The organism is Microcoleus sp. N3A4 (assembly GCF_036701805.1).
Classification (GTDB): domain Bacteria; phylum Cyanobacteriota; class Cyanobacteriia; order Cyanobacteriales; family Microcoleaceae; genus Microcoleus.
On the sequence record NZ_JAUBRJ010000025.1, the window covers coordinates 1 to 57,671 of the forward strand.

The 57,671-nt window shown below is 43.2% G+C and carries 51 protein-coding genes and 1 pseudogene; 22 read left to right on the forward strand and 30 right to left on the reverse strand.

The window, feature by feature from the left end; genetic code table 11:
• Positions 1–24: 24 nt before the first annotated feature.
• Positions 25–1,272, forward strand: a complete 1,248-nt coding sequence (locus QUA56_RS16080; protein ID WP_333359267.1) for an AAA family ATPase — start codon at positions 25–27, stop codon at positions 1,270–1,272.
• A gap of 604 nt (positions 1,273–1,876) precedes the next feature.
• On the opposite strand, the gene QUA56_RS16085 is transcribed toward QUA56_RS16080, so the two are convergent.
• The 16 genes and pseudogenes from QUA56_RS16085 to QUA56_RS16160 form a co-directional block, all read right to left on the reverse strand.
• A complete protein-coding gene (locus QUA56_RS16085) occupies positions 1,877–2,809 on the reverse strand; it encodes a polyphosphate kinase 2 family protein (RefSeq protein WP_333359269.1) in 933 nt (310 codons plus the stop codon).
• Positions 2,810–3,083: 274 nt separating this feature from the next.
• A complete protein-coding gene (locus QUA56_RS16090; protein ID WP_445242916.1) occupies positions 3,084–3,980 on the reverse strand; it encodes an HAD-IC family P-type ATPase in 897 nt (298 codons plus the stop codon).
• On the reverse strand, positions 3,980–4,141 hold the full coding sequence (locus QUA56_RS16095; protein ID WP_333359271.1) for a cation-transporting P-type ATPase: 162 nt from the start codon (positions 4,139–4,141) through the stop codon (positions 3,980–3,982). The genes QUA56_RS16090 and QUA56_RS16095 overlap by 1 nt, the downstream gene beginning before the upstream one ends.
• 30 nt (positions 4,142–4,171) lie before the next feature.
• On the reverse strand, positions 4,172–4,903 hold the full coding sequence (locus QUA56_RS16100) for a ZIP family zinc transporter (RefSeq protein WP_333359273.1): 732 nt from the start codon (positions 4,901–4,903) through the stop codon (positions 4,172–4,174).
• 47 nt (positions 4,904–4,950) lie between these two features.
• On the reverse strand, positions 4,951–5,745 hold the full coding sequence (locus QUA56_RS16105) for a DUF6920 family protein (protein ID WP_333359275.1): 795 nt from the start codon (positions 5,743–5,745) through the stop codon (positions 4,951–4,953).
• Between the two features lie 8 nt (positions 5,746–5,753).
• Positions 5,754–6,887 carry a ferrochelatase gene (locus QUA56_RS16110; RefSeq protein WP_333359277.1) on the reverse strand — a complete coding sequence of 378 codons (1,134 nt, stop codon included), beginning with the start codon at positions 6,885–6,887 and terminating at the stop codon, positions 5,754–5,756.
• A 29-nt stretch (positions 6,888–6,916) separates the two neighbouring features.
• On the reverse strand, positions 6,917–7,711 hold the full coding sequence (locus QUA56_RS16115) for an SDR family oxidoreductase (RefSeq protein ID WP_333359279.1): 795 nt from the start codon (positions 7,709–7,711) through the stop codon (positions 6,917–6,919).
• Between the two features lie 89 nt (positions 7,712–7,800).
• Positions 7,801–8,805, reverse strand: coding sequence for an NADP-dependent oxidoreductase (locus QUA56_RS16120; RefSeq protein WP_333196030.1), 1,005 nt, complete (start codon positions 8,803–8,805; stop codon positions 7,801–7,803).
• Positions 8,806–8,973: 168 nt separating this feature from the next.
• Complete coding sequence (locus QUA56_RS16125; RefSeq protein WP_333196032.1) at positions 8,974–9,366, reverse strand: cupin domain-containing protein; 393 nt, start codon at positions 9,364–9,366, stop codon at positions 8,974–8,976.
• Between the two features lie 84 nt (positions 9,367–9,450).
• Positions 9,451–10,180 (reverse strand): annotated as a pseudogene (locus QUA56_RS16130) (SDR family oxidoreductase).
• Positions 10,181–10,261: 81 nt separating this feature from the next.
• Positions 10,262–10,615: a DUF5335 family protein gene (locus tag QUA56_RS16135; protein ID WP_333359281.1), complete on the reverse strand. Its 354-nt coding sequence runs from the start codon at positions 10,613–10,615 to the stop codon at positions 10,262–10,264.
• Between the two features lie 154 nt (positions 10,616–10,769).
• Positions 10,770–11,357: a DNA starvation/stationary phase protection protein gene (locus QUA56_RS16140; RefSeq protein WP_333359283.1), complete on the reverse strand. Its 588-nt coding sequence runs from the start codon at positions 11,355–11,357 to the stop codon at positions 10,770–10,772.
• Positions 11,358–11,509: 152 nt separating this feature from the next.
• Complete coding sequence (locus QUA56_RS16145; protein ID WP_333359285.1) at positions 11,510–12,049, reverse strand: general stress protein; 540 nt, start codon at positions 12,047–12,049, stop codon at positions 11,510–11,512.
• Between the two features lie 516 nt (positions 12,050–12,565).
• Complete coding sequence (locus QUA56_RS16150; protein WP_333359287.1) at positions 12,566–12,847, reverse strand: pyridoxamine 5'-phosphate oxidase family protein; 282 nt, start codon at positions 12,845–12,847, stop codon at positions 12,566–12,568.
• A gap of 214 nt (positions 12,848–13,061) precedes the next feature.
• Positions 13,062–14,051: an L-lactate dehydrogenase gene (locus tag QUA56_RS16155; protein WP_333359289.1), complete on the reverse strand. Its 990-nt coding sequence runs from the start codon at positions 14,049–14,051 to the stop codon at positions 13,062–13,064.
• Positions 14,052–14,284: 233 nt separating this feature from the next.
• Positions 14,285–16,411 carry a response regulator gene (locus QUA56_RS16160; protein WP_333359291.1) on the reverse strand — a complete coding sequence of 709 codons (2,127 nt, stop codon included), beginning with the start codon at positions 16,409–16,411 and terminating at the stop codon, positions 14,285–14,287.
• Between the two features lie 268 nt (positions 16,412–16,679).
• Between QUA56_RS16160 and QUA56_RS16165 the strand changes: the two genes are divergently transcribed.
• The 4 genes from QUA56_RS16165 to QUA56_RS16180 all read left to right on the forward strand — a co-directional run bounded on the left by QUA56_RS16165 (position 16,680) and on the right by QUA56_RS16180 (position 18,949).
• A complete protein-coding gene (locus tag QUA56_RS16165; protein ID WP_333359293.1) occupies positions 16,680–17,036 on the forward strand; it encodes a four-helix bundle copper-binding protein in 357 nt (118 codons plus the stop codon).
• A 101-nt stretch (positions 17,037–17,137) separates the two neighbouring features.
• Positions 17,138–17,830 (forward strand): DUF305 domain-containing protein, encoded by a 693-nt coding sequence (locus QUA56_RS16170; RefSeq protein ID WP_333359295.1) that lies wholly within the window; start codon positions 17,138–17,140, stop codon positions 17,828–17,830.
• A 343-nt stretch (positions 17,831–18,173) separates the two neighbouring features.
• Positions 18,174–18,410, forward strand: coding sequence for a hypothetical protein (locus tag QUA56_RS16175; protein ID WP_333359297.1), 237 nt, complete (start codon positions 18,174–18,176; stop codon positions 18,408–18,410).
• A 239-nt stretch (positions 18,411–18,649) separates the two neighbouring features.
• Complete coding sequence (locus tag QUA56_RS16180; protein ID WP_333359299.1) at positions 18,650–18,949, forward strand: hypothetical protein; 300 nt, start codon at positions 18,650–18,652, stop codon at positions 18,947–18,949.
• Positions 18,950–19,117: 168 nt separating this feature from the next.
• On the opposite strand, the gene QUA56_RS16185 is transcribed toward QUA56_RS16180, so the two are convergent.
• Positions 19,118–19,660, reverse strand: a complete 543-nt coding sequence (locus QUA56_RS16185) for a hypothetical protein (RefSeq protein ID WP_333359301.1) — start codon at positions 19,658–19,660, stop codon at positions 19,118–19,120.
• A gap of 115 nt (positions 19,661–19,775) precedes the next feature.
• The gene (locus QUA56_RS16190) at positions 19,776–20,975 is read right to left on the reverse strand and encodes an ISAs1 family transposase (protein ID WP_333359303.1); all 1,200 of its coding nucleotides are present in this window, start codon (positions 20,973–20,975) and stop codon (positions 19,776–19,778) included.
• A gap of 236 nt (positions 20,976–21,211) precedes the next feature.
• Between QUA56_RS16190 and QUA56_RS16195 the strand changes: the two genes are divergently transcribed.
• The 8 genes from QUA56_RS16195 to holA all read left to right on the forward strand — a co-directional run bounded on the left by QUA56_RS16195 (position 21,212) and on the right by holA (position 30,913).
• Positions 21,212–22,447, forward strand: a complete 1,236-nt coding sequence (locus QUA56_RS16195; RefSeq protein ID WP_333359305.1) for a hypothetical protein — start codon at positions 21,212–21,214, stop codon at positions 22,445–22,447.
• A 193-nt stretch (positions 22,448–22,640) separates the two neighbouring features.
• On the forward strand, positions 22,641–23,021 hold the full coding sequence (locus tag QUA56_RS16200) for a hypothetical protein (RefSeq protein WP_333359307.1): 381 nt from the start codon (positions 22,641–22,643) through the stop codon (positions 23,019–23,021).
• Positions 23,022–23,289: 268 nt separating this feature from the next.
• Positions 23,290–24,036 (forward strand): AAA family ATPase, encoded by a 747-nt coding sequence (locus QUA56_RS16205; RefSeq protein WP_333359309.1) that lies wholly within the window; start codon positions 23,290–23,292, stop codon positions 24,034–24,036.
• Positions 24,037–24,188: 152 nt separating this feature from the next.
• Entirely contained in the window at positions 24,189–25,397 is a 1,209-nt protein-coding gene (locus tag QUA56_RS16210) for an ISAzo13 family transposase (RefSeq protein ID WP_333359311.1), read from the forward strand.
• Positions 25,398–26,099 (forward strand): hypothetical protein, encoded by a 702-nt coding sequence (locus QUA56_RS16215; RefSeq protein WP_333359313.1) that lies wholly within the window; start codon positions 25,398–25,400, stop codon positions 26,097–26,099.
• A 343-nt stretch (positions 26,100–26,442) separates the two neighbouring features.
• Positions 26,443–27,954, forward strand: coding sequence for a DNA polymerase III subunit beta (dnaN, locus tag QUA56_RS16220; RefSeq protein WP_333359315.1), 1,512 nt, complete (start codon positions 26,443–26,445; stop codon positions 27,952–27,954).
• 596 nt (positions 27,955–28,550) lie between these two features.
• Positions 28,551–29,966: a DNA polymerase III subunit gamma/tau gene (gene dnaX / locus QUA56_RS16225; RefSeq protein WP_333359318.1), complete on the forward strand. Its 1,416-nt coding sequence runs from the start codon at positions 28,551–28,553 to the stop codon at positions 29,964–29,966.
• Positions 29,963–30,913, forward strand: coding sequence for a DNA polymerase III subunit delta (holA, locus tag QUA56_RS16230; protein WP_333359320.1), 951 nt, complete (start codon positions 29,963–29,965; stop codon positions 30,911–30,913). Before dnaX ends, holA begins: the two co-directional genes overlap by 4 nt.
• A 242-nt stretch (positions 30,914–31,155) precedes the next feature.
• Here holA and QUA56_RS16235 read toward each other — a convergent pair whose 3' ends face one another.
• Positions 31,156–31,512, reverse strand: a complete 357-nt coding sequence (locus tag QUA56_RS16235; RefSeq protein ID WP_333359322.1) for a HEPN domain-containing protein — start codon at positions 31,510–31,512, stop codon at positions 31,156–31,158.
• Positions 31,493–31,792, reverse strand: a complete 300-nt coding sequence (locus QUA56_RS16240; protein WP_333359324.1) for a nucleotidyltransferase domain-containing protein — start codon at positions 31,790–31,792, stop codon at positions 31,493–31,495. The genes QUA56_RS16235 and QUA56_RS16240 overlap by 20 nt, the downstream gene beginning before the upstream one ends.
• Positions 31,793–32,068: 276 nt before the next feature.
• On the opposite strand from QUA56_RS16240, the gene QUA56_RS16245 reads away from it, so the two are divergent.
• Together QUA56_RS16245 and QUA56_RS16250 are read left to right on the forward strand one after the other, a co-directional pair.
• Positions 32,069–34,714, forward strand: a complete 2,646-nt coding sequence (locus tag QUA56_RS16245) for a DEAD/DEAH box helicase (protein ID WP_333359326.1) — start codon at positions 32,069–32,071, stop codon at positions 34,712–34,714.
• 215 nt (positions 34,715–34,929) lie between these two features.
• On the forward strand, positions 34,930–36,111 hold the full coding sequence (locus tag QUA56_RS16250) for a hypothetical protein (protein ID WP_333359328.1): 1,182 nt from the start codon (positions 34,930–34,932) through the stop codon (positions 36,109–36,111).
• A gap of 384 nt (positions 36,112–36,495) precedes the next feature.
• Here QUA56_RS16250 and QUA56_RS16255 read toward each other — a convergent pair whose 3' ends face one another.
• Positions 36,496–36,822 carry a hypothetical protein gene (locus QUA56_RS16255; protein WP_333359330.1) on the reverse strand — a complete coding sequence of 109 codons (327 nt, stop codon included), beginning with the start codon at positions 36,820–36,822 and terminating at the stop codon, positions 36,496–36,498.
• Between the two features lie 176 nt (positions 36,823–36,998).
• Here QUA56_RS16255 and QUA56_RS16260 point away from each other — a divergent pair, with 176 nt between their 5' ends.
• The 3 genes from QUA56_RS16260 to QUA56_RS16270 all read left to right on the forward strand — a co-directional run bounded on the left by QUA56_RS16260 (position 36,999) and on the right by QUA56_RS16270 (position 39,605).
• Entirely contained in the window at positions 36,999–37,301 is a 303-nt protein-coding gene (locus QUA56_RS16260; RefSeq protein WP_333304952.1) for a hypothetical protein, read from the forward strand.
• Between the two features lie 120 nt (positions 37,302–37,421).
• On the forward strand, positions 37,422–38,096 hold the full coding sequence (locus tag QUA56_RS16265; protein ID WP_333359332.1) for a hypothetical protein: 675 nt from the start codon (positions 37,422–37,424) through the stop codon (positions 38,094–38,096).
• A gap of 852 nt (positions 38,097–38,948) precedes the next feature.
• Positions 38,949–39,605, forward strand: a complete 657-nt coding sequence (locus tag QUA56_RS16270) for a response regulator transcription factor (RefSeq protein ID WP_333204906.1) — start codon at positions 38,949–38,951, stop codon at positions 39,603–39,605.
• On the opposite strand, the gene QUA56_RS16275 is transcribed toward QUA56_RS16270, so the two are convergent.
• Both QUA56_RS16275 and QUA56_RS16280 read right to left on the reverse strand, forming a co-directional pair.
• Positions 39,577–40,776 carry a hybrid sensor histidine kinase/response regulator gene (locus QUA56_RS16275; RefSeq protein WP_333359334.1) on the reverse strand — a complete coding sequence of 400 codons (1,200 nt, stop codon included), beginning with the start codon at positions 40,774–40,776 and terminating at the stop codon, positions 39,577–39,579. The genes QUA56_RS16270 and QUA56_RS16275 overlap by 29 nt on opposite strands.
• A 203-nt stretch (positions 40,777–40,979) precedes the next feature.
• Positions 40,980–42,944 (reverse strand): type IV secretion system DNA-binding domain-containing protein, encoded by a 1,965-nt coding sequence (locus QUA56_RS16280; RefSeq protein WP_333359336.1) that lies wholly within the window; start codon positions 42,942–42,944, stop codon positions 40,980–40,982.
• Positions 42,945–43,183: 239 nt separating this feature from the next.
• Here QUA56_RS16280 and QUA56_RS16285 point away from each other — a divergent pair, with 239 nt between their 5' ends.
• Positions 43,184–44,272 (forward strand): DUF5895 domain-containing protein, encoded by a 1,089-nt coding sequence (locus tag QUA56_RS16285; RefSeq protein WP_333359338.1) that lies wholly within the window; start codon positions 43,184–43,186, stop codon positions 44,270–44,272.
• A 193-nt stretch (positions 44,273–44,465) separates the two neighbouring features.
• Here the strand turns inward: QUA56_RS16285 and QUA56_RS16290 are convergent, their stop codons facing one another.
• The 3 genes from QUA56_RS16290 to QUA56_RS16300 all read right to left on the reverse strand — a co-directional run bounded on the left by QUA56_RS16290 (position 44,466) and on the right by QUA56_RS16300 (position 47,573).
• Complete coding sequence (locus QUA56_RS16290; RefSeq protein ID WP_333359340.1) at positions 44,466–45,041, reverse strand: hypothetical protein; 576 nt, start codon at positions 45,039–45,041, stop codon at positions 44,466–44,468.
• A gap of 28 nt (positions 45,042–45,069) precedes the next feature.
• Entirely contained in the window at positions 45,070–47,169 is a 2,100-nt protein-coding gene (locus QUA56_RS16295) for a hypothetical protein (RefSeq protein ID WP_333359342.1), read from the reverse strand.
• Positions 47,170–47,351: 182 nt separating this feature from the next.
• On the reverse strand, positions 47,352–47,573 hold the full coding sequence (locus QUA56_RS16300; RefSeq protein WP_333359344.1) for a hypothetical protein: 222 nt from the start codon (positions 47,571–47,573) through the stop codon (positions 47,352–47,354).
• Between the two features lie 201 nt (positions 47,574–47,774).
• Here QUA56_RS16300 and QUA56_RS16305 point away from each other — a divergent pair, with 201 nt between their 5' ends.
• The 3 genes from QUA56_RS16305 (at position 47,775) to QUA56_RS16315 (ending at position 50,770) form a co-directional block, all read left to right on the forward strand.
• Entirely contained in the window at positions 47,775–48,359 is a 585-nt protein-coding gene (locus QUA56_RS16305; protein WP_333359346.1) for a class I SAM-dependent methyltransferase, read from the forward strand.
• A gap of 205 nt (positions 48,360–48,564) precedes the next feature.
• Positions 48,565–50,343 carry a bifunctional 3'-5' exonuclease/DNA polymerase gene (locus tag QUA56_RS16310; protein ID WP_333359348.1) on the forward strand — a complete coding sequence of 593 codons (1,779 nt, stop codon included), beginning with the start codon at positions 48,565–48,567 and terminating at the stop codon, positions 50,341–50,343.
• 193 nt (positions 50,344–50,536) lie between these two features.
• Positions 50,537–50,770 (forward strand): hypothetical protein, encoded by a 234-nt coding sequence (locus QUA56_RS16315; RefSeq protein ID WP_333195861.1) that lies wholly within the window; start codon positions 50,537–50,539, stop codon positions 50,768–50,770.
• A gap of 152 nt (positions 50,771–50,922) precedes the next feature.
• Here QUA56_RS16315 and QUA56_RS16320 read toward each other — a convergent pair whose 3' ends face one another.
• From QUA56_RS16320 to ltrA (QUA56_RS16335), 4 genes are all read right to left on the reverse strand, one after another.
• Positions 50,923–51,408: a hypothetical protein gene (locus QUA56_RS16320; protein ID WP_333359350.1), complete on the reverse strand. Its 486-nt coding sequence runs from the start codon at positions 51,406–51,408 to the stop codon at positions 50,923–50,925.
• A gap of 167 nt (positions 51,409–51,575) precedes the next feature.
• Positions 51,576–53,237: a group II intron reverse transcriptase/maturase gene (gene ltrA, locus QUA56_RS16325; RefSeq protein ID WP_333359352.1), complete on the reverse strand. Its 1,662-nt coding sequence runs from the start codon at positions 53,235–53,237 to the stop codon at positions 51,576–51,578.
• Positions 53,238–53,833: 596 nt separating this feature from the next.
• Positions 53,834–55,345, reverse strand: coding sequence for a reverse transcriptase domain-containing protein (locus QUA56_RS16330; protein ID WP_333359354.1), 1,512 nt, complete (start codon positions 55,343–55,345; stop codon positions 53,834–53,836).
• A gap of 124 nt (positions 55,346–55,469) precedes the next feature.
• A complete protein-coding gene (gene ltrA / locus QUA56_RS16335) occupies positions 55,470–57,128 on the reverse strand; it encodes a group II intron reverse transcriptase/maturase (protein WP_333359356.1) in 1,659 nt (552 codons plus the stop codon).
• Positions 57,129–57,671: the final 543 nt, after the last annotated feature.

The window sequence follows — 57,671 nt, forward strand, 5'->3', positions numbered from 1 at the left end:
AATATATAGTCCAAATAAAAGTCCATGATAATAAATGTAGTGTTTGTTACATTATACACCATAAAGTCAGGAGAGCCCAGTAATTATTTTAGACAAGCATTTGGGACAGACCTTATTGTTCATAGAAATGCTGGAATTGAGGTGCCACTTTATGTAGGAGAAAAACCAGTTTTGTCTAAGGGTGAAGATAGAGTTTCAAATAACTATTTGATTGAGCTTGAAAAACGAGATATTCTGCATGAACAGGGAGACGGAATGAGGAGTTTTGTTGGAGTTTTGCTTACAGCCTGTATTTCTAATAATTCTATGCTCTTCATTGATGAACCAGAAGCATTTCTTCATCCACCTCAAGCAAGACTTTTAGGGAAAATGCTAGCAAGAGACCTACCTGACAATAGACAACTTTTCTTGGCAACTCATAGCGAAGATTTTTTGAAAGGATTACTTGATGCAAATGTTCCTAATTTAAAAATCGTTAGAATTCAACGAAGCGGGTCAATCAATACAGTAAGTGTTCTGGATAGTCAAGACATTGAAAGTATTTGGAATGACTCGTTACTGAGACATTCTAACGTACTTAATGGACTTTTCCATACCAAAGTAGTTATTTGTGAAAGTGATTCTGATTGTAGATTCTATTCGGCAATTCTATCTAGTCTTTACGACAATACAAATGAGATTATCCCTGATATTCTTTTTATTCATTGCGGCGGCAAGCATAGAATTCCAGTAGTAATAAAATCATTAACGAAGCTAAATGTTCCAATGAAAGTTGTTTCAGACTTTGATATTTTAAATGATAGTAATCCGTTACAGAATATTTATAGTGAACTAGGAGGGGATTGGCAGGATATAGAAAAAGATTGGAAAATTGTCAAGAATTCCATTGACCAAAAAAGACCTGAATTGCAAACAAAAGAACTGAAAAAGGAAATTGAAGAAATTTTTGAGAGTGCGACAGAGCAAATATTTTCCAAAGAAAAGATTAAACAAATTCAGAAGTCTTTAAAAAAAGCCTCTCCTTGGGCACATGCTAAGGAAGTAGGTAAACCATTTATCCCTAATGGAGAGGCAACTCAAGCATTTGACAGATTACAAATAAAACTTAAATCTATTGGCCTACTAGTTTTAGAAGTAGGTGAATTAGAAGGTTTCGTTAAAAGTATCGGAAACCACGGGCCGAAATGGGTAAGTGAAGTGCTAGCAAAAGACTTAAATAATGACCCTGAACTTGAGGTAGCAAAAAAGTTTGTTCAACAGTTCACTGCATGACGAAAAAATGACTAACAGTACCTACAAGGAATTGACGGTTCAGTGGTTAAACGAAGCTTTGTTCTGCGTATCAAGTTCATTGCTGTCAGACAGTTTTGAGCTTCGTAATCGCCAACTTCTTGTAGCTGCAAAACGTTAGGTGCGAGCAGGAAAATAAAGTGCCACTGAGTTGACGAAACCTCAGATTTCCAGATTTGCTTTTTTGATACTTTATTAATCAGCACGTAAGGATTCAGGTCACTGAACTCCTTGCTGGGCAAAGACTTTAGATCGGGAGCTTGATACTAAATCAATCTCTATTCTCAATAAACGACGAAAAACTGTCACTTTTCGTCGTTTATTGACAATTAACCACGAAAGACAAAAACCCTTATTTGGCCCTAAAACCCTTACCAGACAAGCGTTGGAGCTGCAAGTTTTTAGACCTGAATCCTTACATCAGCACGTCCCTTAGTTTATTTAATATTAATAGTCATAGTTTTTCCTGATATTGGCGATTCCCTACAGGATGCTTCCCGCCGCAAAGATCAATAATTATTAAGCGAGCGCCCAAAAATCACGACTCACAGGAATAGCGATCGCTAATATCAACCAATTCTCATCCTTATTTCTGGCTCTCCAGAATTTTCTTCGCAGTTAAAAGTTCTTGATGTTGCTCTTTACTGAGCGTAGGATATTTGAGATTCAGTTCCTTTAACTGCGTGTAAATGATGCCAGCCACAACTAGACGAGTAAACCATTTGCGATCGGCGGGGATAATGTACCAAGGAGCATATTTTGTACTCGTGTGATTGAACATATCCTCATAGACAGCCATATAGTCATCCCAAAAGCTACGCTCTTTCGCATCATTCACAGAAAATTTCCAATTCTTTTCAGGGCGATTAATCCGTTCTAGAAAACGTTCTTTCTGCTCCTCTTTGGATACATTGAGGAAAAACTTGAGGATGATCGTCCCGTTATTGACCAGATGCTTCTCAAAGTTATTGATTTCCTCAAAGCGGCGCTTCCAAATATCATTATCAATTATGCTAACAGGGAGCGGTCGCTGCTCTAGGATTTCTGGATGCACTCTTGTTACTAAAATTTCTTCGTAATAAGATCGATTAAAAATCCCAATTCTTCCTCTTTCGGGTAAAGCCTTAGAACATCGCCATAAATAGTCATGATTTAACTCTTCCGTAGATGGAGCTTTAAAGCTATGCACTTGACATCCTTGAGGATTAATCCCAGACATAACGTGCTTGATGGTACTATCTTTTCCCGCAGCATCCATTGCCTGAAAGATGATGAGCACAGCATGGGTGTTTTGGGCATAGAGAACATCCTGATATTCAGCTAACGCCTCAATACCTTCCTTTAATTGACCTTTAGCTTTCGACTTTTTGAGGCGATCGGCTTTGTAATCTGGGTCGTAGTCTTTAGTAAGGGAAATCTTCTGCCCTGGTGGAACAATAAAAGGACGAATCAAATCGTCAAGTTTTTTGATGGGAAATAGGTTCAAGGATGAATCAGTGTGGCTAGATTTATCAGTCATACTTTTAACTCTCAAATATTAAGTGAATATCTTGGGTAAGCTCATGGTTTATTCCTCTTTGACGGGGATCGTTTAGAGATGTCATCTGGGGTTGCGTGGGAAAAAGGTTTATGAAAAAACCATTGATTCAACCGTCTTAAACCCCGTGTTACATAGACAGGTCGATCGTGATTAAACACGCCGTAGGCACGTTGTTTTACCCAGTCTGCAATCAAAAACCAGATCAACGCATAAAAAATCCAGACAAAACCGGCCAAACCCCATCCGAGAGGGGTCATAAAGATGCCATACACAGCAATTGGGTTGCGAGTATTTGTGTTCCCAGGACGGCTGCTAGCAAAATTCGGGCTGGTTTAATCGACCAAAAGGGCCCCTTGGTTTTGTCGGAACAGAGAATTTCAATGCCAGCCATCTCTTCAATAGCCGCCAGCCGACTGACGATCGCTTCCTTTTTCGCCAGTTTTTGTGCTCCTACAGCCATCGTCACTGACAGCACCGTTGGCATTGCTACGGGAATGGAGGCAACCGTCAGCACCAGTAAAAACCGCAGGGTAGTTAACCAAGGATCGCCCCGAAACAGCGTTACTACCAGCACCACTACCACCAGCACCAAGGCAATTACAATCAGGTAATCGCCGATTTTTAATACTGCTCGTTGAAAGTGGCTGACTGTCTCGGCAGACTCTACCAGGTGGGCGGTTTTGCCCATGTAAGTATTAATTCCCGTGGCATAGACAATGCCATCCAATTCTCCTTGTTTGAGGATGGAACTGGAGTAAAGTACGCTTCCCACTTGGCATTCTACGGGTAGTGATTCCCCCGTCAATGCCGATTGGTCAACCTGTGCCGGATCGCCTGACAAAAACCGCACATCTGCGGGGACAATATCGCCTAGACGCAAACGGATCAGGTCGCCAGGAACTATTTCGCGGGCTGGTATCTGCGTCCAGGTGTTGTCTCGTTTCACCCGTGCCTGGAGTGCTAATTTTGCCTTGAGAGCTGCGATCGCATTCCCTGCTTGAAATTCTTCCCAAAAACCCACTACTCCGTTGCCGATTAGGAGTACCAAAATGATCCCAAAATTTACCCAGTCTCCAACTATTGCCGAAAGAATCACCGCCGCCTCAATCATCCAGGCGATCGGCCCCCAAAAGTGCGACAGGAATTGCATTATTGGGCTGACGGTTGTTTCGGGTAACTCGTTGTAGCCACTTTTGATTGTCGTTGCAGTGCCTCTTTTTTGCTCAATCCCTGATTGGAAGTAGTCAGTTGCTTTTGTAGGTCTTCTAATGATAGATGCGAAAGCGTTTCTCGATCGGTAGGTACAGTCATGATCTGGCTCCTCTACTTGTAAATCACAAGCTATTCAAGATAAGACGAGAACAATATTGAAAGCGCAAAACTCCCGATAAATGTCAAGATAGACCAATTTGTATCTTGAGTTTGATGCGCTTCAGGAATAATTTCTTCAGCGATCGCCGTGATTAAAGTGCCTGTTGTAAATGCAAGCACAACTAGCTTGGGAAGCTCGGCTTGTCCGCGCAATCCCCAATAGCCCAGCGTCGTGCCCAGCCAAACAGGAATAATAAATGCCGCAAGTAACAAAAATCGCAATGTTCGCGGCATATTTTGACTCTTAAACGCTGCATTAGTTACAAATCCTTCTGGAATGTGAGCTACAACTCTCCCCGATGCCAGCACTACTCCTAAATGAGGTGAGATCGTCAGACTGGTGCCAATCATTAATCCATCGCCAAATAAGTCGATCGCAATACTCAGAAAAATTGCCAAACTCACAGTATTGAGATCGATGCCACGCAGTCGATTTTTGCTTAAGTTGAGAAGTTGATTAACCCATACAAAAAAAGCTCCACCTAAAAACAATGCTAGAACCGTTGCCCAAACAGGTTTAGCGATAACGACTTTTGGTATCAGTTCGGTAGATGCGATCGCCAGCAGTACGCCAGCAGCAGCGTGCAGTGCCAGTCCTAATGTTTGTTTTGATGTCGGTAAGGCTTCAGCGATCGTTGCGCCAATGAAGTTGCTGACAACGGGCAAAGCTGATAGTGTTAGAGCAAATAGAAATTCCTGCATAAATCAGGCTCCGCTAGTCGTAACAGACTCTTTGATCTTTGAGCAGTCTAGCGATAGATTGCATCATCGATTGTGGCTCGGAAAAATTCGCCTTCTGACTCAAACCGATCGGTACCAAAATACCATCCAATTCGCAGACGAGTCGGAATAGTGTAGCCAGAGAATGTGCGTTCTTCCTCCATAATTCCACCGAAGTCCATATAATGAAACTCAGAGCCATCAAGGTTATTCCAGCGCGGTAGCTTGAAGGTCTTGAGCCGACCCGTTCGATCGATGGTGAAATCTAGTTCGGCTCTCTCACCTTGTACTAAAAAACTGGAATGTAAATGTGATGAATCCGTTGTTGTCCATGACACATCATCACCACAAAATACAGATGGCAAGCACACTGACTCAGACTGAAGACGACCAACAGCAGACCGCGTAATATCGGAACCCGAAGCTATCATCACCGGGAAAATTCCTAAAAGCTTCCACTGCATTGCACCTACACCGTCTATAATTCGATCCGATCCCACAATTGGCAAACCATTCATCCATGCCGTAGCGCTCCAAATCAGTCCATGCTCCCAGCAAATAACTTGCTCTGCTTTGAATGGAATCCAATTCTTTAATTTGATTTCGCCGTGCATCTGCAATCTCACCGCAGAGGCGATCGCAGTTCCAGGTGCGATCGCGTGTTCGAGATATCGTCTTGCTGCTTCTGGCAGGTGAGAGAGTTGATCTGAGTGGAATATGCGATCGTTAGATATCGCTGACTCCCATAGCATATTGAGAGAAATCTGTTTAGTTTGATGGACAATTTCGCTGACTCGTTGTAACCCCTTTTTTAGATAAATCATTATAAATTTCAGTCAAAATCAAGTCTTCTAGTTTGAATGCGATCCTGGTATTTCGGCGCTGACAGCATTGCTTCAATATCAGGATTAGCCCATTCTGCTGCTATTTTCAGAAAATCAGGATCGTCATTAACACAATCGAGCCGGGTGTAAGTCACCGTTGGATACTTACGCTGCAAAGATGCGATCGCATCCTCCACATCAAGAATGGTTTCAAAATTCTCAGTTGCCCAGCCGAGGGGTTTAAACAGAATGGTTTTAGCACCTGCTTTGATTAGGCTTTTAGCAGCTTGCTTCAGATTAGGCTGTGACCAATTCATGAAAGGCGTGTCATGATTTATCCAACCGATCGATATTAGCGGATATTGATGCTGCAACTGTGCTTGTACGCGATCGTAAAGAACTTGTCCATCAATCACCCCAGTTAACAGTCCTTTCGCTTTTTCTGGGCCACCGTGAACCGTTAATATAATGCCAACCTGAGACTCAAAAAAGCCACTTGCGAGGGGCTGATTCAGACTTTCCTTAATCTGACTTACCATCAAATCAATGTAGGTAGGTTCCGTCGCAAAGGCTGGAATATATCGAATTTTATTAAATGGAGAATCTTGAGACTCATTCTGAGCTGATTTTGCTGCAATCACTTCATTGACTTGTTCTACAGCTATTTTACTCGTGAATGCAGAATCGACTACAAGCAAAGGATAAATCAGCAAATTCTGAAAGCCTTGGTCAATGATATCTGCTACAACTTCTTGCACAAAGGGCTGACAGAAATAAAAGCCTTTGAACACTTGCACGCGATTTCCCCATTTGTCTTGTAAATGTTCCTCAATACCAAGACGTTGTTTTTCAAAAATCTCATTTTCCGGTGACATGAAACGATCGTGTTTCACTCCAAAATTGTATAAATCTTGAAGTGTGAGAAACCAACCAGCAAGAGGATATAGCCAGTCTGGAATCGACACAAACTGAGCTGCAATGTACTTAGTTGCAGCTTGGTTATAACGACTCAGATCCCGGTAAGATTCTACTTCACCATACCCTGCAAGCAATACTGCAACGCGATTTTCTTGTAGCAGCGTTTCGCTATTGTTGTTAAGTGGCGCGACGGGCTGCGTCGCTTGAGATGGATGAGTAATCATTTTATTCCTGGGTTGAATAGGCGAATTCATTAAATAATCGATCGCACCACTCCACCTTCGACTCGCAAGGCGGCACCATTAATTGCAGAAGCTAGAGGACTAGCAACAAATGCAACTAATGCAGCAACTTCAGACGTTGAAGCAAATCGCTGAATCAGTGAAGATGGACGAGTCTTGGTAAAAAACTCTTTCTCAACTTGTTCGGGTGAAATATTTTGCTCTTTGGCCAGTCCCTCAATGAAAGTTTCCACTCCTTCGGAACGGGTTGGCCCTGGCAATACTGTATTTACTGTGACACGACTGCCTGCCGTTGTTTCAGCTAAACCACGACTCACGGCTATTTGTGCAGTCTTGGTAACGCCATAGTGAATCATTTCGGCGGGAATATTCAAGCCCGATTCACTAGAGATGAAAATAATTCTTCCCCAATCTTTTTTGAACATCAAAGGTAAGTAATGACGCGAGAGCCTGACACCGCTCATCACGTTTACTTCCATAAAGTTTATCCACTCTTCATCGGAGATATCCTCAAATGCTTTAGCGCCATAAATTCCCAAGTTGTTGACCAAAATGTTAACTTCTGGCACTTGTTGAAACAACAATTCAGCTCCTGCTTGCGTTCCCAAATCGGCAGTAATTCCCTGAAGTTTGGCATTGGGGACGCTTTGCTGAATGCTTTTGAGGGCATGATTTACGCGCTCTTCCGTTCTGCCATTGACTATGACAGTTGCTCCTTCCTGGGCAAGTGTCGTGGCGATCGCGAGTCCAATTCCGGCGGTGGAACCGCTGACCAATGCAATCCGATCTGATAGTTGGAGATCCATACTTTCTTAAACCCAATTAATGTATAAGCGATCTAGGGTTTCAACCTGCTCAAATTAATGAAGCAAGTACCCACTCAATTAGCGGCTACCTAATCCAATTTTACCACCATTTTACCCACATTTTTGCCTTCAAAAAGACCGATGAAAGCGTCCACCGCTCGATCGATTCCTGTCACCACTGTTTCCTGGTTCTTCAGTTTGCCAGCTTGGAAATAGCCGCCCACTTCCTGTTCAAATTCACTCTGGCGATCGACCCAATCTCTAACGATTAGCCCTTTCATCGTCAACCGTTTGCCAATCATATTAAATAGATTGGAAGGGCCCGGCTGCGGTTTTTCATCGTTATAACCGGAGATGCTGCCACAAGCGATAATCCGACCGTGTACGCGCAATGCCGAAAGCGCCGCTTCCAGGGTTTCGCCTCCGACGTTATCGAAATAGACATCAATTCCGTCCGGTGCTGCTTGGTTTAGTTGTTCGAGAATAGGGCCGGCCTTGTAATCGAAGGCGACATCAAATCCGCATTCTTCCCGCAGAAATTTGATTTTTTCCATTGAACCGGCTGAGCCGATGACATGGCATCCGCGCAATGAAGCCAGTTGTCCGGCGACATTTCCCACCGCACCTGCGGCTCCCGAAACAAAAATAACATCGCCGGCTTTGACCTCTACCAAATTCAATCCAACCCAAGCAGTCATACCCGTCATACCGAGGGCACCGAGGTAAACCGAGGGGGGTTGAATATCGCGGCTGACCTGATGTAAATCTTTTGGTGCAGCTATGAAGTATTCACGCCAGCCATAGTTAGAAGTGACAACATCACCCGACTTGAATTCCTGGGCGCGGGACTCGATGACCTCGCCGACTGCACCGCCTTCGAGCGTTTTGCCCAACTCGAAGGGCGGAACATAGGATTTCCCCTCGTTCATGCGACCGCGCATATACGGATCTACCGAAAGGTAGAGATTGCGAACGAGCACTTGTCCGTCTTGCAGCGGCTTGATTGCGGTTTGGGCGATCGCAAAGTTATCTGCGGTTGGGATTCCGTTGGGGCGGGAGACTAGGTGAATTTCGCGGCTCATGATATCTGTCATAATTTTATCCTAAATTACCGTCAAAACTGATTTAAAATGAGATGGAATAACTTCTCAAGAACAGGCAAAATGCCTATTCCCAAAAAGTTAATTTGATTGTGAGCCGTTGCTTCTAGCCAGCTCATAAAAGGCTTATTTCAAATGGTGCAAAACTCATTTAAACGCTTTCTATTCCGTAGTTTTGCCGTCGAAGTGTTCCCGATCGGCATCCGCGTCGCTGCGGTTGCGGTGGACTACGCCGTCCCGATGATTCGGTGGCGAATAGATCGTGTAGAGCCTCATCAACATATCGCCGGTATTGATGATGTTGTGCTTCGTTCCAGCGGGTACGATTACCGCAAAGCCCGAGCTAATAGGCGATCGCACGTCATCAAGAACTGCCTCACCTCTTCCCTCCTCTACACGAAAGAACTGGTCGAGCTTATGGACTTCCGCGCCGATCTCTTCCCCAGGTTTTAAGGCCATAACGACAAGCTGGGAATACTTTGCTGTGTAAAGGACTCGGCGAAAATCCTCATTTTTGATCGCGATACTCTCGATGTGTTGCACAAAACCTTTCATGGTGACTCCTTTAATTACTGCGATCTACGCAATTTCGATCGTGTCTTCGTTTTCGCTGTTTCATCATGTTCTTTGATTCTCAAATTACTGAAGTGTCGGACGGACGATCATTTCATTCACATCAACATCACTGGGCTGCTCGATCGCAAAGGCGATCGCGCGGGCAATGGCATCTGCATCAATGGCGATCGCATAAAGTGCCTTCATTCTCTCTGCTGTGTCTCGATCGCTAATCATGGTGGTCAATTCAGTAGCAACGGCTCCTGGTGAAATATTAGTCGAACGGATTTCGCCGTTTGACTCTAGCCGCAACCCTTCAGAGATCGCTCGCACTGCGTACTTAGTAGCACAGTAGACCGCTGACCCCGGAAACACTTTATGTCCGGCCAGACGATAAATTAATGACGTGACCCGACTTTTGCTGACACATAATCGGCAATACGGCAGCAATCGCATAGAGAACGCCCTTGATGTTGACATCGATCATCCGATCCCATTCTTCCACCTTTAATTGGTCGAGGGCAGAGAGTGGCATCAAGCCGGCATTATTGATGAGTACGTCGATCCGGCTGTATGTACTCAAAGTTTTTTGCGCCAATGCTTCCACCTGTGCGCGATCGGTCACATCCGTCACTTGGTAGGTTGCAGTCCACCCCGATCGGGCGATCGCGTCAACCAATTCTTTGAGCCGATCTTCGCGGCGGGCAGCTAACATCAGTTTGGCTCCACTAGCAGCAAGTCGCTGTGCTGTCGCCTCACCTAATCCACTGCTGGCTCCGGTGATAATTACCACTTTGTTTTGAATTTCAGACATATTGACTGCTGCGGGTTATTGAGTGTGGGTCATAAAACATTGGATGCTGAAATCAGTTAAACTCAGCATTATTCAATCAGCTCAACTAGCTTGTAGCTTAATCAATGTTTGTGCACCAGCAGCGTCACTAATCCGAACCGCCATCATCACGCCGTTTGAGTCCTGTCCCGTCAAGACTTCAGTTGGTGAATCGATCGTGTGAGCATAAGTCACCTCATCTTTACCCACTTCAATCACCAAATCATCCCCCTTGCCAGGGCGATCGTAAACCATCGCATGAAGAGGTGCGTCCTGAATCAGTTCTGCATCACCGAGTTCTGAATTGATGATTTCGATGGAAATATGCCGTCCGCGATTACCATCTGAAAACTGATCGAAAAATTCACCCCAGCGCTCGCGGGGCACAGATTTGTTGGTTTCAATCTTGTTGGTCATTTCCATTTTATTCACCATGATGATTGTTTGTGAAAGAGTGGTAAAAAGCAATTGAGCCTGAGAGGGCTGTTTTATTCTCAGGAAACCGAGGGTTTTGTAGGGTCGCGCCCCCGTGCCGACCCTCCCCATCTGATGTCACAAGTTTGACAGAAATTCAGCTGCGAACAAGCGGTGTATCGACCAGATGTTCGGCGATAAACCATACCTGCGATTCATTCGTCCGCAGCACTTCACTCATCAACAAATCGTTCGTTCCGTCATCCCGATTGGCAGCAGTTTTGGTAATTGCTACTCGAATTTCACCCAAGATTAACTCGTGTGCCTCTAGCAATCGCGACAGCATTACAGGAATTTCTTCGACACCATTGGGAGGACGTTCAATCTTTGTCACTTCTGCCACATGGCGCGGATCGGCGATCGCTACACCGCCTAATGTTTGTACTCGCTCACCAAGGGAATCAATTAACTTCAATTGTTCATCCGCGTGTTTGTCGAGTAGAAGATGCAATTGATAAAACGTATGGCCGCGCATCAGCCAATGATGTTTTTTATAAAGGCTGTAGAGAATCAGGCTGTCTGCTAAAATTTGGTTGAGCTGTTCGCAGCTTTCGGAACGAGCGCTGGAAGGTAGGGCGATCGGCAAATTTCGCAGTGTACCAAACGGCTGAATTTCTCGACCGTGCTGATGCAAAATGGGCTGACTGTTTGCATGAGCGTGCGAGTTTAAAATTTGAATCTGCATGAAAGTTTTCCTCGATTTCAATAGTTGTAGGACGGTTATGGTTGGCGATCGCACGTAAATCACTGATTTGCCCTAAGTGCGATCGCCTTAACTCAACTCATCAACCTGATGGACTTTTTGGAGTTGAATACTCCTGTATTGTTAAAAAAGCCTTAGACTGCGATCGACAGACTAACTTCATGACTGATTCTGTCTAGTCTCTGCTTCGCCTGACTGACATCCTCATGGCTGCCTGTCACAAGGATCATGAACTCCCCTGCTTGGATTTTAGTCTCGTACTTCAGTACCTCGTTCTTCGGGATTCCTAATCCTCCCAAGGCACCCGCTAGTCCTCCTACAGCAGCAGCACCAGCCCCACCAACAAGCGTTCCTTCCAACCAACCCGCCAACACTCCAGCAACGGGGCCAGCAATAATGAGCGGAGCCATTCCGGGAATAAACAGCACTCCAGCACCTGCTAAAATGCCAAATAAACCTCCCACGAAGCTACCCCAATAACCACCTCCTGCGGCTCCAGCTTTCGCTGTATCTTTCCAGGTTAGAAATCCGCGCACATTTTCAGTAGTCTGGTAGTCTTTGCCAATGATCGAGAGCTTTTCCATATCGAAGCCTTCTTTTTGCAACTCCAATACAACCCTTTCTGCTTCTGCATGGGAGGGGAAAGAAGCAACAATCGTATGTGTATATGCCATGAGTTTGTTTCCTTGGTTGTAATTTGTCCGCACGATGGACAAGTTTGTTGATTTTTAGACTTGTTTTCCCTTCCTAGACGTTCAAATTCACATCGTCTAGTTTCGATTAAATCTCAACTAAAATTTACGCAACGGTCACACTAAAATCGACTTGTATGGTGCGTGAGAGGAAGTTCTATAACTATTAGCAATGGTGATGCTTCCGGGACACCTTACAATATGTGCCAATTGCGTAATTCCTGTCAAGTTGGGTTTTTTCGCTGTCAAGTGAACTTTAACAAAAGTTGCTCAATATAATCTCTACCTTTATGAATGTTTTAGTAAAACTTAATTGAGGTATATCTGTTCTTACCGACTGCTGACTCCATCAGTCGTTCGTCCGCTCATTTCACTCTCGTGAATGCGGTAAATTGCAATTACCTCTGCACGTCCCCAAGCATCGATCCAGGTTCGATTGATCGCAGGCGAAAGTGTTGGATTCTGCGTTTTGACAAATTACATCACCCGATCAATGTCTTACTGCTCAGTGAGGCGTTCAGCGCGACCATTCACAACAACACTGCGCCAGTGCACCCGATCGTGAACTTCTTCGATCTGTAAGCAAACTTTTGGATTTGCATCCATATACTGAGTCTTCATTCCCACCGTTGTGAAGATATATATTTCTGAGTCTTTAAGGTAATAGTGCATAGGCATAATATATGGATACCCTTCGCCTATGCAGCCGAGGTGTCCATATCCTACTTTATGTAGCAGTTCGTGTATTTCTTTTTGTCCCATTTCATCGATATCTAACATAACTGTTCTCCACTGCTAATTTTAAAAATCATCGATCGCCCTAAATCTGATATACAAAACCTTCCCCAATGCCAGAATGCGCGCGATCGGAGGTGATTGTATGCAACAGTCCTTGCATACCAACTTTGACTGTAATAAAACAATCTGAGGAACTTATGAGGAGTTAAGAGAGGTTGTTCCTCAAGTGTTTCGTTCATACAAAGCTGGCGCGGCACTAAAGCGTCAGCTTGTCAAAAATGTCACGTAGGACTTGTGCAGAATGAATGAGTTGCTGTTGCTCCGTGTCGTTAAGGGTGAGGTTGACAGTTTTAATGACACCTTTTTCATTGACAACAGAGGGTAGACTGAGACATACATCGTGAATGCCGTAGAACCCATTTACAAGGTTGCTAACCGGAAGGATGCGTTCCTGACCGTGAAGAATGGTCTTGACTATTTCGGTCGTTGCCAGCCCGATCGCATAGGAAGTGCACCCCTTGAGTTTGATGATTTCGTAGGCAGCGTTCTTGACGTGCTCAAAAATCTCATTTAGATTGGCGTTGTCTGGCGATGGGCTACCCTGCTCATTATAGAGAGGCATTCCGGCAACATTCACCTTGCTCCAGACGGGTACTTCACTGTCGCCATGTTCGCCAATGATGTAAGCATGAACGCTTCGTGCATCAATTCCCATCTTCTCTGCCAGCAGGGTACGGAAACGGGCAGAGTCAAGAACTGTTCCAGAGCCTATTACCCTGGCCGCAGGAAATCCAGAGAGTTTAAGGGTCACGTATGTCATTATGTCTACTGGATTACTCACAACCAGTAGGGTGGCATTGGGACAATATTTGATCACATCTGCAATCAAGCTTTTAAAGATGACTACGTTACGCTCAACCAGATCCAGTCTGCTCTCTCCCGGCTTCTGGCTAGCTCCAGCCGTGATAATAACCAGGTCTGCATCCTGCCCTGCATCGGTAACGGTTCCAGCTTTGATATTGACAGAACCGATAAAGGGAGTGCCATGTATCAGATCCATGACTTCTCCCTGAAGCCGCTCTGTCTGAATATCCTGAAGAACCAACTCATCAAAGCAGTTCTGGATAATCATTGAGTAGGCACACGCCATTCCCACCTGCCCGGCACCAATAATGACACCTTTGCGAGGACGGATACTGACTTTAGCTTCAACACTGGGATTGGGCGTAAATAGCGTTTCAAACATAGATATTTCCCACGTAGGATGCTTTGGATGGGTAGTGACCGACCATGCAGTTTTCGTCGGGGTTGACGATCGCGTTCTGTTGTGAAAATCTTGACTATGCTATTGGTAGCGCAAAAAGTTCGCCAATAGAGCCTGATTTACCGAGTGGTTACTCCTATTTGACTGTAATAAAACAATCTGAGGAACTTATAAGGAGTTAAAAAAAGTTTGAGTTTGAGAATTTTAATAATGAATTAAGACTTCGTTTGTTTGAGAACAGCCCTAGAGTCTCCCGCAGAAAAAATACAGGCACACCCAGCAATTTTAGACTGATGCAAGGCTTCGGATGCGGCTTGATAAAGAGAATGCAAATCCGTTCCATTATCTGGATATTGAGCAATGCCAGCGCTAAATGTGATCCGAAATTGAGTTTGATCGGGAGCAACAAATTTTCTGTGGTGGAGCGTTGCTAATAATTGAGCGAGTCTTTGAATACCGTCTGCCTTAATCATGCTAGATAAGGCAACCACAAATTCATCGCTTTCCCAGCGAGCAACGACTGCATTTTGCCTAAAAGTCTGCCGGAGCAACTGTCCCCACTGACGCATCACCATGTCGCCAGTATTGTACCCGTGACGATCGTTGATCTCTTTTAGATTGTCTAAGTCCAGAACTGCTAGACAGAGCGGCTGCTCCTGTTGATTTGCAAGTTGAAGGTATTTGTTTAAGTCTTGGGTTGACTTATGGCGGTTAGAGAGTTTGGTCAAATAATCTGTCTCAGCAGCATTCTGAAGGAGTTTGATCCGTTCTAGGCGATTGATGATGCGACTGACCAATTCTGGCCCTACGATCGGCTTGCTCACAAAGTCATCTGCACCCACTGAAAACATTTGATTGACGATCGCAGCATCGGTATGCGCCGTCAAAAAAATGATCGGCAAGCGCCCCCAGCGCGAATTGTTGCGGATAATTTTGCAAAGCTCAACGCCGCTCACAGCAGGCATTTTCACATCTAAAATTAGCAGATGCGGCGAGCAGGATTTCAACGTTTCCCAAAATTGTTGAGGATTGTTCAGCGTTGTTACGCTCAATCCCCAGGGTTCTAGGAACTCCTTCAGAGTTGCGAGAATCTGGGGATCAGCATCGACGACCATCACCCGTTGCTTTGCTGTCTTTGCTTGTTGTGCCGCTTGTGCGATCGCTTTCAGCACTTGAGCCGGGGGCAAGGGTTTGTGTAAAAAACTATGTCCGCCGAGTTGGGCAACTTCTAGGCGATCGGTTAATCGATCGTGACTGGTTAAAACTAGAACTGGCACAGAAGGAGTTTGATGACTGAGCTTTGCCAGCAGCCTTAAACTCTCTGTTGTGGGATGAGTAATATCGGGATCGAGTAGCACAACGGTAGGCGCATCCTGCTCAATTTTCGTTTCGGCTTCGGAAAGTGTCGTTGCGATCGCGCTCCGAAATCCCCAGTCCACCGCTTCATTCATCAACTGTTGGGCCAGTTGGCGATCGGGATCGACGATCAATAACAAAGAACGCTCATCCGCAAACAGAGACTCTTCCGGCTCAATTCGTTCTGTAGTTAAGTCGTTTGATGCGCGATCGATTTCTTGACGCTTGGATAAGGCGCTGAGGGTTTGTTGAATCGGTTGAGTCGCTTCATGAGACGTGAGTTGAGCCGTCTTGGTTGAATCAGCGATCGCTTCCAAGGGTTTAAGCCGATAACCCAGTCCATAAACCGTTTCAATCAAATCTGTGGGAGCGCCGACCCCTCTAAATTTCTGCCGTAGCCCCTTAATATGAGTTCTTACGGCATCTTCGCTAGGAGTCTCTCCATAAGCCCAGATTTGATCCAAAATTACGCTGTAGGTAAAGACTTGACGACCATTCCGCAAAAAGAACTCTAGGATCGAAAACTCCTTGGGACTTAAGGATAGAAGTTGCCCTGCGTAAGTAACTTCACGACTTGTCGGATCGAGCCGCAAACTACCCTTCTCCAGCACAGATTGAAAAGCCGTGCCTCCGCGACGCAGCAAGGCTCGAATTCGAGCAATCAATACCTCCTGATCGAGCGGTTTCACCATGTACGCATCGGCACCTGCATCTAGCCCGATCGCTTGATCGTGACCACTGCCTCGCCCTGTTACCACCAGAATTGGCATTTTATAGTCGTGCGCTCTGACTCTACGACAGAGACTTATTCCGTCTAAACGAGGGAGCGTAATATCTATCAGTAGTAAATCATAGTTATAAACAACAATCAGTTCCCAAGCTGCCTCACCATCGTTAGCAACTTCAACCACGTAATTTTGGTTGGAGAGCATATAAGTAAGTAGGTCGGCAATTGCCTCATCATCTTCTACCACCAAAATTTTCATCAGTCTAACTCCTTTACAGGCTGGTTGTGGTGTCAGGTGGTCGGAATCCTCCAATAATAATGGGAAATAATGAAATCAGGATGAAAAGAATTGCTCATCGCCAAAAATCTGGAAAAATCTTCCTAAAGACGTAAACCTTGAATCGCTCATAGGTTTCTGATAGTCTGAGCGTAGCTTGAAAGATATAAGAACTTAGTCATCCCCTAACCAAGGTGAAGGGCATAACAATCTGTTTTTCGCTGTGTTGATTCTTTAGGAGCTTAAAACTATGACTACTACTACTAAATCTCATCAATCTCTGCTAGAAACCTGCATTCAGAATTGCCTCGACTGTCTTCGTGAGTGTGAGCAATGCGGAACCGCTTGCTTAACCAGTGACATGGTGCAGATGATGGCTCAATGTATTAAGCTATGCCGCGATTGCGCTGATACCTGCGCCCTCTGCGCTCGGTTCATGGCTCGTAATTCTGACCTGCACGCTCAAATGTGTGCGGTTTGTGCAGAAGCGTGCGATCGCTGTGCGACTGAGTGTGAGAAGCACGACCACGAGCCGTGTAAGAAGTGCGCTCAAGCCTGCCGTCGTTGTGCTGAATCTTGCCGTCAGATGGCTAAAGCAACGGCATAAACCCATTTAATTTACCGCATTGCCTTGTTGCATCAGTGAGCGCGTCTTGCTTTGCAGCAGCCAGTATTGAAACCTAGTTATTCTTCAAATCAGGTAGAGTTATGAATAAGAAGTTTTTGGTGTACAGCTTAGTCGGGCTACTTAGTAGTGGTGCTATTACTGGATTTGTCCTTATCAACAGCGAACAAGTTCAGTCATTACCTGCACCAGGAAATCCTCAACAACCCAGATCGGTTCGAGTCGATCGGCATTTTATCGAAATGATGATCCCGCATCACCAAGATGCGATCGCAATGGCTGATCTTGCTTTTAGTCGCGCCAAACGCCCAGAAGTTAAAAAATTAGCCCAAGCAATTAAAAAAGACCAAACTCGTGAAATTCAAGAGATGCGTAGCTGGTACAAACAGTGGTTCGGCAAAGAAGTCGCTGCACGTTCAATGAATGACATGGGCATGATGGGAGACCACCACAACCAAGGGCAGGGCACAGGCTCAGGCATGATGGGTCAGGGTCAGTGCATGATGGGCCAGGGTCAGGGCATGATGGGTCAGGGCATGATGGGTCAGGGCATGATGGGTCAGGGCATGATGAGCATGAAAACCGACCTCGACGCGCTCAAGAAAGCCCCGGACTTTGACAAGGAATTTGTGCGACAAATGATTCCCCATCATCAAATGGGGGTGATGATGGCGAAGATGGCATCTGAGTGTGCTGCTCATCCAGAAATCCGTACTTTGGCTCAGTCAATCATCACATCTCAGAGCGCTGAAATCGCACAGATGCAAGGATGGTAACAAGCCTGGAATCGCGAGTTGTTCTATTCACAAGGAGGTCTTGAGGAGTATGCCCGTTATGCCGCACTGACACCTGCATTTGTCCCCTGGGGTCATCGCAACACTCAGAAAAAACTAGGGCGTTGCTTAATCAGGGTATGAAAAAAATAATTTAAAAATTCAGAAGCTTTGTGATACTGGTTTCTATGATTTGCATATTTAGCCTTTCATACCATAAATCAGCAACGCCTGGTTTTGGTCTAACTTTTTGTGTCACACTTACAATTACAAACTTGAGATTGGAGCTGACTACAGACCAAATCCATATCCTCAGTTTGATTATTCATTTATCTTTTTTTTCAACATGAATATCCACAACAATCGGTCTGTTTTTAGCAAAACAACAGCAATTATATTTCTGTTTTTAAGTTGTCACAGTTGTGCAGTATTACCTTTATTATTAAAGCCTTCAAGTCCAATAAATTCGGATAGGACTTCTGATAGTAAAAAATTTGATAAAGACAAGGATAAAGACAATGATAGAGACATTGATAAAGACGATGATAAAGACGATGATAAAGACGATGATAAAGATGATTAGTATTGACTGAATTTATAAATGGTGAAACTTTAAGTTTGTACAAAAATGTAATTGTATATTTTCGACTTTTTAAATTGGGATATGTTAGTTTTTTGATGTTGCTTCAATGGTTACAGGGCTTAGGCGGGGAAATGTGATTAACCCGCTAAAGCTGTAGCGATTTTCACCCCTAGGCCGGAAAATATAACAAGGCTGACAAAGTATCAGAAGAGCAACGCATTAAACCAACGAAACTACCTATGACAATTGGCAAGCTTGAACTCATCATCAAAATTAACGAACTCCCTATCAACGTAGAAACTAACAAAGACAACTGGAAAACCTTTGAGCTTGACTGTGACGGTCGGGTAGTGTCCGTTACTGTTAAACCAAAAATATGGAAGAAGCTTGAGGATGCTGCTGCCAACTATCCCATGTGGGTGGCTGCTATTGGTGGCAAGATGGGTGAATCAACCTCTAACGGCTTTGTGCTATTAGAGCCAAATATCCAAGTCTTTGAGAAAAAACCGAAGGAACCCAAACCTGAAGCAGAGCAATGACAAAGGTTTGAGTAGCAATCGTGCAGAAACTTGCGAACATGGCTGAAAATCTCGCTTAGCAAGGATTTAAGCTAGATCAGTTAGCAAGCCAATTTGGGGTAAATGGCTTGCTAGCCGATCTAACTGGCCCGTATGTTGTTTTAAATTTTGTGTATCCATTTGGGGGCTTTATGTGAATGGTTTTAGGGAGACAAGTTCGTATTCAATTTTTTCAACTCCAGTAATAGGGAACACTTCTACCTTTTCTCGAATGATGGCAACATATATTCCTGTTAATCTGGCTTCTGCTATATCTTGTCTTGCTTCTTCTAAAACTTTATCTGAATATTTTTGGTTGTCTCTAAGGTCTTTTATTTCGTAAGTGGCAGTACGTTTATTTCCTCCGATTAGCTCACCTGTAATTTTATACTCTACAGGGAGTTCAGTTGTTATTTGATCTAGTATAGCTATAATAGCTTTAGCGGTTGTAAGGGGGAGATTAGCAACCCCACCTCCACCAGTTTGAGGAGAACCCCATTCAATTCCCACCCCTGTCCCAGCAGCTACTAACCCTTTAAGTAAGTGGCGATATCGAGATATTGAACGACCACGTAATCCAAGCAAGCGTTCATGTAATGGTTCTCTTTTACTTCCAACCTTAAGCAGGGTAAACGCATCTAAATTAAGTTGACAGAAAATCATATTTGTGCATGACTTTTTTTTATAAAACAATTCTTAAAACTCTTAAATCTGATGCAATTAACCCAGTTAAAATCGAGCTTTAAGGACTTCTAAATTCTCAAAGCTGAATCAATTTAGATCGGGAATCAGTTTTAGTTTTCGAGCGTTAGCTGGCAGAGTTTAAAATTTGAACTAAATAATTATTATCCATTCCCGCCAGATACCGCTTCATTTTTAAACTTCCTTTAAATCCTTTTTCCTGTTTCAGTAAATTGACAGCTAAACGACGTACAAGAGCAAAATTTTCAGGAGAATGATCTTTACGAATACGACTCTTGTCTTCAGAAAAAGTAACATTCAATGTCCAATGTAAGCTATTTTCAATACCCCAATGACTGCGAATTGCTTGAGAAATCTTCTCGGCATTACTGGCTAAACTACTTAAATAAAACCGAACTTCTGTTGTAGTTTTATTCCACAAACGTCTTTCACTTACGACCATCACAACCGTTTTTAATCCCGTCCATAATGATTGATTATGAAGAGATGGCAACTCCGAGACTGCCACAGTCCAAATTTGTCTTTTTTCAACTCGATGATGCCCTCCTTCTATTTGTTGATAATAGCTATGCTCTCTGCCAGCAAACTTTTCTTTTCGAGCTAATTCAAACCAGTCTTTTACGTCTTTATGAAGAAGCTTTTGATTTCCCTTTAGCGCTAAAAGATAATCTCCTTTCTTCTTAATTATGAGCGCTGCTATTTCTTTCTGACATCCCAAAGCATCGATGGTTATTATGCTTCCAGCAATTTCTAGCATCTCTAACAAAGCCGGAATTGCTGTCACTTCGTTGGATTTCTTATTGACTTTTTTTTGCCCTAAAACTAATTGATGGGACGACGACCATGCACTGACTATATCTAACGGTTTTTGGTTTTGATTCCGGTCATAAGATTGTTTCATTGTTTTGCCATCTATGGCTATAACTTCTAGCTCCAATTTTTTGGTAATTGAATTTACCCAACTCAAAAAACACTCTTGAAACTGCTTCGGTTCAAGTCGAGCAAATACTCGACTAAATGTATCATGAGAAGGAATTCCATTCGGCAGTTCTAGAAAACCTTTTAGCCATTCATATTTAGTTTTTCCATAGAGTTCTATTGCCCCCCATCCATCCGCACCGCTAATGACTGCTAGAATCGCAATGGCTACAATATCTATTAGTAAATGCTCTTTACTTCTTTCTATTCTTGGATCGGTCAAGGTCTCAAAATGGTTTAAAAAACTAACGTTCAATAAGTCGGTCGGATTCGATACACCTATTGTTTTTTGTTGGGAAGTTAAAGTCGAAGTAAACCCTTTCGCCATCGATCGCACCTATCAATTACGCACTTGATTTAGCTAAACACTTGATCTTATCATGTTTTAGGTTGAAATTAAGATGCGTTTACCCTGGGTACTTAGCAAGACTTCAAAAAAATTTAAGCCGAAATAAAGCACAAACTCGTTCGGATTTGATATTAAACCACAAAAAGTTAAGGGATTAAGCGCGAGAAGATATCCCCTAACGGGAGAAGTTGAAAACAATTAGCTTCTCAAAGGTTATGGACTCTAACACGACTTTAATTGGCTTCTCAAATACTTGCTCTAAACCTGACAACGATCCCCCCAGTGAAATCAAAGAAGTGGTAGCGGTAATTTTTCCTTTTCTCACTCCGCCTCCTTTCGCTCAACTTCCCTTTAAAGTAGGCGATATCGTCAAATCTGGCAACCATTACGGCACGATAACAGCCCTCCATCAAACCGATAGACCTGTAATAATTACTTGGGATGCTAGTAACAACGAAGATAGTTTTTCCTGGAATTATACCTTAGATGAAATTCGGGTGCTTAAAATATCCCTTGTGCCTCTGTTTATTCCTCAAAAAACTACTGGAGAACTTCCCGCTTGCACAACAATTGTACTAGCTAATTCGCAACAACTACAATTCAGTAACACCACTACTTTCCAAGTAGAATCGCTAACTGAACATCACATTCTCATATTCACTCTCGACTACTATTATCTCTTTCCCATCAACTTGTTCCCTGGCTATCCGACAAGTTGCGCCATAAATGTCTTTACACCCCAACAATTAGAAGCCACTCGCTTTTTGTCTTTCAATGACCTAAAAGTTAGGGCTAAGACACACTTGGTTTTTGAAGTACCCGACAATTTCTTAGAAATTGCCTTACCAATTCAAAAGCAGCAACTCAAAGATAAATTGACTCAACAATTGAGTACAGAAAGTTATGAGCTTCTTGACTTTGATATTGCTTGGGAAGAAGCCTGGGACTATTGCCTTAAACATTTAGCTAAGAAACATGGATGGAGTGGTTTTCGAGAGGGCGATTGCCTCGAACAACGCCGAAATCAAATGGAACAAAGGGGAATAGTTATTAGTTTGAATATTCAGGCACTACGCCCATTTCAAATTCAATGGGACAGTGGAGAAATTCAAAGCTACAGCTTGACTGAACTCAAAAGTTTAGGCATTACTCATATCCCATTTCTTGTTAAATTATCCCCCAATGTTGCTTACCAAGTTAGCGAAGATGGCTCTTACTTTAAAGCTTGGATTGGTTTCCGTACTAAAGCATTAGCTAAGATTTGGCTAATACCTATTAAAAAGCTAGTTGGCCGCCTGAGCTACCTAATTGATTGCCAAAGTCCAGAACTTCAACATACAGGTTCTAAGTACGAGTATGTTGTAGAAATACCCAGACATAAAACTTTAAAGAAGCGCTTAGAAGCTCTGTGGGAAGTGGCTGAACTTGATTTAGAAAAGATGCCAAAATGATGGGAATGGAGAATAGGATTGGCTAGTCTGTAACAAAACTGTAAATGCAATTAAAAACTCTTTTGCCAATCCGAAAGATAAATCGCCTAGCGGCGAAAAATGTTGACTTTCTCTAGTTATAAATACCCACTAAAGGAGCAATCTTTTAGTGGGTTTTAATTCACTCTTCAGCTACAATTTCAAAGAAATAACCATGAACAAAATAGTAATGATTTCTGGCAGTCGTTCCATCCAGGAATTGCCATCAGAGGCTCATACATCTCTCAATCGCATCATTGAACTAGGGTTTGAAGTCAGAGTCGGTGATGCGCCTGGAGTTGATAGCTTAGTTCAGCAATACTTGCGGTCTAAGAACTACGAGAAAGTTTTGGTTTACTATGCCTTGTTTAGCGGCAATGGCAAACCCAGAAATACTTCTGGTTATCCAGTTGTTGGTATTAGCGGAAACTATAGCGATCGCGATATCGAAATGTGTTCGCATTGTGACTACGGATTAGCCATTTGGGATGGACATAGTATTGGCACAGCAGTGAATATCAAACGAGTTAAGAAAACCAAAGTTATTATTGTTTAACAACTAACAACAGCAGCAAAACTAGCTCTGAATTATCATAAAATTCAGAGCTGATTTTTGATTAAACAATACTTATGACAACTTTTTTTGTCAATGACATAATCAGAGTTTTAGGTAAGTTCACATAACGAAAAATCAACCATTACAGCCATTCTTTTCTGAAATTCGGAACTATTGTTATAAGTCAGTTTTGATTTGAATGTTCCTCATACTCCCCCTCAAGCTAGCGCTTATTAGGATGCGAACGAATTAGCATTACTGTACACTAATGATTCAAACTTTACTAGAACGACCGCAGGAATTTAAACAAATTCCCTTTACTCTCAAGCCGCAGCAGCAGCAAGCACTCGACAATTTGAGAACATTTGCAAGCAGCACTTCCGCATTCTTCTTGCTTTGCGGTTATGCAGGCACTGGAAAAAGCACACTTATTTTCCTTATAATCAAAGAACTCTTGGCTCAAAGCAAGCGTATTGCCCTTACTGCACCTACTAACAAAGCCGTCGGTATCCTCAGAAAAATGGCAGCATCTCAAGGCATTTTCGGAGTAGATTTTATGACGATACACCAGCTTTTAGGCTTAGGCATGGTTCGCAAAGAACAAGAGAAAGTCTTAGAACAGACAAGCTGTTGTTACCTCCACCTCTATGATATCATTTTCCTCGATGAATGTTCGATGGTGGGAACTCAATTGTGGTCTTGGATTGAGCGCAGATTTGAACATACTCTCTTCAATCAGCGGAAATTAATTCTCATGGGCGACCCAGCGCAACTTAATCCTGTTGGAGAAAAGCGCTCGCCTGCTTTCAATATTGCCAATAAAGCTGTATTAACTCAAGTAGTTAGACAAGCTGGAGAAAGCCCCGTCCTTGATTTTATTACGGAATGTCGCTCATTTGTCAAGAGTAAAACAGATGTCTTTTTGCCACATCCGAATTACAACTCATTGGACAAATCTAACGGTGCATTCAAAGTTAAACCAGAAGCACTCATCCAATATGGAATGAAAATTTAATAACATAAGCAAGATATAATAAACAAATGAGTGAACATCAATGTACTTGATATTTCAAATTTATGGTCAAAACTTATCTTTAGTTGATGCTCACCCTATTTTATCGTTAATAATTTGTTGGTTAATTTCCTTTGTTTTCTCCAGGTAGATTCATGTATTACTCCTCTGAAATCACTGCTCAAATGCAGAAATTTTATCAATCTTTATCCGAAAAAGATCGACGAAGATATGCAGCAATAGAAGCCCAAAAAATTGGCGGTGGTGGAATTAGTTACATAGCGAGAATTTTGTCAGTAGATAGGAATACGATAGCCAAAGGCATTAAGGAATTAAAAAGTGAATCAGACACTACTTTTAATCAACACAGAATTCGTCAAAAAGGAGGAGGAAGAAAAACTAGCGATTCTCAGATACCTGGTTTGAATGAAACTTTTTTAGAAGTGTTAAAGAACTACACAGCAGGCTCTCCAATGAACGAACAGATTAAATGGACTAATCTTACTAAACAAGAAATAGTTGAAGGCCTAAAAAATCATGGCATAATAGTCAGCGTAACGGTGGTTCAGAAATTATTGAAAAAGCACGGATATGTGAAACGTCAAGCTCAAAAAAAACAAACAATAAAAATCACAAAGAATCGTAATGAACAATTTGAAAATCTTGCTAAAATTACTGAAGAGTATGAGTTACAGGGAAATCCTATCATTAGTATGGATACCAAAAAAAAGGAATTTATTGGAAATTTATATCGTTCAGGAACTCTGTATACTACTGAAACAGTTACCACATTAGACCATGATTTTTTCAGTTTGGCTGATGGCAAAGTAGTGCCACATGGAATTTATGATTTGCAACATAACCGAGGATATTTAAGCCTAGGTACAAGTAAAGATACGAGTGAATTTGCTTGTGAATCGATTAAATCATGGTGGATAAATTATGGAATCTTTCTCTACCCTCAAGCAGATTCAATTTTGATTAAATGTGATGGAGGTGGCAGTAATAATTCTAATCACTATATCTTTAAGTCAGATTTACAAAAATTAGTTAATGAGCTAAATATAGAAATCCGAATAGCACATTATCCTCCTTATACATCCAAGTACAATCCTATTGAACATCGCTTATTTCCTCATGTAACGAGAGCTTGTCAAGGAGTGATTTTTACCAGTGTTGAGTTAGTCAAAGAACTCATGGAAAAAACCCACACAAAAACTGGACTTTCTGTAGTAGTAAATGTACTCGATAAAGTTTATAAAACTGGTCGAAAAGTAGCTGAGGGATTTAAGGAGACAATGAAAATTATTTTTGATGAATATTTGCCAAAATGGAATTACCGTGCTGTTCCGACAATTGAGTAGATGGTGAAGTTATTAAATTTTCATTCCTATGCTATCAAAACCATCAAGCAAAAATTTGCCTCAAATCCTGATTGCTTTCGGATTTTGTGCTGGACAAACAAGCGAGTCAACTATTACAATCAGGCTGTTCGAGAACAACTTTATAGTCGAACAACTGCCCGATTTATATCTGGAGAAAGGTTAATTACTAAGAAACCAGTTCTGGCTCCTGATGGTAAGACTGTGATTTTAGCCACATCAACTGAATTTACCATACAGCAAGTTGAAATAAGTCAGCACTACGGCTACCGAGTATGGCTGTTGAAGATTATGACTGATGATGGTCTATTTCGGCAAATCTTTGTGCTGCATGAATCGGAAAGTAAGCGCTACCAAGCTGAATTGAAAGAGAAACTCAAAAGTGCCAAACGTAATGGATTTCTCTGGCAGAAGTATTACTGGTTTAAAGATGATGTATTTGCCGAAGTTGACAATTGCTTTGCCCTGACTATTCACAATTCTCAAGGTAGCACTTTTGATGAAGTTGGTTTGGACAGCAATGACATTTTGACTCGACTTTTGGTAGGCAAAGAAATGAGCAGCCAAGAGAAACTTAAAGAGTACCACCGTCTTTTATATGTTGGAACAAGCAGATGTCGCCAACGAATACTATTTGTCCCTCCTAATTCATTCAGAGTGCAACGAGTATTAGCTCAATTTTAGGGGAAGGGGAAGGGGAAGGAAAGATAAATTTTCGCTTTTTTGAGTTGAACTTTCTTCTCTCAGGACTTACGCACACGATGCCAGAAATCGGGTTTCTTCGTAGATATCTAGTTGAGAAAGCAACAATTTTTCAGAGAAATCCGGTTGATGAGCGTAAGTTCTGTTATCTCACTTATCAAAATCTAAATAATCAGTTTGCTTCAACTTGAACATAACGCGAGTTTACTGAACTTGTTCCACCCTTACCCCTCCCCTTCTCTTAACCTTCCCCTTCCCCTTCCCCTTCCCCTTCCTCACTGCTATCGCAGCGACCAATCAAATTCTTGACACCCGACTAATTATTATGGCAAAAACTCGACTTTCTGGAACACATTCTAAAGAGGAAGTAGTGGAGAGAACAGCTAAGAAAAAACGCTCAACTGTAACAGTCAGTAATTTGACTCCTACTACGAAGCCATCAGTCAAAAAAACAACTAAGCTTTCTTCTCCCCTACCCAAAACAACACAAATAGAAGAAGTAGCAGCGAACTACATCACAGACATTGGAACTTCTACACCTTCTGACACCCCAACAAATCCCACTCCAGAAAACCATCTCAATAATGAAATCACAGATTCTCCAACTCCGACATCTTCCCTATCGGCTGTTGAACTTGCCTGCAATTCAAGAGAATTCAACGATTATATACAAGCCCTGAAAGGCATCATTCCCAGCAATAGCAGCCATCCCATTTTGTCCAATATTTTGATTGAAGCTGATGCTGAAACTCAACATTTGCACCTGACTGCTTACAATTTAGAATTTGGAATGCAAGTGAGCTTTGGTGCGAATGTCAATCAATCTGGAAAGCTTACCCTCCCCGCACCCATACTTGCTGACATTTTGGGAAAATTTCCTAACGGCAGCCTTACCTTAAAAAGTTCTTCTGAAATTATTAAAGGAAGCGACGTTCCATCAGTCAGTGCCACTCTGAGTGCGTCAAGAAGCAAGCACGCCATTCGCGGGCTAGCTGCGGACGAATTTCCAGCTATCCCCAGCGTTAAACAAAAACTTGTAACGCTTCCTGCTAGCGTGTTAATTGCTGTACTCAAAGCTAGCTTATTTGCTGTCAGTGCGGAGGAAAACAAACGCATTTTAACTGGAGGGAATTTTCAACTCAGCCGCGACGCAGACAGAGGACTCGATCAACTGAGAGTTTGGACGACAGACGGGCATCGGGTAGCAATGGTTTTAGGATTGAACGAAAGCAGCAATTCCCACCTTTTGAGCAGTCAAATAATTAATTTTACTGTCCCTGCTAAGGTACTCCGGTTATTGGAGCGTTCTTTGAATTCTGCTGACAAAGTTACGATTTACTATGAAGGTTTGCCAGACCAACCTAGTAATTTTGTCGCATTCGAGTGGAATAATTGGCGGTTGACAACGAAGTTGCTCGAAGGGCAATATCCGGTTTGCGACCAAATTATCGCTCCCTACCGCCCTGAATTTAGCCATCAAGTGGTGGTTGAGAGGCTGAGCTTTTTAAAAGCCTTAGAGAGGTTAGCTTCTCACAGCGACAAGTCTCACCTAACAGCTATTTTAGAATTTGATTTAGATGCCCAACAAGTGCGAGCATCACTCAACAATACTCTCAGTTCAGGAACTGAAACAGTTGATGCTAAACTCTGGGGCTGTGAGTTTTGTCTCAAGTGCGACATCCGCTATTTGATTGATACAGTCAAAGCGATTTCCAGTTCTGATTTGCGGGTGTTAATGGCAACTCCTACCGCTCCCTTACTGATTGCACCGTTTGGAACGCCTGCGTCGGGTACAGAGGCTTTAGAGTGCGAATATATTGTCGCTCCGCAAGAATAATTGAAAGGTGGGAGTGGCATCTAAATTTGATGCCCTCTCCTGCACAAATTCGGAGCCTATTGCTGTATAATTTAGGAGGGTTTAAGTGGTTCTTTGCCACACTAATTTGTCTACAAACCTCACATATATTTTAATACTTTTTTGGGATTTAAGCAACGTTTTTGCTGGTAAATTAGTGATTTTTAATGTTTCTCTCCATTGGTTAAAATAAGCTCGCGACCGCCGACCCTGTTGCACCTTGAAAATTTCCAAAACCGCAAGTAAGCGAGGTGTAAATTGCCCCAGTCTTGCGCTCTGGAATCAGCTTCCACTCGCTCAAACCTTTTGCTTTCTATTTTTTCTTCATGCCGTGCTTTTTTGCTGTATCTCAGCAGCAGAGGGTTTAGCAATTTTTCCTTGCGGTAGTGTGTTCGGCGCGCCAGCGCTAACAACTGAGCCAGGACTTACGCAAAAAATACTTGCTAACACTATTAGTAGCGGTAAAATACACAATTTTTACACGACAGATAGAGCTTATACGTAAGTCCTATGAGTTTAACTTTAGGCACGGCTCCCCTATCGGGGAATAGTTACCAGAAGTATTCTAACCACTCAAAATGTACCAACCACTGCACCTCAAATACCGCCCCAAAAGCCTGCAAGAATTAGTGGGTCAAGACACAATCAAAACAACCTTGACCAATGCCATCACCTCCGACAAAATTGCTCAAGCTTACCTGTTTACTGGCCCCAGAGGAACAGGCAAAACCTCAACCGCTCGCATCCTTGCTAAATCCCTCAATTGTTTGAATAACAAAAAGCTAACCGCCACTCCTTGCGGGGAATGTTCAAGCTGCAAAACCATTGACTCCTGTTCAAGCTTAGACGTAACTGAAATCGATGCGGCCTCTCACAATGGCGTGGATGATGCCAGAGAATTAATACAACACAGCAACTTTGCGCCAGCGATGAGCCCTTACCGCATCTGGATTTTAGACGAGTGTCACCAACTCAGTACCAGCGCTCAAAATGCTCTCCTCAAATGCCTTGAAGAACCTCCGGCTCATGTGGTATTTATTCTCTGTACGACTGAAGCACATAAAGTCTTGCCAACAATTATCTCCCGCTGCCAAACTTTTAACTTCCGAGCCTTGTCAGTTGATGCTATTGTCGGACAATTGCACAAAATTAGCTCCGCTGAATCTATTGAGATCGCAAGTGAGGCCATGCGGGCGATCGCTCGCACCTGCGACGGAGGGTTAAGAGATGCCCTGCAATTACTTTCTCAGCTTTCACTGCTAAACTCAGAGATTACCCTAACTCAAGTTGCAGAAGTATCTGGCAGCATCAGCGAGCAAGACTCGATCGCCCTTCTCAAAGCCATTCATTCTGGCGATACCCTAAGCGTACTGCAATCTTCGAGAACGCTTATTGATAGTGGCAAAACCCCCAAACTAATTCTCAGTAGCTTGCTAGCAGCAATGAGAGATTTGCTCATTGTCAAATCAACGCGCCACTGCCAGAATTTAATTGCAGGGCCAGTAGGCTACTCACAACTGCGCTCGCTCGCTCTTCATCTCGACTTTGAAACAATTGATGCGGCTTGTACACAATTGCAAAAATCAGAATTTCAATTGAGAACTAGCACCAATGCTGCTACCTGGTTAGAAGTCTGCCTGCTGAACTTGATGCTGTCAAGCAAACCCGCTGCCCCCGAAACGCGGTTGCCGGCAACTTCCCAATCTAATCAGCCTGACAAATTTGATAAAAGTCCTCAAAAAATAGAGGCAGATTCTCCTGACTTTGAGACAACTTGGGCGCAAGTAGTAGCAGCAGCGAAACCAGGCAATCGTAGCCTCTTAAACCGCGCTCAAATTGCCGAACTTTCGGCTGATTCATGTGTGTTAGCAGTAGAAAGAAAATACGCGAACAAGTTTCAGAGTCACCTTGAATCCGTGCAGCGGATCGTTACTAAAGCTTTAGGCCGCTCTCTTACTGTAACTGTCAAACAACAGGAGGAGTTAGCAGCATGATTAGCATCCTAATTGGGAATGATACCTACGCAATTGAACGAGAAGTTGAAAATTTTAAGACTCAAACTCATCCTCTCTGGCGAGATTTCAACATCCACCGCAGAAATGCTTCTTCCCTGGATGCAGCCCTCTCTGCTGCTGCTTCAGTTCCTTTCGGCGGTGGAAACAAACTTATTGTCGTTGAAAATTGCGATTTCAAGCAATTTGGAGAAACGGGGCTAGAATTGCTGCAAATCTTGCCCCAATTACCCGCCACAACGCACTTAATCTTCACTGCTGCTGTCATCGACAAACGACTCAAGGTAGTCAAGCATTTGTTGCAGTTTGCTAAACTTAAGGAATTTACTCTCATTCCCCCTTGGCGTACCGATTTGATTGAAAGTGCGATCGCTGCTACTGCTAAACAGATGAATCTCTCAATTGCCAGAGATGCTGTCAGTTATCTAGCGGTAGCGATTGGTAACGATTCTGCTAGAAGAGTTAGTGAACTGGAGAAATTAGCCATTTATGCTGCGGGCGCTCGCATTACCAAAGAAGCTGCTAAAATCCTCGTTCCAGCTACCACAGCCAACTGTTTTCAACTGGCAGAAGCTCTTTTAAAAGGTCAAGCAGTGGCGGCAATTAAGGTGCTTGATGAATTGCTATCTCGGGCAGAGTTTTCTTTAGCAATTATTGCTACTCTTCAAACTCAGTTTAAAACTTGGCTGTGGGTAAAAGCTACTCTGGATTCCGGCGGCAAACTTTCTGATAGTGAAATTGCTAGTATGTGCGGAATTAGTAACCCCAAACGGCTGTATTTCCTCAAGCACGAGGTTAAGGAAGTATCTGCGAACTTCTTAAGTCGATCGCTCTCCATTTTGTTTGATTTAGAAATTGCCCTCAAAACCGGAGAAAAGTCTGATTCAATGTTGCCTGCTTTGCTCAGAATCACTCAACTCACTAAATAACAGAAAAGGCTGCCGAATTAAATTGGCAGCCTTTTACAGCGTATCCCAGATTTCTGGAGTGCAGTAGGGACACGGCATTGCCGTGTCCCTATGTGGATTTATCGATCCGGGATGTACTTCATCAACGTGGAATCTGCTGTATTAGTCCTATTTTTTTTGTTTTGGGGTAACGTTCGCCACTCTAACATTCTTCCTTTCCTTCTGCTATATTTTTATGGATTTAATCCCAAACTTAACCTCACTTATTGCCGGACTTCTTTGCAAAATTTTAATGCTTGACGTGCTGTATCCTTATCAGCAGAAGCCCCTGGATAACGATAAGCAACCGCAAAAGCAGTTAACGCTAAAAGTTTCTGGCGAAAAATATCATAATTAGGTTCAACAGGTAAAAGTAAATCCAATAAAAATGTCAAATTATGAGTTTTACTAAAACTAATTCCCGCTTCTTGTAAACGCCCTTTTAGATATTTCTCAACACATTGTTGAGCGTGAAAACACGCCGCATCATAGTTGGGAGATTTCCTCGCTCGTAATTCCCGCAAAGCCGTAGTAAAATCCCCTTCAGCTTTATCAACCCATTCAACTGTTAGCGGATTCATAAATCACCTTTCCTTTTTCTATAATTTCTCGTAAAAAACAATCATTCCAGGCTAGGCGTTGCTCAATCTCTACAGGAGTTCGCACTAACAAATCTATGGCAAACTTTGGTTGAACTTTATTTAAAATTTCCCAAGTTTTACGAAAATTGCTCCCCTTGTATGGCAAAATCACTAGCAGATCTACATCCGAGTCATTTTGAGGATTTCCATAAGCATAGGAGCCAAATAAAATAATTTTTTTTGGCTGAAATTCATTAGCAATAGCCTGACTTAATTGCATGATTTTCTCCCTTTCTATCATACTCAATCAAGGCTCCTTTATTAATTTTTTTGTAATTCAGACCAGTCTCAAATAGGAATAAATTGCATTTTTTTTAATCAATTAAATTTATTCTAGCATAATTGTAAAGTCTGTCAAGATCATCCCAAGTCTCAAAGATTGTAATTCCTACCAAAAGCAGTCCGACTCCCAGTTGGTTTTTTTGGAATTTCTTCTCTCGTTCTTTTTCCTACCTATCGGTAGTAAAAGAGAAAAGATTCATTCTTAGAGTGACCAATGCCTCCCAATTATATCAACCTTCTTTCCCAGCTAATAGCCAGACATGATTTTCACCAAAATAACTTCCCAGAAGCAAGCCACTTGCAGCCAACTGCAACAGCCGATTTGTGTGAGTTTTTAGGCGAAGAGGTTATTTATCAGACAATCGCGCCTGCTATAACTCCTAAGCTCTACAAAATTCCTCAAGACTTGCCGCCTTCAATAATTTCTGCTTTGCACCGCCAAGGCATTCAACAGCTTTATTCGCACCAAATTAAAACACTCAAAGCCGTGCGCCAGGGCAAAGATGTCATCCTCAGCACAGCAACAGCTTCTGGCAAATCTTTAAGTGCGTACTTGCCTATTTTAGAGGGCATTCTCCAACATCAATTTACTGCACTCTCTATTTATGGCTTGAAAGCTTTAACAGCCGACCAAAGTCAAAAACTTGCCGATTTGCTCCAACTGATTCCTGAGCCTGCGCGCCCGCGCCTTGCCCTTCTAACTGGAGATACTCCCCCCAAAACCCGAGAACAATTATTAGCTGCAAATCCTAGCATAATCAGCGCAACACCAGAGTTAATTCACTATGCGCTGAAAGGCGTTCACTGGAGTCAGCCTTGGCAGCATTTTTTAAGTCGCCTCCGCTATATTGTCCTAGATGAAGCTCACACTTTTAACGGAGTTTACGGAGCTAACATCGCTGGCTTAATTCGCCGATTAAAATTGGCAGTAGACGAGCGCGGAGGTTGTTCTCAAAAACTGCAATTCCTGATGTTGAGTGCTACCGTTGGCAATCCAGTTAAATTAGCGAAGTTACTATCTGGTAGAAGTCGAAAGCGAAATATCAATAAACCCGAGCGGTTAGTTTGGATTAACTCTAGCGGAGCTGCTGTCCCAGAACGGCAATTAATTGTTACTAAACCGACTCATGATGCTAATTCCGATGTTGCTCGCATCATTATGTTTTTGTTGCAGCAAGGGCAAAGCGGAATTTGCTTCGGTAACGGCCGACAAGCAATTAAGAACTTGTGGGCAACTTTTAAGCAAGAAGCTGTAACTCAAACTAACTGTGGAATTGAGTTGCAAGTAGCAATTTTCTACGGCAGTTTAACAAGCGAGCGCCGCATGGAAATTATTAACTCTTTGCAGTCAGGAACAGTTAAGTGTATCCTCAGCACTAGCGCTCTCGAAGCAGGAATTGATTTGCCTCAACTTGACTTTGCTATTATTAGGGGATGGCCGGGAAGCTTGCAAGCTTTTAGGCAGAGGGCTGGCCGGGCCGGTCGCGCAAACTCCGGTTTAATTGTCTTCATTCCTATTGCACAATCGCCTTTGGATAACTATTTTGCCGATCGCCCTGAATTGTTAGTGTCAGCCGAATCTGAATTGGTGAGCTTTAATGCCAATTATCCCATAGATATTGCCAAACATTTGATGTGCGCGGCTGTCGAAACAGGCATTCCTGTCAGTAAGCTCAAGCACTACTTTGGCAAGAGCGCTCATATAATTGCAACGGCTTTAATTGAGCAAGGTGTTCTTCACAGAAGCCGGGATAAATTATGGGCTAAGAGCTTTCCCCATAAAGATGTAAACTTTCGAGGGGGAACGGGTTCTAGCACGATACAACTGGTGGATGCGGAGACTCAAGAAGAGATTGAAGTCCTCAGTGCGGAGATTGCTTATCGAGAGGTATTTCCTGGTGCTATTTACCGCACGCAAAACTCAGACGGCTGTTTGGTGACTTATACTTCGCGCTCGCTCTTGAATGGCAAAGCTATTTTGCAAAACACCCCTGAAACTCGACTGTTTACTGTAGCGATTAGCCACACTGATACCAGCCTCAAACAGAATTTGAGCTTGCCTCAACAAATCCCGTTGGTCATTCCAGAAGTTGAAGGAAATGTTCAAACCAATTCAACGGATAGTAAGGCAATTCCAGCTCAAGCTATTCTGGAACTGGTTTGGGGAGAAATTAGCCAACTCGTCACTGGTTATCAATTATTAACTCGCAATTACGAGTTAACTTGTCTCAATAGAAAGTGTGTCAATTACAAAGAGCATTTACCAAAATGTACTGCCTGTCCTGTTTGTGGCAAGAGAACTCGCTCTGCTGAGCTAACATCGGTTCTTAATGAGGTAAACTTTGAGCAACCTTACGAAATCAAATTTGCGACTCCTGTACTGCAAATTAGTTTTAATTCCCCGATTGAATGTTACCTGCAACAGGTAGTAACAGCTACTCGCCAGGAATTGCTTCAATCTCAACAGGAGATGGAGCCCGGATATCAGCAGTTGTGGGAGTACCCCGCGAATTTGTTGGCTATTCACAGTTTCGGCCATCAAATTTTAGCAGCTTTACCTCTGACTATTTTGGCTTCACCTAATGATGTGAATTTTCTAGTAGAGAAGAGAGGTGCAAATGACTATGCAGGACTCTTTTACGATTTAGCAGAAGGGGGTTCGGGAACCTCGGAAGCTATTTTTCGTTCTCTCCCTCAATTAGCTCATGCGGCTGCTGAGTTAGCCCGCAGTTGTTCTTGCAGTTCTGGCTGTCCTAAATGTTTGATTCAGTCGGGATGCCCTGATGGTAACAAAGCTTTACTCAAGCAGGTGGGGCTGCTGCTGTGCGAAGCATTTTCTACTCCTCAAATATCAAAATAATTGGTGGAATAGACGGCTGAGAAAGGGGAATGGGGAGAGAGAAATAGGGAAGAGGGGAGTGGGGAATAGAGTGTAGCTTTTTTGTTTGAAAAAAGCTACACTGTATTCCCAATTTTTTTTACTGTTTTTATTAAACAAGACGCTGCTTGCATCAACATAGAATTGTGCGAACCGCTACTGCGGTTTTTAGGGGTGCATTTTTCAGACTTGCACTCATGAAAAACAAGCTTGTCTTGCCAATCATTGACTCCAAAACTAGAGAGTCAATGCTGTTACATTTCAGAAATCAACCCTATAAACCAAAGAAAAAACAAGCTTTAATCCCCAACCTCAAACGAGATTTAAAGCCGGGCTGGCTTTTAACAATTCTCGCACAAATAGACCGATGTTTGTGGGGAAGGTGGGATTATTGGGCTTTGTGTCAAGCTGTCCCTAGTCATGCCTGGATGCGGTGGAAGATGGAGCCAATGCTAGCCATTCTGGAGAACAGAAAACCCGAAAAGTTACCCACATTTGTAATTGAGGAAACTTTGCCAGCAGAACCGATTCCGCAAATTGAATGGCAGCATTCTCCTACCGCAGAAGCCATGCTAGATAACACTCTCAATTGCATTCCTCAACATGGAGAATGGAAAACTTGGTCAGCTTGGGACTATTTGGAGTTTTTCTTGGACTGGGTTTTGTTCGCATTCGGACATCCAGCTTACAAGATTTTACCCAAAGAACCCGCCGGCTGTGAAGGTGCATCCATGCGTCTCTATCAGATGTTTGACCTGTCAATTCTCATGCTATATCCTGAAGATTATATGGGCAGACTGCTACCCCAAATTTGTGGAAAGACTGCTCAAAAAAGTTCAGGATTTTATCCGACACCCTTAGCTTTGTGCCAGTTGATATCTAAGTTGGTCAGTGGTGATAAAACAGAGCGAATTTCCAGCTTCAATGAACCTGCGTGCGGTACGGGTGCTTTAATGTTAACACAGTCGAATTACTGTCTGAGCGGTATCGGTCAAGATATAGACCCTACTCTGTTAAAATGCGCTTTGTTCCAATTTTATATGTTTGCACCTTGGCTGGCTGTTCCGATTTGGTGGTTGGGTCAAACTGACTTGCTCCTTGGCAATACTTTAAGTAGCGATCGACCTCAATCAATGAACGCCACTTATTGGTACAATGAGTGGTTTGAGCCTGTCGAGTCCCCGGCTGAAAATCATACTGATTGTCCAGTCGAACATGAAATAAATTCAGGAGAAAGCTCAGAAGTTATTGACTTGAATGATCAGACATCAATTCACTCAAATCCATTAGTTCAAGAAGTTGTTAAGGGCAAACGCCGACCCAGAAACATGACGACATCGCCTCACCAATTTACGCTGTTTAATTTAGACGAGTTCTAGCTCAATACCTACCTATCGAACGATTGTTGTGGTGCAGGTGAAGAGTTGAGTAAATCGCATTTAAGGTTTTTTTCACTGTTAGCAACCAAGCTACCGATATTGCTGGCAAGCTATCACGCATGAGTTCGTAATTCGGAAAGCAACAAGCCGAAGAAAGCGCCGTCAGACACTCAGTTGCGAGCGCGACTACACAACCAATTTAGGGTGCATAAACGTCAGAACCACTAATTTATCAATGTCTATGCACCCTAAACGCCGGTAATTTAGGGTGCATGGATGCCAGAACCACTAATTTATCAATGTCTATGCACCCTAAACGCCGATAATTTAGGGTGCATGGATGCCAGAACCATTAATCTATCAATGTCTATGCACCCTAAAAACTTAAGGCTTGAGCTTGCCCAGATAGAACGAATGATGCTTGCCGCCTTTACGAAATCTCAAGTAGGCATAAGGGCCGCATCCTTTGATTGTCTTGGATTCGATGTATCCCGTACTACCGCGCGCACCAGTAGCAGCCATTTTTTCTTCTCGTTTTTCTTCCCAGTCTGAGTCGGCTTCCAACTCCGACAACCTTTTCTCTTCAGCGTCAATTAGCACCTCAATTGCATCCTTCAGGTACTTGAGCTCTTCCAGCTTAAGTTGATAGCAATCCTGCAACACGCTGTGCAGCGTTGCAATTTTCACGGAACAACTGCGCTTTTTGGGCATAACCAGTCAAATTTATGGGGCAAAAGCGATAGCATACTCTGCAAATCTTGAGTCATTGCACCCTAAACTGATAGAGCACAAGCGAGCTGAAGTTTCCACCCAAACCTCGTGTCTTGTACAATTTCTAGTATAGGCTTACCGCTTGTTAAAACTGTAGCACAGATATAAGGTCGAGTATGGGACGGAAACAGAGATCGCCTTCAGGCATTGTTTTTCGGGCACGAGTTGCACAACAGACACCAGAAAAACTTGAAAAGCTTGCAGCTTCGATGGGTCACTTGTACGGAGGCAAGGGAAAACCCGGTGCCCTACTAGATATGCTGGCATCTGGAGATTTGGTTCTCGTACCCAAAACCGCAACAGATGTCATCAAATCTGTGGCACAGTTTTTAGAAGAAACCGAGCAGCCAACCGTCAAATTGGATCTTTTGCAGGGGGACGGTAGTCAAACAATTCCTGCGGGATCACAGCAAATCTAGACCAATCTGTTCCTGATGGTGGTAAAGCAGATGTGGCTATAAACTTTTAATCCTATTGTGCGCTCTCGGACTTTTTCTGTGGCGATCGCCACTATTGCTCAGCCTTTTATGCTCTGAGCAATGTATCTTCTTACTCTGTCCAACCTCAATCAAACTGTCCAGCCTAACAAACTACAAAAACCATCTTTAGTTCCCAACTATCTCCAACAACATTTGCAACTACTTGTCAAGCAAATTTTAATGGGATTACCTGTTGAGCCAATTCTCAATAGTAATCCCCAGTTGCAGCAGTGGATTAACGAACTTAAAGAACTATCGCCCACACTATTTTTACCGCAGCGAAAACTGTTTATTGACATTCCAATTCAAGCAAAGCTACACCTAAGAAAGCAGGGAGAAACAGTAAAACACTCTTCCCCTTCATTTAAAGTAATACAAGTTCCCGCAAATGTTGGTTTTGTCAAAGAACGACCAAAGCTATTTGAGTGGGCGATTCGGCATCCTGTAATGACTTGGGAAGACCGGGTAAAGTTATGGGTAGCTGCTCAATTCTTTAAGATAGAGCCGGAAAAGCTGCAACTAATTGTTTTGGCGTTGCATCCAAATCAACCTGCACAAAAAGTTAAATTTGTCTGGGACACTAAGCAACATCGACAAACCAGAAATTGGTTGCAAACTCAAATTCATTCTCAAACAATCAGTGAATTTATTAGTTTCGGTTATGCTTTAGGGGCAAAACCAGAGTCAATAGCAACTGCTATTAATTTCGATGAAATCGATGAAGTTACGCTTTAACTCGTTCAATGATTAGAAACTGACAATTATGCTATAGCAATCATAAGTGATTTTCTATATCTGTAAAATCTGAAAGTCTTGCTATACAAGAAGTCTAGGAAGACAAGAGGGTGTTATGTTGTGAGACTCAGATCGGATTGCTATAAAGCTAAGGCAAGCCTTGGCGATCGCGTTGAAAGAGAAGCAATAGTTGGCGTAAGATCGATGCAAGGCAAGGGCGATCGTGTGTGGCGATCGCTGAAATCGTCTTATAACTGTTGTGAGAAGAGTGGGTAAATTAGTGAGGCGATCGCAAATGGCGCTTTAGTCAAGATACCCCTGCCTTACCCATGTCAAGGATACCTAGCAAAAATTCGGCTAGTTCAGCAAAGCGATCGGGGTTATTTTCAAGCAACCATTCTGTAAGCATTCTTGAGTCTTTGGTTTTCCTAAACTCGACCCGCGCTTCCGATAACTCAGCAAATAGCTTATAAAGCAGTTTTGCTGCGTTAATATTTTCGTCAACCCATTGGGAGTCCGATAGATTCTTTGGAGGGCGATCGCCAATATGGTTCTGGCACTTAAGCAGCGAAGGGTAGATGACAGGTTTAGCAACGGGGCGTATGAAACTGAGGATGTTCTACTGATAGGGTCATTGATAGGGAGGTGGACTTCAAGGGAGACTAGCTCAACTATAGTTAATGTACCTCCTCCCTACGACTCTCAAACCAAAGACAGACTAGCAGTATTAAAAATCTTCCCAACAGATGAGGACACTACTAGCTTACAAGTTCAACAATTTAGGAACGAGCTAAAGCTTTCTGTCAAATTTCGGCAGAAAGTTCGCCTCCTACCTTTAATCTGGAGAAAAAAATGATCGCTGGAGTAAAAGCAACCAAACCATCAACCATCCTAATTGTCGAAGACGATCCCATGATGCAATTGGGACTATCACGACTCCTAGCAACAGAACCTCAATTTACTATTGTCGGGCAGGTAGAAGATGGCAATTCAGCAATAGATGTAGCTTCCAAGCTAAAACCCGATATTATCCTCATGGATATTGGCTTACCTGATATCGACGGCATTGCTGCTGCCAGTCAAATAAAAGCATTGCTACCCCATACCCGCATCCTCATGCTAACTTCACACACCAGTGATACAGAAGTATTGGCTTCCTTATCTTGTGGAACAGAGGGTTATTGCATTAAAGGGACTAGCACAGAACAGCTATTAACAGCCATCAATGCTGTCCGAGAAGGTAGCACCTACCTAGACGCTAAAATTGCCACTTGTGTCATTCAAAATCTCAGAAAACCCACAACCAACTGCGAAGAATCCCTGTTTACCGCGCGAGAATTGACGGTATTAAAACTAATGGCAGAGGGCAAAAGCAATAAAGATATCGGTTATCAACTGCACTTAAGCCCTAATACTATCAAAGGTTACATTAAAGCGATTTTCAACAAAATGGAGACTAACGATCGCGTACAAGCTGCGGTTATTGCCCTGCGTAGTGGTCTGGTTTAAACACTGGCAAAGTGAACCAAAAAGTAGTACCCTTACCTAGCTCACTCTCTACACCAATTTCTCCACCATGCGCCTCGACTATTTGCTTCGAGATGTAAAGCCCTAAGCCAACCCCAGCAGTACGCTTAACACCACTACCTCGCACGTACAATTCAAACAATGAAGCACACTGCTCTGATTTTATTCCCACCCCATTATCTCTCACCGTGCAGCGTAGATAAGAGGCCTCTGGCTCCAGCGATGCACCTAATGTTAACGTAAATCCAATTGGATTGTATTTGAGAGCATTGCCAATCAAATTTTCAAAGACTCGCCTGAGCTGAGCGGAATCGGCATTAACTAAAGGTAAATCAGGAGTAAATTGATAATTGAGGACAACTTGGCGTTTTGCCAACATTAATTCCCACTCTAAGAAAATGCTGCGTGTCAAACTGTAGAGATCCATTGGCTGTAACTCCAAAGGGACACCTACAATATCACCCTGCTGCATTTCAATCAGAGAATTAATCAGTTTGATTTGGCGCGAACAGCTTTGCAGGATACTTTCTAAACTTGACTTATCAATAACAACTTCATTTTCTCCTACCACTTTCTTCGGTTCAACTGACTGCTCTTTGAGGAAACATTGCAAAATAATTGACATTCCTGTAATGGGATTTCGCAAGTCGTGGGAAACAGCGTGCATAAAAACTTTCAAACCCATTTCAGCCTGTTGTCTTTCCTGAATTTCCTGAGCGAGTTGGCTATTTTGTGTAACCAGTTGTTTGTTAGCACAAAGAAGTTGCTGCTGCAATCGGCTCATTTTTAGCTGAGCTTCCACTCGTACCAGCACTTCCATCGGCTCAAAGGGTTTAATAATGTAGTCAGCGCCACCTGTTTCAAACCCTTTTACTTTGTCAAAAATATCATCCAAAGCACTAATAAAAATAATCGGAATTTCTGCCGTATTCTCTTGTGCTTTTAAGTGACGGCAGACTTCATAGCCATCCATCCCTGGCATTTTTACGTCCAACAAAATCAAGTCGGGAGGCTGGAGGCTCACTGCTTTTAACGCTCGCTCTCCACTAATGACTTTCCTGACTTTGTAGCCACTTTCAACCAGCACTTTAGACAGTAAGTGAATGTTGTCACGGCTGTCATCTACAATCAAAATATCAGCTTTTATTTGCATAATTTAAGAGGGGGAGGGGGAAGGGGAAGGGGAAAGGGGGAGAAAGGGAACGGAGGGGATTAGAGGTTTACTTCCTACTCACTTCTTTGTACTTTTGAGAAAGCGAGGGGAAAGGAGAAGGAAGGATAAATTTTCGCTTTTCTTTATTCAATAAAAGCAGGATTTACGCAATTGGTACATTATCCCCAAATAATCAGCTTTTTCTACCCTTCCCCTTCCCCCTCCCCCTCCCCTTCTTTCCCAATCTCAGCATCTAGCAGTTTCTTCCTAAGACTGCTAAAAATTAATGCTTCCGCAGCCAGAGACTTAGAAGAATTGGCAACATTCCTAACCTCCACCTCTCCAGTTGTCACTGGTTCATCGGGGTCATTGGGATGAGGCAGCATTTTTTCAGCAGCTCGAATCCGATTTTCCAATTCCTGATCGATATTAATTAATTGTCCTGTCAATCGGTTAACAGACAGCAAGGCTGCTCTTTGAGACAACTGCGGACAGATATGACTGTCCCAGAGAGCTTCTGACTCTTTAGCTTGCTTTAAGTCTCGTTGTCGAACCGGGATTTTCAAGGGATAGGGAAACAGAGCTTCTGAATCCGAACTGTAAGCCGGTGAAGTGATAACGCACTTCCCTTGCGGAAACCTCAGAATCTCATCGGCACTCAAAAGCGGTTTCTTTTGCAACTGCTCGCTCCAATTGACAGAACGGCTTGTTTGTTGCCCCGTCGAGCTACCTGTAGAGCGATTTTTTACCAGCACTTCCACTTCCCCATACCGCTTAGAATACTTCTCCGCTGTATCAAAATCACCGGGGTTGAACAAAACATGAGTTGACAAAGCACTTGCGATCGCCGCTCCTTTTTTATCCCCATAGAGATTATAGAGTTGATTGAGGGATTGAATGCCAACAATCGGCACGCCACCAGCCGAACGATATTCGTTAGCCCACTGATCCATTCTATCGAACTTGAGAGACGGAAACTCATCAAGACAGTACACAAATGGGTCAGAACGTACTCGACTCAAATTAGACACTACACATAAGTGAATAGCAGCAGCTAATAGCGGCCCCACTACAGTGCGCCTTTGGTCGTCTAATTTAAAAATAATGCACTTTTTGCCCGACAAAACAATGGGAATTGTACTGTGACCAATAAATGCCCGCAGCAAATCTTTTTGAATAAAACTTGAATAAGTTGCCTCTGCGCTTGCCTTAATACCCGCCACTGTTTTTTCAGCATCTTTTGAACTTAATAACTGTGAAAAACTAGAGGCAATCCACCTGTCCATTTTGAGAGGATGGCCCTCCGGGCGGTGGACAGCATGGTGAATGCGACTAACTAAATCGGGAAGCTGAATAATCGCATAAACAAAAGCTAAATCCGGGTAAGGACTGCCTTTTGCTAACTGCACTAAACCCTTCGCCATTAACTCCCCTGCTTTCTCAAAAAACTCATTACCTTTACTCTCTCCCGGACTTGCATTGCGAGCAATAACTTGCCCAATTTCTGCTGCCATTACAGCATCTTGTGCATCCCTCATAAAATCCAGAGGATTAATAGTACCACTGTAAGCTTCCCCCGGTGCAAACACTTGCACGTCATAGCCGTAGCGCACTGCCAGGGGCGCGTGCAGCTTCATCTGGTCTCCTTTTTTATCGTAAATAATCACAGGAAAGCCTTGCTGAAATGCACTCTCAACCATCCGATCAATCACACTAAAGGTTTTGCCAGAACCCGGAGCACCAATTACTAAAGTACCGCGTTCAGCATGAGGAAACCAAACAGTAGGATTTGCGCCTAATAGCGTTTGTAACTGAGCGCTCAATACCTTTATATTTTTGAACCAATAAGTCGGCGTGCCGCTCCATAAAGTAACGGGTTGCCGCTTTTTTTCTTTCATTTGTTTGAGGGCCAGACCTGTCGCTGCCATCTTTTCAGCCGTACCGCACAACCGACCTGAAGTAACTTTCCCTTTGCCACTTCCAATGATCTTGGAGAAAGCAAACAAAGCTAGTAATAAGCCTAGCATTGAAAGTCCTTCTGGATTGATAAATTGACCAATCAAACCCTTAAAGTCTATGCCAATAAGCGGGCGTTTAGTTGCCGGCTGGGTTTGTACTTGAAGCACTAATTTTGGGTTGTTTTGAGAAAACAATTGAAGATTTTTCATAGGAAGGGGAAGGGGAAGGAAAAACTAGGTTATTGAGGGAGGGGAAAGGAGAAGGGGAAGAAGAAGGCTGCGCCGTGAGATATACCGAACGGAAAAACAAGTTATTGTTAGCTTTTATGGCTACTAAGCTGTCATCTACAAACCTGCACTCTGCTGTATCCTTCCTTCCCCTTCCCCTTCTACATTAAAAGAACGGCTATCGCCTATGAAGGGTTGATAACGACTCAAATAAGTAAATAATGGTCAGAACTAATAACGCCACACCCCAAACAAAGACTAAAATATCAACACCTAAAAGTGCAAAGGAAGCTACTCAAGAAAACACAACTTCTGAAGCATATCAAGTTGACCCAGAACTATTCGGCAGTGGATACAATCAAGCACGCAAACCGTCTTTACCCTACGGTATTGTCATCAATGACAACCCTGCTGGCATCTTAATTCCTACTGACCAACTCATCAAAGCTGAGTGGTACTCCATCCCGTCTGAATCAGACTTAACAACAGTTGAGTTAACTGAAGAAGTGACAGGATTGCTGCTCCAAAAAGTGAAAATTTTGGTATTAGCTTTTATGCCAGAGTACATTCGATACAAGGATATTGAAGAAAATGGTGAATTAGCTGGTGCCTTTGTTGGATTGTATGACGAATACCGCCATAGTTTCAACAAAAAGATGCAGGAAGTCTGTTCAGAACACGCTCTCATTTTCTTAAATTCCCAGAATTTACCATTGCACAAATCCCCCATAGTAGTGCGGTTCAAAAATGTATCTCTTTGGAGCTTTAAGAGTGCTAGAGAAGAGTTTTACCGCAACTTAGAAAGGGCATTTGCTGATTACTTTGAGGTAGAATACAGTGGCAAAAATGACCGATGGCGCTCATTAGGAGTTTTGAATGTTCACTTCCGAGCTATCAAAGAAGGGGAAGGCAAAAATAAATCGTTCTGCTGCAAAACTTACAGCATTACTAAGCCAACTCAGGCGAATTTGCCTAAACTATATCTCGGTAAGCCGAAGCAGAAAAAAGAGGTTTGGAATTTACACAATAGCATTGGTGGCTTTCTTGAAGCTGGAGAAGCTCAATTACCAGCTTTAGCGGCTGATACTGATAACCAACCAGAACGTTCAGCATCCCTTAAAGTTCAGGTGTTGCCTGCTTTAAGTAAAAATTCAGACCACCGTAAAGGTCAAGCGAAAAGTCAATCCAAGCTACCTCGTAAAATAGCACAAGTTGAGTCAGAATTTGATACAGAACTAGACGAATTGGATGACTTTGAAGAACCGACAGAGGTTCAAATTGAGGTGGATGGAGAAACAGACTTTGATTAAGTTTTGAAGAACCGAGGGAAGGGGAAGGAAAGATAATTTTAGCTTTCCTTTCTTCAATCAATACTTCGGAAAGTTTGGGGAAAATGACTACAAGGGGTAATTGGCTCTTGGTGGTAATTTTTCTCAAACTCTTATCCTGTCGTCGTTGGTAATCAAAAACTGTGCGATACTCTGCACTCCGCATTCCCCTTTTCTATGTCAATTGATAGACAAGCCCATCATAGCAAAACTTCAGCCTGCGTTGGCTTTTTTTTACGAGTTGGTTGACCAGTAAACAGGGCAATTCCACGTCACCTTGTGCGCCTCTTTCAACTTCAAATAAAGCTGTTTTTGGGGCAATATTGGGGTTAAGGTAAGCTGTGAAAACTTCACGTTGAACCTGACTTTTATCATTAGGGATTAAGTAGCCAACGTAAAGACAGCCCATCTTGCCACACAGCTTGGAATTGTTAAAGTCGTACAAATTCAGTTGACCTTTCTTACCCGTCACTTGTTCGACACGCATAGTGGCGACCGCTTCTTTGGACTCCACAATACTACTATGAGATTGTACAATCTCGATCAAGGTTTCTGCGGGAGCAATTCCACTAGCTTTCTCCCAGGATAATTGAGAAAAAGTTGTCTCGCTACTTGCACTACAAGCTGCGGTTCCCAATAGCATGGCTAAACCAATAAAGATTGTTAAACCAATGCGAAACCAATAGCCAGCACGATTCAACCAAGCTGGGGGTTTACTGCATTTGACTACTTGTTCATTCAAGTCTTGCATATTTTCCTCTATTCAGGCACTAATAAATTCAATGAGTGAGTGTAGTTGCCACTATTGCTACTGCTAAACCCAAGATGACTTGTAGTAGGAATGATTTGAACTGGCGTACTGAAAATTCTCCCCTAAAGAACTGTATTGACCCTAAAACCATGCTGATAGTCGCGGCTATTGGCAACCAACGAGTACGCCAAGTCCATGTCTCACCGCCAGAGTGGTTGCTGATCGAACTCGAAATGCAACTGCTATTGTTGCGGTTATAGTTGTAAAGCGTTTTGACTTTTTCTCCGTACTGCTTAAGCGAGTAGCCTCCTAAAATATCCGAGTAGCTGGCATCCACCTTACTGCTAGAACCGCCAAAGTGCTTTTGTGCCACTCGTTCAATTAAGCGATCGCCACTGAATAACTGCCTAGTTTTCGGGTCAATTTCCTGCTGCGTGCCAACTACACTCTCAGCCAGAGAATTTTGCAAAACCCGATCTTGAACCGCTGGGGGAAAGTATTGAAAAAGCTCCTCTGAAGTAGGCTGGGTGCCACTATTAACTTTTTTGAGGAACTCCGCACCCCCAGGTACAGAAGCGATCGCCTCCTGCACATCTTCCCGGTAGCTCATCAATTGATAGCGACCGAATGCCCGCCCGCAGTTGCGATCGCCATCTGCACAGGTAGCAGTACCGATTGCTTCGTAGTCACCACTACCTGCACTTTCCAAATTGGCGATCGCCTCGGATAAAGCAGCCACATCAACATTGTTAATGTAGGTGGCAGGTTGGACGCAATCTCCCTTTGATTCGGGAATGGCCTTCTTTGTGGGCAGACGGTTTTGTTTAAGCTGAGACGGCTGTTGATTTGAGCCTTTTGGTTGGGAAAGTTTAGGTGAGGATACAGCATCAGTAGGGCGAGAAATACTGTTAGAAGCACCCCCCTCCACTTTGCCAACAAAGATAGGGGAATTTGTTTGGTAGGACAAGAACGGAAATGGGCCAATAATGTAAGGCGATTTCCCACAAGGCAAACTAAACCTGAAGTACAGAGCCGTGTCAACAGTATCGCTGGTTTCTGATGGCTCCATTACCACTACTTTAAACGCATCTCCAAAGGGATGCCGACCCGTTGGTTCCCAACCAGCCAAACAGCCAGAACCGCCTTGCACTTCCTGATATTTACCGCTAATCCACTGCTTCCCTTCCAGTTTTGATGCAAGCTTGCGACCGCTGTTTTCTAAGTCATCAAGTTCAATGTAAGCGCAATCTTTCTCGCACGCTACCGCAAATCCTTCTACGTTAGAACCTGAGATTGTATTAGAGCGCTTACTTTCAGCCGTCCCATAGATCATGTCAATTCGCATCGCAGTTAAACCCAGTTCTCCCACAGGAATTGGGAAACTGCTCAAAGGCACTTGATTGAGTAAGGGAATGTCAGCAATCCGCTCTGATATCCATCCCTCAAACTGTTCTAAATTGACACTTGACAAAGAGGGAATGTCCATTAAAGAAAACCCAGAAAGGTCTATTTGGTTGAGAGAAGCTTCAGCGAACTGGGGAAATTTAGACATAAGTTGACTGAGCGGGAGTTCGCCAGCATTAGACGCATTGATGAGCGAAGTTTGAGAAGCTAAAGATGCAAGAGGGGCAACTTCTTTCAATTTGAAAGAGCTTAAATTCGGCACAATTTGGATGAGCTTCTCTACCTTTTGTCTGCCCAAGAGTGGAAATGCTGCTAGAGAGATATTTTCTAGGTTTGTTCCTCCTGTTGCTAACTGTTCAATGCTTTCAAGAGAAAAGATTTCTGGTTTGAGAGCTTCGCTGAGGTCTCCGAGTTGCAAGATTTGGTCAGGAGTGTTGCCTTGTGACCAACTCCGGCCTCCCCAACTAGATGAATTAGAAACTGGTGGTAAGCTGCTAAAAGTAATTTGGCTCCAGTCAGGCAATAAAACTCTTGTAGCAGACTTTTGTTGGTCATTACCAGGAATTTCCCAGATCCGAACTGGTAAGGAATTTAACTCAGAAGCATTAGCAATCCCTGGGAATTCCAGTGCTAGTGCAACAGAAATTAACCCAATTGCTGTAGCTCTTATTAAGAGCCAAATTAACTTATTCAGGTCAAAGCGAACATTATTTAGCACTTTCATAGCATTGGCAGTTCCAATAAGTAGAGCGGTTTTCAGTTGCCTGATAACAGGGTAGTTGCTAATTGCTAATTGCTAATTGCTAATTAAAAGCAGTACCTACCCAATTGAAAACTGCTATAAGTGGGAAGGTTGGGTTGCCTATGTTATGAGTGTCATAAAGCTGCCCTTCCCACTCCCAACTGTTAAATTTCTAGCTCTAACTGTGGATTGGGATGAGATGCTGTGTCTGTCCAAGCATGATCGGCTAGATTAGACTCGTCGTACACATTTTCTTGATAGCCGTCTTCAAAGTTACCTTGTTGAGATTTCTGAGGTAGTGAATAGCCGGCTGATGCATAGCCCTCTGACTGGTAGCCAGAAGTGTTGTAGCTTGATGTGGATTCGTCTGAGTAATTAGGGTTCATAACAATACCTGAAACTAGAAAACACTTCTAGCCTAAGTTAACGATAAAACCAATGCCATCACCACAATCGACAATCTTTAATACCTCAACTGGATCGATCCTAATGGAGGTGGGTAGGTTTAACTATAAACAACAATCTTCTTTAGCAATAGCTTGCTACCGATTGCGGTTGCCAACAAACTATTAACTAATCCTGGCATTATGAATTCTTTACCTATCCATCCTCAAAACCTGTACGAGAAACTATTAACTAATCCACCTTATTCGTGGTTTCCATCATCAGAATTTGTTTTAGAAGAAATGTTAAAATATGCTCAAGTCACTCCTGGCATTGTAGCGTTAGATCCGACAGCCGGAGAAGGCGCTGTTGCTAGAAAATTGCAATCTGCTGGAGCCGTTGTCGATGTCATTGAAATTAATCCTTTGCTGCAACAAATTTTATTTCAGCAAGGATTTAATTTGGTTGGCTCAGATTTTATGAAAACTGAACCCCAGCGTCTCTATCGAGTATTAGTAGCCAATCCTCCTTTTTCATTTAGTCCATTAGAAAGAGGAGTTGACTTAACAATTATTAGACGAGCTTTCGATCTATTTCTCGCACCCGGTGGGCGATTGATTTCAGTTGTCAGCGCTTCTCACAAGGATAGCCAATGTTCCAAGGCGAGAGGGTTTAGGGGATGGTTAAATCAAATTGATGCCCAACTAATTGAACTGCCCCTAGAAGCTTTTTGGGGAACATTAAGACCTGTTACTGTCGAATCGTGGTTAGTAATTGCTAAAAAATAAGGGGAAGGGGAAGGGGATGGTTGCTGAACCCAGTCGAAGTAAGGAAGGATAAATTTTCGCTTTTATTTCTTCAACAAAAACTAACAATAAACTGGATTTTTCCTTCCCCTTTCCCTTCCCTAAATAACTTATTTTTCCTCACCCTCTCCCCCTCTCCCCTTCTCCCTCCCTTTCTCTTAACCTTCCCCTTCCCCCTCCCCCTCAAATGAAACTTAACCTAGTTCAAACTCCTTATCAACTGTTAAATAGTGGTTCAGAATTAGAATTAGCTCTTAAACCATTTCAACAGGCTTCCTGCTTTGGACTCGACTGCGAAACCGCTTTTGGAATTGACCCATACCGAGCTAAAGTTCGCCTCGTACAGCTTGCTATTCCCGGTATGCCAGTAGCGATCGTCGATCTCTTTGCGATCGCGCCCACCGATCTCAGCCCCCTGCGCTCCCTCTTAGCCGGAAATGCCCTCAAAGTTGGACATAACCTCAAGTTTGACTGGCTGATGCTGACTAGGGCTGGGCTTTCACCATCCAAGCCTTTTTTTGATACTTATCTGGCTTACCGGGTGCTGACAGCCGGACTCAAGCGCACTTCGTCTCTGGAAGCTGTTGCTGATAAATTGCTGAAAGTTAAGCTAGATAAAGCACAGCAGGTTAGCGACTGGTCAGGAGAATTGAGTCCAACTCAACTGCAATATGCTGCTACTGATGCTGCAATTTTACTACCGCTATGTGAGGTACTTCACCGCCAGCTTTTTTCAGCAGAACTTTGGCAGACTGCGAAACTAGAATTTGCCTGTTTGCCTGCGGTGGCTTCTATGGAACTAAATGGAATGCTTTTAGATAGAGAACTGTGGAGTGTTTTAGGAAAGAAACTCGCGACTAAGCGCGATTCCCTTTTAAGACAAATTAATTCACAACTCCATCGACCTAACCCTCATAAACAAATCTCTCTACTGCCAGAATTTACAGATACAATTAATCCTCGTTCTCCGAAACAAGTATTAGCGGCTTTGCAAGAGAAAGGCATTCCTGTTACTTCCACTAATTCTCAACACTTAATTCCTTTGCAGGGCGAGTATCCCGTTATTCAAGCACTCTTAGAATATCGCAGTTTATTTGCTCGCATCAACACTTTTTCTCTGGGTTTACCAGAACATATTCACCCAATTACAGGGCGCATTCATCCTAATTGGTTTCAGATTGGTGCTAGGTCAGGGCGGTTTAGTTGTCGAAAGCCTAATTTAACAAATATCCCCAGAGATAAAGAAACCAGGCAGTGTTTTAAAGCTGCACCCGGTTACGTATTACTTAAAGCTGATTACAGCCAGATTGAACTGCGAATTATGGCGAAAGTGTCAGGGGATATTAGGATGGTGAAAGCTTACTCTCAAGGAGAAGATTTGCATTCTTTGACAGCTTCCTTGGTGTTGGGAAAACTTTTAGCTGAAATTACTATCGAAGATAGACAACTCGGCAAAATTATTAACTTCGGTTTAATTTATGGCATGGGAGTTAGGAAATTTAAGCTTATGGCTCAAGCAGAGCATGGAGTCATTTTAACGCTGGAACAAGCTTCGTACTTTCGTAAGAAGTTCTTTGAATCCTATACAGGTATCAAACAATTTCACGCCAAAGTTCGGAGCGCATGGAGCCGAGGTATTCGAGAAAGTCGCACCGTTTTAGGCAGAAGGAGATTATGGTCAAAAGAGACTAAGCCGTTACTTAATGAGATGTTAAATAACCCCATTCAAGGGATGAGTGCTGACATTACTAAACTCGCTCTTGCTCTATTGTTTAAGCCTCTAAGTTACACGGGGGCGAGACTGGTTTGTGTCGTTCACGATGAAATTTTAATCGAGTGTCCTTTTGAAAAAGTGTCGTCAGTTAAAGCAATGCTTGAAAAATGTATGGTGAGAGCCGGGAATAAGTTTCTTTCTCCGATTCCTTGCCAAGTAGAAATTAATGTGATTGAAAGTTGGGGAGGGTAATAGATTAAGGGGCGACGATTTTTGATCTCGTTTTTGGTTACATTTAATCATTAAAAAACCGCAGAGGCACAGAGAACGCAGAGAAAGAGAAAAAGAGGACTAATTCCGATGTAAGCAAATTTGATATTACCCAACCTCCCACCCATAAACAACGATTGTTGTGGTGCAAGTGAAGATTTGAGTTCAAATCAAAATGAATGTAATTCTCACAGTTAGCAACAAAGCCGCAAATATTGTTGGTAAACTATCAAAATATGCCATTGCTATGCTGCAACAAGCTGAATATAGCGTTATCAGGCAGGAGGGCGATCGCGGCTACACGACCAATGCTTTAACGGTTCCGCTTGAAGCAGAAACTGGATTAACTTGGCAGGGAGTCAAACTATGCCTTGAAAATTGCGGCTACCACGTCCAAGTTAAGTCTTAGCTTATACGATAACCAGTGCATCTGTTGTTAACCGGATGTACTGGTTATTATTAAACCGAGATACAGGCTGGACGATTCTACTAGAACGGTGTATCCAGCCTGTATCCCGGTTTGACATTTCAATATCACTAAACGGAGAGTCTAATCCTTAATCAAATTGGATCGTAAGCAGGTGGCCGGTACTCAAACAATTCTTGTTCTCCTGCTGCAAACAAAGAGCGATCGCGACCAGAAGCAGGCCGAGCAAAGGACGCTTTGTTGCGAATCCCCTGGATATCTTCAGAAGAACGCTCAGACGACAGCACAAACTGAGTTCTCTGATAACGCAAATGGGCTAATTCAATTTTACCAGGTCGCCCTTCACAATAGGCTCGTTCAGCACAGCGCTTTACTGCGATCGCAATTTCAGCACTCGTTGCTCCGGCATAATCAGATAGTAGTGAATACCACTGCCTGTCGCTCCAAAGATTCTCTTTTCCTTCCCCAAACTGCTCTGGGAAATACTTAGCTAAGTGCAAATTGAAAATCTCATAGCGAGCGCCGCTGTGTGGCAAATCCACAAACCAGATTCCGCCGTCGTCAAATCTGCGGATAAGTTCAGCCGGCAGCATTTCTAAGCGGTTAACAGTAGCTAACATTAACACGGGGCTTTCATGCTGTTTGAGTCGAAGGGGAGTATTATCTCCCGCTCCTCTCAGTTAATTAGAGTCGATGCCTGTGTTACCACAGGACACCTCTCCTTCAGAACGCGGACGTGCAGCTTTCACTGCATCCGGCTCCTAGTCTGACACCTAATAAGTCGGGTTTAACCCGCTGTTCGGACTCTCACCTGACCATGAACGGTCTGATGCTGGTGACATTCACGATGTAGAACTTCCAAATTTATAGGTTTCCAATTGTCATGGTTGCCGTCGATATGGTGTAATTCTGCAATATCACCTGAAATGAACGATAGATTACATTCTGTACATTTGTGATTCTGTTTCTTGAGAAGTCGTGCCGTTATCCCATCGTAGTGAGCATTCTCTCGTTTTGACCAGTAAACAAAATCGCCATCATAGGGTGATTTATCTCCCTTGACAATGACAAACTTGCAGGCTGACCAACTAACCGCAGGAATTGCTCTTTTTATAACCTTATTGGTTTGATAACGGTTGTATCTTCCTTGTTTCCGAATGAATTTCCATAACCAATAGCGCAGTGACCACAGGTTGTGTTGACTCAGATCGCAGAATCTATGGTAATTTCTCCACCCTCTTACCACCGAACCACACTTGTTGATTCGATGTTCGAGAGTGAAACGACTATCTTTTATCACTTCTTTAACTTTTGCCTTAATGCTAATTGTAGCTTTTTGACTTGGTGTTGAAATGAATTTACCATTGGGTTTAACTGAGAAGTTCCACCCAAGGAAGTCGAAACCATCTGTACTATGTACGACTTTGGTTTTGGCTTCTTTAACTTTTAATCCTCTTGTTTCCAAGAATTTATCAATGTGTCCTCGGAGGGGTTCAGGGTCGTCTTCTGGTTTCAGAATAAACACAACGTCATCCGCATAACGAAATCCAGTAATAGTGTCTATGTATCTGCCACCATTTCTGATTTTTAATCTGACCTCATGACCAACATTTTCTAATCCGTGAAGGACTATATTTGCTAGTAATGGGCTAAAAACTCCACCTTGGGGCGTACCGGATTCTGATGAAGGAAATTCTCCTCTGACTCCAGCTTTTATTGCCCGAAATACCCCTTGTTTTGCTGCCTTTGGTAGTTGGACTGATTGCATTAAGAATTTGTGGTCAATCTTGTCGAAACATTTTTCAATATCCAATTCCAAAATTCTTTTTTCTAACCCATTACTGCTAGAGTTGAGATTATTGAATAATTGTCTCTGAATATCATGGCAGCTTCGGCTAGGTCTAAACCCATAAGAATGAGCGTTGAACGTAGCTTCTGCTGCGGGTTCCAAGGCATATTTGATGAGACATTGATATGCTCTGTCGCTAATGGTCGGGATTCCTAGTCCTCTTTTAGTTCCGTCTACTTTGGGGATGTACACTCGCTTTAGGGGCTGATGTTTCCATTGCTTCCAGTTCTTAACTAACACTTCAAATAATGCCAGTCTTTGTGAGGGTTCGAGGGCTTTCTTTCCGTCCACCCCTGCGGTTTTCCGTCCAGTATTTAACTGTGTCACTTGCCTTATGGCAAGCAATTTCGCTGCTCTGGAGCTTAATAAAAGTTTCTGAAGCTTACGCACTAGGAACACGTTACCGTTCTTCTGAGCCTTGAATATCCTCACTTGTAGGCGAAACACAATTTTCCGCAGCTTGCGCCAAGGAATTGATTTCCATTTATCAACTGGATTTAACTCCGTTGCCATAACATTCTCTACGCCTGAATGAACATTTTCTATGTAAACCGTACCCAGTTTTCCAAGAGTCCTTATTTCTTGAATTTTTGAGTACATCTTACCAACTCTACCCGCTAACCCTTATTTAAGGAGTCCACAATTTGAAAAGTTAATCTTCTAAAATTGAAGGTTGAAAGAGCAGTTTTATTCGTTCCTCTGTTGAGTTATTTTGTAGTTTTAGGTTCTCTCATTTCGCCCACGATTTCCCAGAATTGCATTTATCCAGTTCAAAATAATGCGGGTATTTTCACACTAGAAGTGTTATGTTGTGTCGTTGTTCGACCTTGATTTCGGTCGTTCACGCTCAGACGCTTTTTCCGAGAGTTCAACTAATGTTTAACCTTGACTACTTACCTATACGAGTTGCTCCCATCTCAGGTTTGTTATTCTCGTTCTGTCCCCAGCTTCATTTTTAGAGTTTGTTCTCTATCCATGTGGGCAGTTTTGGCATCACGCCATTCCTAGCGGGTCAGACTTGTCAAATTTGAGTTTGACGCACTCACACTCAACTGAAGTTACCTTTACTATCTTTTAGGGCTTGCACCCAAGGCGGCGTAAAGGCTCTAATCCCCTAACCCATACAGGCTAGTTTCATAGAAACGAACCGCACGATCCGGACGTGCGCCTTTCGGTGCATCCGGCTCCCGATGTTCTTAGCTTTCGCTTTTGCTCATGTGGATGTAATCGTGGCAGCTTTCGTGGATAGCTAGAAGGTTATCTTTCTGCCAATTTTTATGGTTTCCATCGACATGATGGAGGTGTACCTTCTCGCCACTAAGCATTTTTAAGCCGCAATGACCACATGAATGGTTTTGCTTTTTGAGAGCTTTAGAGGTTTCGCTATCATAGAGCTTGCTGTTACGTTCGCTCCAGTAAGCAATATCTCCGTCGTGGGGTGATTTCTCCCCTTTGACATTGATATGTTTGTTTTCGGAGTGCGGAACCGTTGGGAACGCTTTATCCAGCAATTTCTTGCTGGTATGGCGATTCTGCTTTGATTCCTTATTGAATACCCTGTAAGCCCTTGCTTGGATGTGATATAGCGAGTTTCTTGACCCGTCCATCTTGCAAAAGCGGTGGTAATTCCTCCAGCCTCTAACTACAGGGGCTAATTTCTCAGCCTTTGTGGTAGCACCATAATTCGAGTTGTTGACGATGTGTTTTACTTTCTGACGAAAAGCTTTGAAATTATCCACTGAAGGAACGCATCTGAACTTTCCGTTACTTTGCACTTTGAAGTGCCAGCCAAGAAAATCAAACCCATCTGTCGTAGCGGTTAGCTTGGTTTTCTTTTCATTAATCTTCATCCCCCTTTCTGCTAGAAACTGGCTTATTTGCTCAAGTATTGCCACTGCATCGTCTTTGGGCTTGAGAATGAACACCATGTCATCTGCGTATCGCACAGACTGGTGGATGTCCTCTATGCCATTGAGTGCAATGTTAGCTAGTAGGGGACTCACCACCCCCCCTTGCGGGGTTCCCTGTTCAGGGAATTCTGGGTTGACTCCTGCTTTAAGGCATCGGTATATTCCGAGTTTTATACCCTTTGGAGCAATGAGTCGTTCCATTATGGATTTGTGAGCAATCCTATCGAAGCATTTTTCGATATCGAGTTCAATGACTCGTTTTTCTATTCCGTTGCAGGCGGATCGTAGGTTATTGAACAAGATTTTCTGAGCGTCATGTGTCGCCCTACCTGTTCTGAACCCGTAACTCCTGGCGTGGAAAGTTGCCTCATGTGCTGGTTCTAAGGCAAGCTTGACGAGACATTGCCAAGCTCTATCCCCAATGGTAGGCACTTTTAGGAGGCGAGTTGTCCCGTCCTTCTTTGGTATGGGTATTTCCCGTAGTTTCTGGTGTTTCCAGTTGCTACTTTTGGCTCTAAGTTCATTGCTCAGATTCAGCCTTTCCTCATGGTTGAGTGAGGCTTTACCGTCTATACCTGCCGTTCTTTTCCCAGCATTTAGCTGCGTTACCTGGCGTATTGCCAGCATCCTGGCGGCGGTTGACTTGAGAATCAACCTCTGAAGGGACATAGCTTTGCGCTTGTCGCCAACTTGAATCGCTTTGTACACTCGTTTTTGTAGGCGGAATAAGTTCTTCTGAAATTTCTTCCAGGGGAGGGTCTTCCAAGATTCACTAGCATTACTGCTGTGTCTAATCATGCTCTGCTCCAACTTGTGTATTCTGAACACCTCAGACCAATTAGTCGGGTAAGGTTCAAGCGTCACCGCTCTCCCCTCCCCTAAGAACCGTGCATGAGACTTTCGCACTCACACGGCTCAAGCCTTACTTCAAGCGAGATTTAACTTGGGTTTTATGTACCTGCTTGTGACACGCTTTGTGTAAGTGTCGAAGGTTTTCCACGTCGTCTGTTCCTCCTTCAACCACAGGTACTATATGATGGGTTTCGATTTCTTCCCCGTTGAATATGGGTTCGCCGCATTCTGGACAATTCCAGTCTTGGTTATCTGCTATCGTATAAAGCTTAGAGCCTTTATTGAAGCGGGTTTTTCCAAGCTTCTGGTGGCGCTTGTCCCAGTATTCTTTTAACGAGGGGTCGTCGGGACTGGCGTCACCTTTAACCTTTATATGGCGCTCAATGGGAGTAGATGCAATTGAGTATAGGGTAAGTTCTTTGTCTTTGCCTCTTCGGTCGCTTGTGGTACAAGCGAATACCCAGTTGTTGCCTTTAATAGTTTTGAAGTAACGTTTCCGAACCCATTTCTTGTTTTTGTTGGGGTGTCTACGCTTTGCCCAACGCCAAAGGTATTGCCACAATCTGTATCGGATGTAGCCGAAGGTTTCCTTGCTAACTACCCCTTTGTAGTAGTTGGCAAAACCTCTGAGAATTGGATTGAGCTTCTTAATTAAGACTTCCTGTTCTACACCATTTAGGTTTCTGACCTCCTCTCCCAGTCGCTTGCAGAAGGTTAATACCTTCTTTTTGGACGGCTTAATTAGGAGTTTTCCATCGTAGTGCCGGGAATTGAACCCGAGGAAGTCGAAGCCATCTTCCATTGACGTGATTATCGTCTTCTCAACGCTTAACTCAAGTCCTCTTTTTGACATCCATGCTTTTATCAGAGTTTGAGCAGTTTCTAGACTGTTTTTGTCTTTAGCCGTGACAATAAAGTCATCAGCGTATCGAACCACTCCAAGTTTCGGATTGGTGGCTTTTATAAAGTTTTCTAAGCCATGCAAACCTATATTGGCAAGTAGCGGGGAAATAACGCCGCCCTGTGGTGTGCCTTGTTCCGTGGTGTGTAATTTTCCTTGGAACACAAACCCCGCTTTTAACCATCCTTTGATGAGTTCTCTCTTGGGGAAGTTGCCCATCATGTTCAGGATGGATTCATGGGCGATGTTGTCAAAGAATCCCTTGATGTCTGCCTCTAGAACCCATTTGTGTCCGCCTGCTTTGTTGAACCCTACTTTGTTAAAGCATTGCTCAATGGCATCTTGACAGCTTCTTCCCGGTCGGAATCCGTAGGAATGTTGCTCGAATACGGCTTCCCATTCGGGTTCTAGCGAATTCTTTACTATTGCCTGTTCAATTCTGTCTCGCACGGTCGGGATGCCGAGCGGTCGTTTCTTCCCGTTAGGCTTCGGTATCTCCACCCTTCGGGTTGGTTTGAGGTTTCCCCCATTCCAGTTATTTACCAGAATCACTCGTTGCTCCGGGGTATTGATTACTTCTTTATCAATGCCTGCCGTTGCTTTACCTTGATTGGTCTGGGTGATACGTCGAACTGACAGTAGCAAATTTGCGTAGCTTCGTATCATCAACTTCTGCAAACTTCGTAGTTTACGGAAGTTACCAAGTTTTCTCGCACGAAAGATTCTTTGACGTAGGTTTCTAACGAGCTTGTTAACCTGATGCCAGATAATCTGGTTCCAGCTTTCAAGCCGTTTTCTTAGTCCGTTTGTTGTCAGTGATGACACCATCTAACTTGTCCTTGAATTCGATTCCTTTGATTAAGTTTCTTTCGTATAAGACCCAGAAGAAGTCTGCTTTCCTTTCGGTCAGGGGTGATGTTTCAATCCCTATCTGGTTCGTTACAAACCACCATTAGCTTTTTCTTCTATCCTTTACCCTCCAGAGAGTTCCGTCTTTGTTACCTCAGACCTACTAAGAGTGTTCGACCTCTCCTAGACTCTGTAGGGCTTACCCTGTTGTATCGTTTAGTTTTCTAGTTTCCGTTAGGTGCTATCTTTCCTGCGGTGGAGATGCGTGTTCACACGATTTATGAAACACCGAATCATAAATCCTATCCACTTACCTTTTTGGTTAGAGCCTTTCAGCCTTATTTGGCTCTTTGTAGGATGACGCAGTTTTAGTGATAGTTCACTTACGTTCACCATTGGAAACTTTCCCTCTTGCTCCTAAACCAGCTCAGGCTGCTAGTTTCGGCTACGTTCGTGGTCTGCACTCCGACTTTTTCGTTACCTACTTAGTCGTGACCAGACTCTAACGAGTCTCTTTACGTA

What these genes read in the sequence shown, in the direction of transcription:
- QUA56_RS16195 (WP_333359305.1), top strand. Translation starts at nt 21,212, where the DNA reads ATGGACTCTAACACGACTTTAATTGGCTTCTCAAATACTTGCTCTAAA.
- QUA56_RS16100 (WP_333359273.1), bottom strand. Translation starts at nt 4,903, where the DNA reads ATGCAGGAATTTCTATTTGCTCTAACACTATCAGCTTTGCCCGTTGTC.
- QUA56_RS16110 (WP_333359277.1), bottom strand. Translation starts at nt 6,887, where the DNA reads ATGATTACTCATCCATCTCAAGCGACGCAGCCCGTCGCGCCACTTAAC.
- QUA56_RS16165 (WP_333359293.1), top strand. Translation starts at nt 16,680, where the DNA reads ATGACTACTACTACTAAATCTCATCAATCTCTGCTAGAAACCTGCATT.
- QUA56_RS16095 (WP_333359271.1), bottom strand. Translation starts at nt 4,141, where the DNA reads ATGACTGTACCTACCGATCGAGAAACGCTTTCGCATCTATCATTAGAA.
- QUA56_RS16080 (WP_333359267.1), top strand. Translation starts at nt 25, where the DNA reads ATGATAATAAATGTAGTGTTTGTTACATTATACACCATAAAGTCAGGA.
- QUA56_RS16235 (WP_333359322.1), bottom strand. Translation starts at nt 31,512, where the DNA reads ATGAATCCGCTAACAGTTGAATGGGTTGATAAAGCTGAAGGGGATTTT.
- QUA56_RS16305 (WP_333359346.1), top strand. Translation starts at nt 47,775, where the DNA reads ATGAATTCTTTACCTATCCATCCTCAAAACCTGTACGAGAAACTATTA.
- QUA56_RS16295 (WP_333359342.1), bottom strand. Translation starts at nt 47,169, where the DNA reads ATGAAAGTGCTAAATAATGTTCGCTTTGACCTGAATAAGTTAATTTGG.
- QUA56_RS16200 (WP_333359307.1), top strand. Translation starts at nt 22,641, where the DNA reads ATGAACAAAATAGTAATGATTTCTGGCAGTCGTTCCATCCAGGAATTG.
- QUA56_RS16205 (WP_333359309.1), top strand. Translation starts at nt 23,290, where the DNA reads ATGATTCAAACTTTACTAGAACGACCGCAGGAATTTAAACAAATTCCC.
- QUA56_RS16240 (WP_333359324.1), bottom strand. Translation starts at nt 31,792, where the DNA reads ATGCAATTAAGTCAGGCTATTGCTAATGAATTTCAGCCAAAAAAAATT.
- QUA56_RS16320 (WP_333359350.1), bottom strand. Translation starts at nt 51,408, where the DNA reads ATGTTAGCTACTGTTAACCGCTTAGAAATGCTGCCGGCTGAACTTATC.
- QUA56_RS16330 (WP_333359354.1), bottom strand. Translation starts at nt 55,345, where the DNA reads ATGATTAGACACAGCAGTAATGCTAGTGAATCTTGGAAGACCCTCCCC.
- QUA56_RS16250 (WP_333359328.1), top strand. Translation starts at nt 34,930, where the DNA reads ATGAAAAACAAGCTTGTCTTGCCAATCATTGACTCCAAAACTAGAGAG.
- QUA56_RS16260 (WP_333304952.1), top strand. Translation starts at nt 36,999, where the DNA reads ATGGGACGGAAACAGAGATCGCCTTCAGGCATTGTTTTTCGGGCACGA.
- QUA56_RS16265 (WP_333359332.1), top strand. Translation starts at nt 37,422, where the DNA reads ATGTATCTTCTTACTCTGTCCAACCTCAATCAAACTGTCCAGCCTAAC.
- QUA56_RS16290 (WP_333359340.1), bottom strand. Translation starts at nt 45,041, where the DNA reads ATGCAAGACTTGAATGAACAAGTAGTCAAATGCAGTAAACCCCCAGCT.
- QUA56_RS16300 (WP_333359344.1), bottom strand. Translation starts at nt 47,573, where the DNA reads ATGAACCCTAATTACTCAGACGAATCCACATCAAGCTACAACACTTCT.
- QUA56_RS16210 (WP_333359311.1), top strand. Translation starts at nt 24,189, where the DNA reads ATGTATTACTCCTCTGAAATCACTGCTCAAATGCAGAAATTTTATCAA.
- QUA56_RS16170 (WP_333359295.1), top strand. Translation starts at nt 17,138, where the DNA reads ATGAATAAGAAGTTTTTGGTGTACAGCTTAGTCGGGCTACTTAGTAGT.
- ltrA (WP_333359352.1), bottom strand. Translation starts at nt 53,237, where the DNA reads ATGTACTCAAAAATTCAAGAAATAAGGACTCTTGGAAAACTGGGTACG.
- QUA56_RS16145 (WP_333359285.1), bottom strand. Translation starts at nt 12,049, where the DNA reads ATGGCATATACACATACGATTGTTGCTTCTTTCCCCTCCCATGCAGAA.
- QUA56_RS16155 (WP_333359289.1), bottom strand. Translation starts at nt 14,051, where the DNA reads ATGTTTGAAACGCTATTTACGCCCAATCCCAGTGTTGAAGCTAAAGTC.
- dnaX (WP_333359318.1), top strand. Translation starts at nt 28,551, where the DNA reads ATGTACCAACCACTGCACCTCAAATACCGCCCCAAAAGCCTGCAAGAA.
- QUA56_RS16180 (WP_333359299.1), top strand. Translation starts at nt 18,650, where the DNA reads ATGACAATTGGCAAGCTTGAACTCATCATCAAAATTAACGAACTCCCT.
- QUA56_RS16105 (WP_333359275.1), bottom strand. Translation starts at nt 5,745, where the DNA reads ATGATTTATCTAAAAAAGGGGTTACAACGAGTCAGCGAAATTGTCCAT.
- QUA56_RS16280 (WP_333359336.1), bottom strand. Translation starts at nt 42,944, where the DNA reads ATGAAAAATCTTCAATTGTTTTCTCAAAACAACCCAAAATTAGTGCTT.
- QUA56_RS16275 (WP_333359334.1), bottom strand. Translation starts at nt 40,776, where the DNA reads ATGCAAATAAAAGCTGATATTTTGATTGTAGATGACAGCCGTGACAAC.
- QUA56_RS16160 (WP_333359291.1), bottom strand. Translation starts at nt 16,411, where the DNA reads ATGAAAATTTTGGTGGTAGAAGATGATGAGGCAATTGCCGACCTACTT.
- QUA56_RS16190 (WP_333359303.1), bottom strand. Translation starts at nt 20,975, where the DNA reads ATGGCGAAAGGGTTTACTTCGACTTTAACTTCCCAACAAAAAACAATA.
- QUA56_RS16315 (WP_333195861.1), top strand. Translation starts at nt 50,537, where the DNA reads ATGAATGTAATTCTCACAGTTAGCAACAAAGCCGCAAATATTGTTGGT.
- QUA56_RS16215 (WP_333359313.1), top strand. Translation starts at nt 25,398, where the DNA reads ATGGTGAAGTTATTAAATTTTCATTCCTATGCTATCAAAACCATCAAG.
- QUA56_RS16285 (WP_333359338.1), top strand. Translation starts at nt 43,184, where the DNA reads ATGGTCAGAACTAATAACGCCACACCCCAAACAAAGACTAAAATATCA.
- QUA56_RS16085 (WP_333359269.1), bottom strand. Translation starts at nt 2,809, where the DNA reads ATGACTGATAAATCTAGCCACACTGATTCATCCTTGAACCTATTTCCC.
- QUA56_RS16140 (WP_333359283.1), bottom strand. Translation starts at nt 11,357, where the DNA reads ATGCAGATTCAAATTTTAAACTCGCACGCTCATGCAAACAGTCAGCCC.
- QUA56_RS16120 (WP_333196030.1), bottom strand. Translation starts at nt 8,805, where the DNA reads ATGACAGATATCATGAGCCGCGAAATTCACCTAGTCTCCCGCCCCAAC.
- QUA56_RS16245 (WP_333359326.1), top strand. Translation starts at nt 32,069, where the DNA reads ATGCCTCCCAATTATATCAACCTTCTTTCCCAGCTAATAGCCAGACAT.
- QUA56_RS16090 (WP_445242916.1), bottom strand. Translation starts at nt 3,980, where the DNA reads ATGCAATTCCTGTCGCACTTTTGGGGGCCGATCGCCTGGATGATTGAG.
- QUA56_RS16135 (WP_333359281.1), bottom strand. Translation starts at nt 10,615, where the DNA reads ATGACCAACAAGATTGAAACCAACAAATCTGTGCCCCGCGAGCGCTGG.
- QUA56_RS16310 (WP_333359348.1), top strand. Translation starts at nt 48,565, where the DNA reads ATGAAACTTAACCTAGTTCAAACTCCTTATCAACTGTTAAATAGTGGT.
- dnaN (WP_333359315.1), top strand. Translation starts at nt 26,443, where the DNA reads ATGGCAAAAACTCGACTTTCTGGAACACATTCTAAAGAGGAAGTAGTG.
- QUA56_RS16270 (WP_333204906.1), top strand. Translation starts at nt 38,949, where the DNA reads ATGATCGCTGGAGTAAAAGCAACCAAACCATCAACCATCCTAATTGTC.
- QUA56_RS16125 (WP_333196032.1), bottom strand. Translation starts at nt 9,366, where the DNA reads ATGAAAGGTTTTGTGCAACACATCGAGAGTATCGCGATCAAAAATGAG.
- QUA56_RS16150 (WP_333359287.1), bottom strand. Translation starts at nt 12,847, where the DNA reads ATGTTAGATATCGATGAAATGGGACAAAAAGAAATACACGAACTGCTA.
- holA (WP_333359320.1), top strand. Translation starts at nt 29,963, where the DNA reads ATGATTAGCATCCTAATTGGGAATGATACCTACGCAATTGAACGAGAA.
- QUA56_RS16255 (WP_333359330.1), bottom strand. Translation starts at nt 36,822, where the DNA reads ATGCCCAAAAAGCGCAGTTGTTCCGTGAAAATTGCAACGCTGCACAGC.
- QUA56_RS16175 (WP_333359297.1), top strand. Translation starts at nt 18,174, where the DNA reads ATGAATATCCACAACAATCGGTCTGTTTTTAGCAAAACAACAGCAATT.
- QUA56_RS16115 (WP_333359279.1), bottom strand. Translation starts at nt 7,711, where the DNA reads ATGGATCTCCAACTATCAGATCGGATTGCATTGGTCAGCGGTTCCACC.
- ltrA (WP_333359356.1), bottom strand. Translation starts at nt 57,128, where the DNA reads ATGGTGTCATCACTGACAACAAACGGACTAAGAAAACGGCTTGAAAGC.